This is a genomic window from Bacillus sp. VA15, assembly GCF_055721145.1.
In genome coordinates, this window is sequence record NZ_JBVQPQ010000003.1 from 1 (window position 1) to 57,671 (window position 57,671).

At 42.3% G+C, this 57,671-nt stretch carries 57 protein-coding genes, 2 tRNA genes, 1 rRNA gene, 5 pseudogenes and 1 riboswitch (1 of these 66 running past the window's edge); of the genes and pseudogenes, 23 read left to right on the forward strand and 42 right to left on the reverse strand.

Annotation, left to right across the window (positions count from 1 at the left end; all coding sequences use genetic code 11):
• The 3 genes from AC0DBE_RS09695 to AC0DBE_RS09705 all read right to left on the reverse strand — a co-directional run.
• Positions 1-223, reverse strand: a 16S ribosomal RNA gene (locus tag AC0DBE_RS09695); the annotation flags it as partial.
• A gap of 163 nt (positions 224-386) precedes the next feature.
• A tRNA-Gly gene (locus AC0DBE_RS09700) sits at positions 387-460 on the reverse strand.
• Between the two features lie 14 nt (positions 461-474).
• A tRNA-Arg gene (locus AC0DBE_RS09705) sits at positions 475-551 on the reverse strand.
• A 335-nt stretch (positions 552-886) separates the two neighbouring features.
• Between AC0DBE_RS09705 and AC0DBE_RS09710 the strand changes: the two genes are divergently transcribed.
• A complete protein-coding gene (locus AC0DBE_RS09710; protein WP_061187057.1) occupies positions 887-1,741 on the forward strand; it encodes a manganese catalase family protein in 855 nt (284 codons plus the stop codon).
• A gap of 50 nt (positions 1,742-1,791) precedes the next feature.
• Here AC0DBE_RS09710 and AC0DBE_RS09715 read toward each other — a convergent pair whose 3' ends face one another.
• The 8 genes and pseudogenes from AC0DBE_RS09715 to AC0DBE_RS09750 all read right to left on the reverse strand — a co-directional run bounded on the left by AC0DBE_RS09715 (position 1,792) and on the right by AC0DBE_RS09750 (position 9,038).
• Positions 1,792-2,880, reverse strand: coding sequence for a glycoside hydrolase family 26 protein (locus AC0DBE_RS09715; protein WP_014112870.1), 1,089 nt, complete (start codon positions 2,878-2,880; stop codon positions 1,792-1,794).
• An 18-nt stretch (positions 2,881-2,898) separates the two neighbouring features.
• The gene (gene manA / locus AC0DBE_RS09720; protein ID WP_326199683.1) at positions 2,899-3,846 is read right to left on the reverse strand and encodes a mannose-6-phosphate isomerase, class I; all 948 of its coding nucleotides are present in this window, start codon (positions 3,844-3,846) and stop codon (positions 2,899-2,901) included.
• A complete protein-coding gene (locus AC0DBE_RS09725) occupies positions 3,843-4,742 on the reverse strand; it encodes an ROK family protein (RefSeq protein ID WP_472961966.1) in 900 nt (299 codons plus the stop codon). Before AC0DBE_RS09725 ends, manA begins: the two co-directional genes overlap by 4 nt.
• Before the next feature lie 28 nt (positions 4,743-4,770).
• Positions 4,771-5,484 carry a transcriptional regulator GmuR gene (gmuR, locus tag AC0DBE_RS09730; RefSeq protein ID WP_014112867.1) on the reverse strand — a complete coding sequence of 238 codons (714 nt, stop codon included), beginning with the start codon at positions 5,482-5,484 and terminating at the stop codon, positions 4,771-4,773.
• 147 nt (positions 5,485-5,631) lie between these two features.
• A complete protein-coding gene (locus AC0DBE_RS09735; RefSeq protein ID WP_472961968.1) occupies positions 5,632-7,029 on the reverse strand; it encodes a glycoside hydrolase family 1 protein in 1,398 nt (465 codons plus the stop codon).
• 17 nt (positions 7,030-7,046) lie between these two features.
• Complete coding sequence (celB, locus tag AC0DBE_RS09740) at positions 7,047-8,375, reverse strand: PTS cellobiose transporter subunit IIC (RefSeq protein ID WP_014112865.1); 1,329 nt, start codon at positions 8,373-8,375, stop codon at positions 7,047-7,049.
• Positions 8,376-8,393: 18 nt separating this feature from the next.
• Positions 8,394-8,726 (reverse strand): PTS sugar transporter subunit IIA, encoded by a 333-nt coding sequence (locus tag AC0DBE_RS09745; protein ID WP_072565835.1) that lies wholly within the window; start codon positions 8,724-8,726, stop codon positions 8,394-8,396.
• Positions 8,726-9,038 (reverse strand): annotated as a pseudogene (locus AC0DBE_RS09750) (PTS sugar transporter subunit IIB). The gene AC0DBE_RS09745 and the pseudogene AC0DBE_RS09750 overlap by 1 nt, the downstream one beginning before the upstream one ends.
• A 176-nt stretch (positions 9,039-9,214) precedes the next feature.
• Positions 9,215-9,314, forward strand: a riboswitch (purine riboswitch).
• Positions 9,315-9,368: 54 nt separating this feature from the next.
• Here AC0DBE_RS09750 and pbuE point away from each other — a divergent pair.
• The gene (pbuE, locus tag AC0DBE_RS09755; protein WP_061187051.1) at positions 9,369-10,535 is read left to right on the forward strand and encodes a purine transporter PbuE; all 1,167 of its coding nucleotides are present in this window, start codon (positions 9,369-9,371) and stop codon (positions 10,533-10,535) included.
• Between the two features lie 172 nt (positions 10,536-10,707).
• Here the strand turns inward: pbuE and AC0DBE_RS09760 are convergent.
• A pseudogene (locus AC0DBE_RS09760) lies at positions 10,708-11,324 on the reverse strand (YdhK family protein).
• Positions 11,325-11,482: 158 nt separating this feature from the next.
• The gene (locus AC0DBE_RS09765) at positions 11,483-12,460 is read right to left on the reverse strand and encodes an HD domain-containing protein (RefSeq protein ID WP_079288418.1); all 978 of its coding nucleotides are present in this window, start codon (positions 12,458-12,460) and stop codon (positions 11,483-11,485) included.
• Positions 12,461-12,537: 77 nt separating this feature from the next.
• On the opposite strand from AC0DBE_RS09765, the pseudogene AC0DBE_RS09770 reads away from it, so the two are divergent.
• Both AC0DBE_RS09770 and AC0DBE_RS09775 read left to right on the forward strand, forming a co-directional pair.
• Positions 12,538-13,006 (forward strand): annotated as a pseudogene (locus AC0DBE_RS09770) (GNAT family N-acetyltransferase).
• Between the two features lie 17 nt (positions 13,007-13,023).
• The gene (locus AC0DBE_RS09775) at positions 13,024-13,509 is read left to right on the forward strand and encodes a YdhH/YoaO family protein (RefSeq protein ID WP_072183057.1); all 486 of its coding nucleotides are present in this window, start codon (positions 13,024-13,026) and stop codon (positions 13,507-13,509) included.
• A 35-nt stretch (positions 13,510-13,544) separates the two neighbouring features.
• On the opposite strand, the gene AC0DBE_RS09780 is transcribed toward AC0DBE_RS09775, so the two are convergent.
• A complete protein-coding gene (locus tag AC0DBE_RS09780; protein WP_326199691.1) occupies positions 13,545-14,153 on the reverse strand; it encodes a transglutaminase-like domain-containing protein in 609 nt (202 codons plus the stop codon).
• Between the two features lie 144 nt (positions 14,154-14,297).
• Here AC0DBE_RS09780 and phoB point away from each other — a divergent pair, with 144 nt between their 5' ends.
• Positions 14,298-15,686, forward strand: coding sequence for an alkaline phosphatase PhoB (phoB, locus tag AC0DBE_RS09785; protein WP_472961971.1), 1,389 nt, complete (start codon positions 14,298-14,300; stop codon positions 15,684-15,686).
• A gap of 65 nt (positions 15,687-15,751) precedes the next feature.
• Positions 15,752-16,462 (forward strand): membrane lipoprotein lipid attachment site-containing protein, encoded by a 711-nt coding sequence (locus tag AC0DBE_RS09790; RefSeq protein ID WP_041520872.1) that lies wholly within the window; start codon positions 15,752-15,754, stop codon positions 16,460-16,462.
• A gap of 37 nt (positions 16,463-16,499) precedes the next feature.
• Here the strand turns inward: AC0DBE_RS09790 and AC0DBE_RS09795 are convergent, their stop codons facing one another.
• From AC0DBE_RS09795 to AC0DBE_RS09805, 3 genes are all read right to left on the reverse strand, one after another.
• A complete protein-coding gene (locus AC0DBE_RS09795) occupies positions 16,500-17,687 on the reverse strand; it encodes a glycosyltransferase (protein ID WP_326199694.1) in 1,188 nt (395 codons plus the stop codon).
• 159 nt (positions 17,688-17,846) lie between these two features.
• The gene (locus AC0DBE_RS09800; protein WP_014112853.1) at positions 17,847-19,109 is read right to left on the reverse strand and encodes a glycoside hydrolase family 18 protein; all 1,263 of its coding nucleotides are present in this window, start codon (positions 19,107-19,109) and stop codon (positions 17,847-17,849) included.
• A gap of 122 nt (positions 19,110-19,231) precedes the next feature.
• Positions 19,232-19,906 (reverse strand): GntR family transcriptional regulator, encoded by a 675-nt coding sequence (locus AC0DBE_RS09805; protein ID WP_041520871.1) that lies wholly within the window; start codon positions 19,904-19,906, stop codon positions 19,232-19,234.
• Between the two features lie 248 nt (positions 19,907-20,154).
• On the opposite strand from AC0DBE_RS09805, the gene AC0DBE_RS09810 reads away from it, so the two are divergent.
• A complete protein-coding gene (locus AC0DBE_RS09810; RefSeq protein ID WP_014112851.1) occupies positions 20,155-20,892 on the forward strand; it encodes a sulfite exporter TauE/SafE family protein in 738 nt (245 codons plus the stop codon).
• 37 nt (positions 20,893-20,929) lie between these two features.
• On the opposite strand, the gene AC0DBE_RS09815 is transcribed toward AC0DBE_RS09810, so the two are convergent.
• The 3 genes from AC0DBE_RS09815 to AC0DBE_RS09825 all read right to left on the reverse strand — a co-directional run bounded on the left by AC0DBE_RS09815 (position 20,930) and on the right by AC0DBE_RS09825 (position 23,377).
• Entirely contained in the window at positions 20,930-22,138 is a 1,209-nt protein-coding gene (locus AC0DBE_RS09815) for a Bcr/CflA family efflux MFS transporter (protein WP_014112848.1), read from the reverse strand.
• A gap of 193 nt (positions 22,139-22,331) precedes the next feature.
• Positions 22,332-22,655, reverse strand: a complete 324-nt coding sequence (locus AC0DBE_RS09820) for an AzlD domain-containing protein (protein WP_326198134.1) — start codon at positions 22,653-22,655, stop codon at positions 22,332-22,334.
• Positions 22,652-23,377, reverse strand: coding sequence for an AzlC family ABC transporter permease (locus tag AC0DBE_RS09825; RefSeq protein WP_326198133.1), 726 nt, complete (start codon positions 23,375-23,377; stop codon positions 22,652-22,654). The genes AC0DBE_RS09820 and AC0DBE_RS09825 overlap by 4 nt, the downstream gene beginning before the upstream one ends.
• 118 nt (positions 23,378-23,495) lie before the next feature.
• Between AC0DBE_RS09825 and AC0DBE_RS09830 the strand changes: the two genes are divergently transcribed.
• The 3 genes from AC0DBE_RS09830 to AC0DBE_RS09840 all read left to right on the forward strand — a co-directional run bounded on the left by AC0DBE_RS09830 (position 23,496) and on the right by AC0DBE_RS09840 (position 25,277).
• Positions 23,496-24,053 (forward strand): helix-turn-helix domain-containing protein, encoded by a 558-nt coding sequence (locus tag AC0DBE_RS09830; RefSeq protein WP_072565825.1) that lies wholly within the window; start codon positions 23,496-23,498, stop codon positions 24,051-24,053.
• An 84-nt stretch (positions 24,054-24,137) separates the two neighbouring features.
• Positions 24,138-24,632 carry a MarR family transcriptional regulator gene (locus tag AC0DBE_RS09835; RefSeq protein ID WP_472961975.1) on the forward strand — a complete coding sequence of 165 codons (495 nt, stop codon included), beginning with the start codon at positions 24,138-24,140 and terminating at the stop codon, positions 24,630-24,632.
• A 15-nt stretch (positions 24,633-24,647) separates the two neighbouring features.
• Positions 24,648-25,277, forward strand: coding sequence for a nitroreductase family protein (locus tag AC0DBE_RS09840; RefSeq protein ID WP_472961977.1), 630 nt, complete (start codon positions 24,648-24,650; stop codon positions 25,275-25,277).
• 87 nt (positions 25,278-25,364) lie between these two features.
• On the opposite strand, the gene AC0DBE_RS09845 is transcribed toward AC0DBE_RS09840, so the two are convergent.
• Both AC0DBE_RS09845 and AC0DBE_RS09850 read right to left on the reverse strand, forming a co-directional pair.
• Entirely contained in the window at positions 25,365-28,022 is a 2,658-nt protein-coding gene (locus AC0DBE_RS09845; protein WP_472961979.1) for an MMPL family transporter, read from the reverse strand.
• A complete protein-coding gene (locus AC0DBE_RS09850) occupies positions 28,019-28,477 on the reverse strand; it encodes a MarR family transcriptional regulator (protein ID WP_041521136.1) in 459 nt (152 codons plus the stop codon). The genes AC0DBE_RS09845 and AC0DBE_RS09850 overlap by 4 nt, the downstream gene beginning before the upstream one ends.
• Before the next feature lie 166 nt (positions 28,478-28,643).
• Here AC0DBE_RS09850 and dinB point away from each other — a divergent pair, with 166 nt between their 5' ends.
• From dinB to vmlR, 3 genes are all read left to right on the forward strand, one after another.
• A complete protein-coding gene (gene dinB / locus AC0DBE_RS09855; protein WP_014112839.1) occupies positions 28,644-29,162 on the forward strand; it encodes a damage-inducible protein DinB in 519 nt (172 codons plus the stop codon).
• 173 nt (positions 29,163-29,335) lie between these two features.
• Positions 29,336-30,712 carry an amino acid permease gene (locus AC0DBE_RS09860; RefSeq protein WP_014112838.1) on the forward strand — a complete coding sequence of 459 codons (1,377 nt, stop codon included), beginning with the start codon at positions 29,336-29,338 and terminating at the stop codon, positions 30,710-30,712.
• 332 nt (positions 30,713-31,044) lie between these two features.
• A complete protein-coding gene (vmlR, locus tag AC0DBE_RS09865; RefSeq protein WP_472961981.1) occupies positions 31,045-32,673 on the forward strand; it encodes an ABC-F type ribosomal protection protein VmlR in 1,629 nt (542 codons plus the stop codon).
• 40 nt (positions 32,674-32,713) lie between these two features.
• Here vmlR and AC0DBE_RS09870 read toward each other — a convergent pair whose 3' ends face one another.
• From AC0DBE_RS09870 to AC0DBE_RS09895, 6 genes are all read right to left on the reverse strand, one after another.
• Complete coding sequence (locus AC0DBE_RS09870; RefSeq protein WP_061186297.1) at positions 32,714-33,280, reverse strand: TetR/AcrR family transcriptional regulator; 567 nt, start codon at positions 33,278-33,280, stop codon at positions 32,714-32,716.
• Positions 33,277-34,491 carry an MFS transporter gene (locus AC0DBE_RS09875; protein WP_472961983.1) on the reverse strand — a complete coding sequence of 405 codons (1,215 nt, stop codon included), beginning with the start codon at positions 34,489-34,491 and terminating at the stop codon, positions 33,277-33,279. The genes AC0DBE_RS09870 and AC0DBE_RS09875 overlap by 4 nt, the downstream gene beginning before the upstream one ends.
• 252 nt (positions 34,492-34,743) lie before the next feature.
• Entirely contained in the window at positions 34,744-35,565 is an 822-nt protein-coding gene (locus tag AC0DBE_RS09880) for a sugar phosphate isomerase/epimerase family protein (protein WP_326199711.1), read from the reverse strand.
• Positions 35,566-35,580: 15 nt separating this feature from the next.
• Positions 35,581-36,924 carry a sugar porter family MFS transporter gene (locus AC0DBE_RS09885; protein ID WP_014112833.1) on the reverse strand — a complete coding sequence of 448 codons (1,344 nt, stop codon included), beginning with the start codon at positions 36,922-36,924 and terminating at the stop codon, positions 35,581-35,583.
• Positions 36,925-37,009: 85 nt separating this feature from the next.
• On the reverse strand, positions 37,010-38,014 hold the full coding sequence (locus tag AC0DBE_RS09890) for a LacI family DNA-binding transcriptional regulator (protein ID WP_014112832.1): 1,005 nt from the start codon (positions 38,012-38,014) through the stop codon (positions 37,010-37,012).
• A 93-nt stretch (positions 38,015-38,107) separates the two neighbouring features.
• Positions 38,108-39,133 carry a Gfo/Idh/MocA family oxidoreductase gene (locus tag AC0DBE_RS09895; RefSeq protein WP_061186294.1) on the reverse strand — a complete coding sequence of 342 codons (1,026 nt, stop codon included), beginning with the start codon at positions 39,131-39,133 and terminating at the stop codon, positions 38,108-38,110.
• A gap of 301 nt (positions 39,134-39,434) precedes the next feature.
• Here AC0DBE_RS09895 and AC0DBE_RS09900 point away from each other — a divergent pair, with 301 nt between their 5' ends.
• On the forward strand, positions 39,435-39,818 hold the full coding sequence (locus AC0DBE_RS09900) for an HIT domain-containing protein (protein WP_061186293.1): 384 nt from the start codon (positions 39,435-39,437) through the stop codon (positions 39,816-39,818).
• A gap of 10 nt (positions 39,819-39,828) precedes the next feature.
• On the opposite strand, the gene AC0DBE_RS09905 is transcribed toward AC0DBE_RS09900, so the two are convergent.
• From AC0DBE_RS09905 to AC0DBE_RS09915, 3 genes are all read right to left on the reverse strand, one after another.
• A complete protein-coding gene (locus tag AC0DBE_RS09905; RefSeq protein WP_472961986.1) occupies positions 39,829-40,302 on the reverse strand; it encodes a GNAT family N-acetyltransferase in 474 nt (157 codons plus the stop codon).
• A 160-nt stretch (positions 40,303-40,462) separates the two neighbouring features.
• Complete coding sequence (locus AC0DBE_RS09910) at positions 40,463-40,807, reverse strand: DoxX family protein (RefSeq protein ID WP_072183076.1); 345 nt, start codon at positions 40,805-40,807, stop codon at positions 40,463-40,465.
• The gene (locus AC0DBE_RS09915; protein WP_014112828.1) at positions 40,804-41,403 is read right to left on the reverse strand and encodes a TetR/AcrR family transcriptional regulator; all 600 of its coding nucleotides are present in this window, start codon (positions 41,401-41,403) and stop codon (positions 40,804-40,806) included. Before AC0DBE_RS09915 ends, AC0DBE_RS09910 begins: the two co-directional genes overlap by 4 nt.
• Positions 41,404-41,643: 240 nt before the next feature.
• Here AC0DBE_RS09915 and AC0DBE_RS09920 point away from each other — a divergent pair, with 240 nt between their 5' ends.
• The 5 genes and pseudogenes from AC0DBE_RS09920 (at position 41,644) to AC0DBE_RS09940 (ending at position 43,506) form a co-directional block, all read left to right on the forward strand.
• On the forward strand, positions 41,644-41,916 hold the full coding sequence (locus tag AC0DBE_RS09920) for a spore germination protein (RefSeq protein ID WP_041520868.1): 273 nt from the start codon (positions 41,644-41,646) through the stop codon (positions 41,914-41,916).
• 13 nt (positions 41,917-41,929) lie between these two features.
• Positions 41,930-42,172, forward strand: a complete 243-nt coding sequence (locus tag AC0DBE_RS09925; RefSeq protein ID WP_014112826.1) for a spore germination protein — start codon at positions 41,930-41,932, stop codon at positions 42,170-42,172.
• A 12-nt stretch (positions 42,173-42,184) separates the two neighbouring features.
• Positions 42,185-42,616 (forward strand): spore coat protein CotP, encoded by a 432-nt coding sequence (gene cotP / locus AC0DBE_RS09930; protein ID WP_061186289.1) that lies wholly within the window; start codon positions 42,185-42,187, stop codon positions 42,614-42,616.
• Positions 42,617-42,811: 195 nt separating this feature from the next.
• Positions 42,812-43,102, forward strand: a pseudogene (locus AC0DBE_RS09935) (YetF domain-containing protein); the annotation flags it as partial.
• Between the two features lie 173 nt (positions 43,103-43,275).
• Positions 43,276-43,506 (forward strand): spore germination protein, encoded by a 231-nt coding sequence (locus AC0DBE_RS09940; protein WP_090557254.1) that lies wholly within the window; start codon positions 43,276-43,278, stop codon positions 43,504-43,506.
• Positions 43,507-43,605: 99 nt separating this feature from the next.
• Here AC0DBE_RS09940 and AC0DBE_RS09945 read toward each other — a convergent pair.
• The 6 genes and pseudogenes from AC0DBE_RS09945 to AC0DBE_RS09970 form a co-directional block, all read right to left on the reverse strand.
• Positions 43,606-44,228: pseudogene (locus AC0DBE_RS09945) on the reverse strand (O-methyltransferase).
• Complete coding sequence (locus AC0DBE_RS09950; protein ID WP_014112822.1) at positions 44,203-44,571, reverse strand: hypothetical protein; 369 nt, start codon at positions 44,569-44,571, stop codon at positions 44,203-44,205. Before AC0DBE_RS09950 ends, AC0DBE_RS09945 begins: the two are co-directional and overlap by 26 nt.
• A gap of 372 nt (positions 44,572-44,943) precedes the next feature.
• Entirely contained in the window at positions 44,944-45,282 is a 339-nt protein-coding gene (locus AC0DBE_RS09955) for a thioredoxin family protein (protein WP_061186287.1), read from the reverse strand.
• A 186-nt stretch (positions 45,283-45,468) separates the two neighbouring features.
• Positions 45,469-45,858, reverse strand: coding sequence for a DoxX family protein (locus tag AC0DBE_RS09960; protein ID WP_472961990.1), 390 nt, complete (start codon positions 45,856-45,858; stop codon positions 45,469-45,471).
• A 136-nt stretch (positions 45,859-45,994) separates the two neighbouring features.
• Entirely contained in the window at positions 45,995-46,933 is a 939-nt protein-coding gene (locus AC0DBE_RS09965) for a ring-cleaving dioxygenase (RefSeq protein ID WP_472961992.1), read from the reverse strand.
• A 26-nt stretch (positions 46,934-46,959) separates the two neighbouring features.
• On the reverse strand, positions 46,960-47,580 hold the full coding sequence (locus tag AC0DBE_RS09970) for a nitroreductase family protein (RefSeq protein ID WP_072565810.1): 621 nt from the start codon (positions 47,578-47,580) through the stop codon (positions 46,960-46,962).
• Between the two features lie 482 nt (positions 47,581-48,062).
• Between AC0DBE_RS09970 and mneP the strand changes: the two genes are divergently transcribed.
• The 4 genes from mneP to AC0DBE_RS09990 all read left to right on the forward strand — a co-directional run bounded on the left by mneP (position 48,063) and on the right by AC0DBE_RS09990 (position 51,785).
• Positions 48,063-48,956 carry a manganese transporter MneP gene (gene mneP, locus AC0DBE_RS09975; protein ID WP_061186284.1) on the forward strand — a complete coding sequence of 298 codons (894 nt, stop codon included), beginning with the start codon at positions 48,063-48,065 and terminating at the stop codon, positions 48,954-48,956.
• Between the two features lie 147 nt (positions 48,957-49,103).
• Positions 49,104-49,916: a MerR family transcriptional regulator gene (locus AC0DBE_RS09980; protein WP_014112815.1), complete on the forward strand. Its 813-nt coding sequence runs from the start codon at positions 49,104-49,106 to the stop codon at positions 49,914-49,916.
• A gap of 91 nt (positions 49,917-50,007) precedes the next feature.
• A complete protein-coding gene (locus AC0DBE_RS09985; RefSeq protein WP_472961995.1) occupies positions 50,008-50,697 on the forward strand; it encodes a DUF554 domain-containing protein in 690 nt (229 codons plus the stop codon).
• Positions 50,698-50,903: 206 nt separating this feature from the next.
• Complete coding sequence (locus AC0DBE_RS09990; protein WP_044426745.1) at positions 50,904-51,785, forward strand: alpha/beta fold hydrolase; 882 nt, start codon at positions 50,904-50,906, stop codon at positions 51,783-51,785.
• Between the two features lie 445 nt (positions 51,786-52,230).
• On the opposite strand, the gene AC0DBE_RS09995 is transcribed toward AC0DBE_RS09990, so the two are convergent.
• The 5 genes from AC0DBE_RS09995 to ydfI all read right to left on the reverse strand — a co-directional run.
• Entirely contained in the window at positions 52,231-52,677 is a 447-nt protein-coding gene (locus AC0DBE_RS09995) for a Rok-like winged helix domain-containing protein (RefSeq protein ID WP_044426743.1), read from the reverse strand.
• Positions 52,678-52,832: 155 nt separating this feature from the next.
• On the reverse strand, positions 52,833-54,155 hold the full coding sequence (gene brnQ / locus AC0DBE_RS10000) for a branched-chain amino acid transport system II carrier protein (protein WP_044453525.1): 1,323 nt from the start codon (positions 54,153-54,155) through the stop codon (positions 52,833-52,835).
• A 190-nt stretch (positions 54,156-54,345) separates the two neighbouring features.
• On the reverse strand, positions 54,346-54,681 hold the full coding sequence (locus tag AC0DBE_RS10005; RefSeq protein ID WP_003225308.1) for an ABC transporter permease family protein: 336 nt from the start codon (positions 54,679-54,681) through the stop codon (positions 54,346-54,348).
• 401 nt (positions 54,682-55,082) lie between these two features.
• A complete protein-coding gene (locus AC0DBE_RS10010) occupies positions 55,083-57,254 on the reverse strand; it encodes an MMPL family transporter (protein ID WP_472961998.1) in 2,172 nt (723 codons plus the stop codon).
• A 121-nt stretch (positions 57,255-57,375) separates the two neighbouring features.
• On the reverse strand, positions 57,376-57,671 hold the 3' portion of the coding sequence (gene ydfI / locus AC0DBE_RS10015) for a two-component system response regulator YdfI (protein WP_014112807.1). 346 nt of this gene lie beyond the right edge of the window; 296 of the gene's 642 nt are visible here — the last part of the coding sequence; its start codon lies off the right edge, out of view; it ends in the stop codon at positions 57,376-57,378.

Below are 57,671 nucleotides of genomic sequence, written 5' to 3' on the forward strand. Positions count from 1 at the left end.
TAGCCGAAGCCACCTTTTATGTTTGAACCATGCGGTTCAAACAAGCATCCGGTATTAGCCCCGGTTTCCCGGAGTTATCCCAGTCTTACAGGCAGGTTACCCACGTGTTACTCACCCGTCCGCCGCTAACATTAGGGAGCAAGCTCCCATCTGTCCGCTCGACTTGCATGTATTAGGCACGCCGCCAGCGTTCGTCCTGAGCCAGGATCAAACTCTCCGATAAAGTGGATCACAGGTTAAGTTCACCGCATCCTGCGGCGACACCTGTGTGACCTGCGTCGTGCAGGCCTTAGTTTGACTGACTACGCACATCGCTGTGCGATTTTATAAAAAATGAATTAACAGGTACGTTTTGTCTTGTTTAGTTTTCAAAGATCATTCAATAATGGAGCGGGTGATGAGAATCGAACTCACGACATCAGCTTGGAAGGCTGAGGTTTTACCACTAAACTACACCCGCGTGGTACTTTATATTGGCGCGCCCGAGAGGAGTCGAACCCCTAACCTTTTGATCCGTAGTCAAACGCTCTATCCAATTGAGCTACGGGCGCTTATTAAGCGACTTAACTATCATACTATCATTTGATGTTGAAGTCAAGAAGTTTTTTAAAATGTTTTTTCGAAGATCGAATCTTTTTTCAACTCGACTTTTCTTATTATACACATTTTTAAAAACTTGTAAACACCTTAGGAAAACTTTTTTGTTTTCGTTTTGTTTCGTGCTGTTCATCAGCGACGTTTAATAATATACCATGTGCAATTTCTGCAGTCAACACTTTTTCTATATTTTTTTCAGATTCTTTTACGTGCTTAGTGATACGTATATTTTATCTCCTTTTACAAAGTATATAAGAAATCAATCACTAGAAAAGAAATGAGGTGTGCTATGTATTACTACAAAGAAGAGCTGATAAATATCATTAAGCCGGACAAGCCAGACCCGGCAGCTGCTAAGGTCCTGCAGGAAATATTAGGCGGACATTACGGTGAAATGCGTACGATGATGCAGTATTTTTTCCAAAGCTCTAATTTCAGAGGAAAACAGAAACAGTACCGCGATCTGCTCCGTGGCATTTTTTTAGAGGAAATCGCACACGTTGAACTGGTGCAAAACACAATTAATGCTTTATTAGATGAATCAGGCGGTGCAGGTGTCGGCAGTCAAGGTGCAGATCAGGCACCACTTGATGAAGCGATTAAACATGCTAATCCTCATCATTATATTATTGGGGCGCAAAGTTCCCTTCCTGTTGATGCAGGAGGCAATCCGTGGAATGGGTCATGGGTGTATAACCATGGAAACTTAATTACAGACCTGCTGGATAACTTGCTTCTTGAGTCAACAGGCGTGCTGCAAAAAACAAGAATTTATGAAATGAGTTCTAACCAGACGTTTCGGGAGACTCTTGCTTTTCTGATTGTACGTGACAATGCTCACCAGAATGCGTTTGCGAAAGCGCTCGAGACATTGGGCGTTGAGTGGGCGAAGCTCTTACCCGTGCCGAATTACGACATTAATAAATATCCTGAGTGCAGAAAGTATGTTGAATTAGGCTACCACAATGCACAGTTTAATTTCAGATTGGATGAGACAAGAATCGGCGACATCTTTCAAGGAACATCTCCGAGCAGAAATGGCGGAGAGTTACAAGTAATAGAGCCTCCGGCAGGGTTCCCTGTACCAGTGCTTCCGGAAATGCCGAATGAACACAGTCCTGGGTTAGGCGATATGAATGCCTAATCAGGTATGAAGGTGCTCAAGAAATTTCTTGAGCACCTTCTGCTTCGAATTCATTCAACGATAGGCGTTAAAGAATCACCATTCCATATCTCTCCCTTATTGAGTGTCCAGCTGTGGTTATATAGACCTGATGCACCCTTGTTTGCAGCTGGGCTCCACTCATCATTCCATGCCAGAAAGTAAATGGTGTTAGGATATTTTTGTTTTATTGCATTGATCAACAGGCTGTAATCGAAGCTGCCGTTTGCATTTTGCGGGCCGACTTCTGTAAAGGCAAATGGTTTGTTAAGCGCTATTAGCTGATCGTATCCGTTAATCGAATAGGCATCTTGAAAATATGCATCTAATCCGACAATATCCACGTAAGACGCCCCCGGGTAAAAATCGGTTTTAAAATCTCGATTGGCGTCGGGAGAATAAACCCAAAGCAAATGATCAAGTCCTCTTGTGTCGGTCATATAATGATAGATTTTCTTGTAGAGCTGTTTATATAGGGAGATTCTTTCATTATCCTTTTGATTATATGATGTAAGTCCCCACCAAAACCATTCACCGTTCATTTCATGCAGCGGCCTGAACAGAACAGGCACACCTTGGTTCTCCAGTTCTTGAAGTCCGTCAGCAATTTTGCTGAGCATAGCATTCAGCCGCTTCCCTTCCGCTGTTGATGAATCTAATATGTTTTTATACTGATCGTTTGTGATCGGTGTTTTAAAATGCCCTGACTGAAAAGCCGGATTCGCCAGGTGCAAACTGATTTGCGGGATTCCTCCGCTTTTCCAATACGAAAGTAAATCGCTGTTGCAGCTTACATCAATCGAATCTTCAATATTTGCAGTTTCAAGCCACCCTCTTGCATAATCACAGCCGTAAATAGCAGGTGATTGTCCGGCAGTGCTTCGGATTCTATCAGCTTCAGCCATAGAGAATGTGTCATGACTGTACCCTCCAAACGCTCCGGAAAGGACTTTGTTTTCTGTTCGATTCGGCAGATGAGCCAGCCAGTTCATCACTGCTTTTGTTGTCTGCTGTGCATTAGGATTTACAGGCGACACAGTATGAGCTTCAATTGGTTTTGCCGTAATACAAGACGCAAGTAAAAATAAAATGAGCAAAGAGATCGTATGTTTCTTAAACAAATGCAATTCCCCCATTCATTAAGGATGAGATATCATCAACTCACACGTTCCTTCTATTGAAAACTCGCCAAATTGCGCAGGCAAAATAAAGTGTGAGCCTGCATTGTACTCATACTGAATACCATTATTTACGATTCGTCCTGATCCGCTCAGAACACTCCCCAGCAAATAGGTTTGATGAGAAGGAAAAACAGCTCGGCCGCTAATCCTCCATTTGTACACTGAGAAATAATCCGATTGTACATAAACAGTGATCACCGCGTTACCAACTTCTTTCACTTTCGGTGTATGCACTTTATCGATATGCGGTATCGTTATGACTTCCAGGGCTTTTTCTATATGAAGAGTTCTTTTTTGGCCCTGGTCATTACAGCGGTCATAATCGTATACGCGATACGTTGTATCAGAGTTTTGCTGGATTTCAAGGACAAGGGTTCCCTCACATAAGGCATGGAGCGTACCGCTTGGCACATAAAAGAAATCTCCGGGTTTGATTTTGATTCGCCTCAGCAGCCCGTTCCATTCGCCGCTTTCCATTCGCCGTTTAAAATCTTCCATTGTGCTTGCGTGATGGCCTAAAATCAGTTCGGCGTCATCTTTGCAATCAATAATATACCAGCACTCCGTTTTTCCGAGATCGCCGTTTTCGTGCAGTATCGCATAATCATCATCAGGATGTACCTGCACGGAGAGATCCATATTGGCATCCAGCAGCTTTACCAGCAGCGGAAACACCTTTCCATCTGGAAAACCGAAAACCTCCGGATGATCCTGCCATACTTGAACAAGTGTCTTTCCTGCCAGCGGGCCGTTTTGAACAGCCGACGAGCCATGGGCATGTGCAGAAACGGCCCAGCACTCACCTGTTTTTTCTGAGGGTATCGCGTAGCCGAAGGCATCACGAAGCTTTGTTCCTCCCCATATTCTCTTTTTAAAGACAGGCTCCAAAAATAAAGGGTGCTTCATGACCGCACCTCCCCGGAAGCTTGCTCTGCTTGTAAAGCCTGATGCGCTAAAACAAGCGTGCCGATGATTCCAGCGTTACTGCCTAAACGTGTAGGTACAATATAATCACTTATACTATCTGATAATTCAGAAAAATCTAGGTAGCTGTTCATAATTTTCGGCACATATTGATAAATATAAGGAAACACTTGTTTCTGATTCATGACGCCGCCGCCAAGAATAATTTTTTTAGGTGCAAGGATCAAAATATACTGAGCCAGCGCTTGGGCAATATAGTACCCTTCCAGTTCCCAGACTCGAGTTATTTCTGATAAATCAGCAGCTTTTTTTCCCCAGCGCGCTTCTATGGCAGGACCGGAAGCCAGACCTTCAAAGCAATCCTTATGATACGGGCACTTCCCTTGGTATACATCATCCGGGTGCCTCCGGATATAAATATGGCCCATCTCTGGGTGTGACAGCCCCTGAAGGAGCCGGCCCTCTACAATTGCGCCCGCACCAATGCCAGTGCCAATCGTTATATACAGGCAGCTGTTGAGATCCCTCGCTTCACCAAAAAGGAATTCACCCAGCGCCGCAGCATTGACATCCGTACTAAAACCGACTGGGATTTTCATTTCATTCTTAACGGTTTGCAAAAAGGGATAGTGTCTCCAGCCCGCTTTCGGCGTGGCCGTAATGGTTCCGTATGTTTTACTGGTTTTATCGTTATTAACGGGACCAAAGGAGCCGATGCCGATAGCCTGTAAAGAAAATTGGCGAAAATATCGAATCACTTTCTCTATCGTTTCATCCGGCATCGTTGTGGGGAACTCTATCCGGTCAATGATCGTTCCATCTTCTTTACCGACAGCACAAACAAACTTTGTGCCGCCTGCTTCAATACCGCCAAGCATGCAGATGGCCTCCTTGTTGTCTCCGCAATCAGCGCCGTATGTTTACAGAAGTAACAACAAACTTGTCATGCCGATGACGTGAAAAGGAATACTCAAATGGAATGCCGTTGTCTAAGAAGCCCACATGTTCAACTTCAAGAATTGGATCATCCTGTTTGCAGCCCAAATGCTGCTGGTCAATATGATCAGATTTGCAAGCTCTGATTTTCCGATGCGTTCCGGCGATTTTGAGCTGCAGCTCGTTTGTGATGTGGTTGTAGATCGAATCATGAAGAACATCATCATTAATGCCCGGTATTAAATGAGTCGGCATATATGTTTTTTCCAATACATAGGGCTCTCCCTCTACAATCCGAAGCCGAACGAGATAATAAACGGGTGTCTTCTGATCGATGGACAAATGGGCAGCCACTTCCTCTGTTGGAAATTGCACTTCAAACTGAATGACCTTGCTTTTAATTTCCTTATCTTTCAGCAAGTTAGTCAATCCCAGAATCTCGTTGCTGACTACATGGACATGGTCATCCTGTATCGCTGATTGAATAATAAACGTGCCATGGCCCCGTTTTCTAAACAGCAGACCCTCGGCAACTAAATTATCCAAGGCTCTCTTCATCGTCATGCGGCTTGAGTTAAATTCTTTTGCAAGAGATACTTCATCAGGAATGGGCTGATCAATCGGATATACGTTATTTTTGATTCTATCTCTCATTTCATTTGCAATGATTTCGTATTTATTCATTGGTATCCTCCGGCAGCTGTTAGAGTATGATATCACATAAGCGTTTAGGGATATCATAAGTTCTTTTCCCTATTTCATCAATGTTGCGGCTGTTCGTGATCTCTATTCGTCATGATGATTGCCGGAAGATCTGGATCTTTGGGAAATCTAGAAACCGTGTTGCTCAGCAACCTTTTTGAACCATTTTCCGCTCTTTTTGACGGTCCTTTCCCCGTCTTTCTCGAGGTTGACTGACACAAACCCGTATCGGTTTTTATAGGCATTTGTCCAAGACCAGTTGTCCATGAACGTCCATAAGTGATAGCCTTTTACATTTGATCCTTCCTGTATGGCACGGTGAATCCATTTGAGGTGCTCTTTCATAAATTCAATCCGGTAATCATCTTGAATAATGCCTTGTTCATCCCTGAAGCGTTCCTCGCCTTCAACTCCCATCCCGTTTTCAGAAATAAAGCACTCGATGTTCCCGTAGTTTTCTTTTAAATTGATCAAAATATCATAAACGCCTTTTTCGTAAATCTCCCAGCCGCGATGAGGATTCATTTTGCGGCCCGGCATGACGTAAGGATCAAAATACCTGTCCGGCAAAAAAGGAGCGTCGGGATTCGGAAGATGTTCTTTTGCCTTTACACGTCTCGGCTGATAATAATTCACACCCAACAGATCAACCGTATTGTGTTTGATGACCTCAAGATCTTCTTTCTTATAGCAGGGCAAAAAGCCTTCGCTCTTTAAAATCTCAACCAGCTCTTTTGGGAATTCCCCTTTGACAGAAGGGTCTAAAAAGGATCTGTTAAAAAACGCGTCTGCTATTTCCCCTGCTCTTACATCCGCCGGATGGCTGCTTCTTGGGTATGAAGGGGTCAAATTTAAGATGATGCCGATTTTTCCGTCCTGCTTCATCTCCCTGTAAGCCTGAATGGCTCGGGCACTTGATAGCATTGTGTGAAATCCGACCTGGACGGCTTCTTTAAAATCGACCTTGTTTGGATAATGAAAATCATATAAGTATCCGCCTTCTACTGGGACGATCGGTTCATTATGCGTAAACCATTTTTTCACCCGATCGCCAAATAAACGAAAGCTTGTTTTCGCATAGTTTTCATAAGCGTCAACCGTTTCTCTGTTTACCCAGCCGCCGTTTTTTTGAAGTTCCATCGGCATATCAAAATGAAACAAATTGACAAAAGGTTCTATTCCGTTCACGATCAACTCATCAATGACACTACTATAAAAATCCACGGCTTTGACATTGATCTCGCCTATTCCGTCCGGTATTAAACGCGACCAGGAAATCGACATTCGGAACGAGTTGTGGCCAAGCTCCTTCATCAGCCTGATATCTTCTTTATAGTTGTCGTAAAATCGAGATGTAGCTGCAGGCCCGACATGATCAAAAAAACGATGCGGTTCTTTTTCAAACCAATAATCCCATATATTCTGCCCTTTTCCGTCTCTATCGGCGGCACCCTCCGTTTGTGTTGCTGAAGCGGACGAGCCCCACCAAAAATCTATCGGAAAACGATATTGTTCTGTTTGTGCCAAGTCTCTCTCTCCTTATGTCACATTTTGATACTATTATCATTTTGCTGGGCAGCTGTTTCCTGCACAGCTTGTTCTTTTTCTTTTGCCAGATTTAATTTATCCATTGCTTTCAGGAACGGAAACCATATCACGAAGACAATCAGCAGATTGACAAGCTGCATCACGCCCCCCATGATCGAGTTCGTCGCCATGATGCCATTAATGAATAATGGAACCGTCCACGGCACCGTTACACCAGTCGGAGGCGGAACGAGCCCCGCTGACATGGCCAGATAGGTGACGAGCGTAACAACCATCGGCGCCAACACCCAAGGCACAATAATGATCGGGTTCATGACAATCGGAAGCCCGAAGATAATCGGTTCGTTTACGTTAAAAATACCGGGGGCGAGGCCGAGTTTCGATACTTGCTTCATCTGCCTGCTTTTCATGAATATGAGAATTGTAAACACAATCGCAAGCGTCATCCCGGTTCCGCCCATCCCTACTGTATAAATCTCCATAAACGGTTTTGAAATAATATGAGGGATTTCTTTTCCCGCCGTGTAAGCAGAAAGGTTTTCTACTTGCAGTGTATTCCAAATCGGGTCCATCACGGAGTTGATAATAATCTGTCCGTGCAGTCCGAAAAACCAAAGGATTTGAATGAAAAACACGGCAATCAGCGTCGGGATGATACCGCTTCCAAGTCCGACAAGCGGCGCCTGAATCGCATGATAAATAACGTCGTGCATATTTGTTTTAAAAAGCTGTGTCACCAGAACGTTAATCAGTAAAAACACTGTCAATGTAATAAAAGCCGGAATAAGTGCGGCAAATGATTTTGCTACAGCAGGCGGAACACCGGCAGGCATTTTGATCGTCAGATTTTTTTGAACAATTCTTCTGTAGATTTCACCTGAAAGAAATGCCGTAATCATGCCAAGAAACATCCCTTTTGCACCGAGACGGTCGACCGGGATAACCCCTGTAATGGCATCTCCTGTTTCCGGCTGAACGATAAATGGCGTTAAGAGCAAAAAGGATACCAAAGCGATCGCGCCGCCAAATACAGCTTCAACCTGATAGCTTTTCGACAGGTAGTAGCCTATCCCGAATACGACGAAGACAGACATAATGCCCATAGTCGCTGTGGACGCAATGCCGAAATGAGACTGAAACGATGTAAGCATTGAAGCATTCATGATTTTGTTTAAGAACGGCAGGTTCGTTAACACCACAAAAATGGAACCGAATATCGTAAGCGGAAAAGCCAGCATAAATGCATCACGCAGCACTTGCAAATAGCGGTTATTGTTTAACCTCCCTGCAATTGGAACAAGGAATTGGCTGATTTTCTCGAACACCCTATCCACCCCGATTTTTTATAGATTCTTTGTTTTAAAGAGATCAAGCAGTTCTTTCACTAATTCTTTCATGGTTAATGTTGACATCAGGTGATCCTCCGCATGCATGAGCAGCAAGGAGAAAGCCACCTCTTCCCCGCCGGATTCTTTCTGTATCATTTGAAAGTGAATGTCATGGGCTGCGGATAAATCCTGCTCAGCCTTGGCAATGAGGTCATCCGCCTCCTCCTTGTTCCCTTCCTTATAGGCGCGCAGAGATTGTATGATGGAGCTTCGGGCATTGCCGCTGTGCAGGATAAGCTGAAAACTGATTTGTTCGTCTGTTAAATTCGTGATTTTCATCTGTTCCATTATTGATTCTCCATTAAGGACAATGCTTGCTCATACGCTTTTTTGCCATCTGCCATTCCGTAGGCCATCATGTCAATGACTTCAACCCGAATGTTGTATTGATCCGCCTCTTTTTGGAGTTCGCTTTTCAGAAAGCTCATTTGCGGGCCGATCAAAACGGCATCCGCTTTTTCTCATATCTTCTTTCGCCTTATCTTGGCCGACTGCCCAAATCTCCGCTTCCTCTCCGATGGATTGTGCGTATTCCTTCATTTTTGTCACCAATAAACTGGTAGACATCCCTGAACTGCACGCCAGTAATATTTTTTTCAACTGCTATCCCCCCTTGTGATTAAAACGCTTACAATTTTTATTATAGTCATTATTTTTTAAATGTCTATACTTTTAAAAAATAAATATAATCATTTACTTGTCCGGTTCATCGATTTGTAAATTTTTCTATGGAAGATTCATTCATAATGTGATACACTCATCAACAGAAACGAATCAATTAAATAGCTATTATCACTTGTATAACCTCAATAATATGGTTTGAGGGTGTCTACCAGGAACCGTAAAATCCTGATTACAAAAATTGTTTATGACATTTTTTGTAATCAGGATTTTTTTATTTGCCAAAACTTTTAAGTAAAGGAGTTTGTTATGAATTTTAAAGTTTTCCTGCTTGCAGCTTCTACGATTGCAGTCGGATTGGTTGAGTTAATTGTGGGAGGAATTCTTCCTCAGATCGCAAATGATTTAGACATTTCCATTGTCTCAGCCGGGCAGCTGATCAGTGTGTTTGCGCTGGGATATGCAGTGTCAGGGCCGCTGCTTTTGGCATTGACTGCGAAGATTGAGCGGAAGCGTTTATATTTAATTGCCTTATTTGTTTTCTTCCTAAGCAATCTTGTCGCCTATTTCAGCCCTAATTTTGCAACACTGATGGTATCTAGGGTATTGGCAGCAATGAGTACAGGGCTGATTGTTGTGCTCTCTTTAACGATTGCCCCGAAAATTGTAGCGCCTGAATACAGAGCCCGCGCAATCGGAATTATTTTTATGGGATTCAGCTCCGCTATCGCATTAGGCGTGCCGCTCGGAATCTTAATCAGCGACTCCTTCGGATGGCGCATTTTGTTCCTTGGCATCGGCCTGTTGGCACTGGTCTCCATGCTGATTATTTCAATCTTCTTTGAACGAATACCGGCGGAGAAAATGATTCCTTTCCGGGAACAACTCAAGACGATTGGCAATCTGAAAATCGCGAGTTCACACCTCGTCACGATGTTTACATTAGCTGGCCACTACACGCTATACGCTTACTTTGCGCCGTTTTTAGAAGAGACTCTTCACCTGAGCTCTTTCTGGGTCAGCATTTGTTATTTCCTTTTCGGGATATCTGCTGTATGCGGAGGCCCTTTCGGAGGAGCGCTTTCTGACCGGCTTGGTTCCTTCAAGAGCATTTTGCTGGTGACCGGTTCCTTTGCCATCATTATGTTCTTACTGCCGCTGTCTACATCGTCTATGATTTTCTTTTTGCCTGTCATGGTGATATGGGGTCTTCTGAGCTGGAGCCTCGCCCCGGCTCAACAAAGCTATTTAATTGAAATTGCACCAGATTCGTCTGACATTCAGCAAAGCTTTAATACATCTGCCCTCCAAGTCGGAATTGCCCTTGGCTCAGCCATTGGCGGTGTTGTTTTGGATCAGACGGGTACTGTTGTCTCCACGGCATGGTGCGGCGGATCGATTGTCATTATCGCTGTCCTGTTTGCCTTAATTTCGTTAACAAGGCCTGTTCAGACAGTAAAAAAATCCTCCTTGTAAAGGAGGATTTTTTTCATCTTTCAGCGTGATTGAAAACCCTTGAAGTCTAGGAAGGACGAGCATTGGAGCGCAGCGAATGTAGAAATTCGTGAGCACCAACGCGCAGGACTGACAACGAATGCGAGGGTTTGTCGACACGCTGAAATCCTCCTTGTAAAAGGAGGATTTTTTATTATTTAGCTGAAAGCTCGTCTTCGGTCACCCATTTGTGGTTTTTCACTTTTTCACCGCTCGTTGTCGATGTATAGTCAACCATGTATACGGTTGTTTTTTCGGCGGAGTCGATCTCGGCTGTTGCTCCCTTCATGCCTTTCATATGAGAAGCCTCTAAGATCACCTGATCTCCGGGGTTTAATGTTTTATCTCCCGCATCTTTGATTTCTTCTTGGATTACCCATTTATGATGATCTACGCGCTGCCCTCCGTTTGTCGGAGTGTACGAGACAACATACGCCGTTGTGTCATAGGCTCCTGTCACTGTAGCCTTGGCACCTTTCATGCCTTTCATATGAGATGCATTGATGACCACTTGGCTTCCTACTTTATATTTCGGATGTTTAGATTCCTGTAATCCCTCTGGTACGTCAGCTGATCCGGAATGCTCCATTTCTTCATGTGATGACGAATCTGAATGATTTTCATGAGTGTTTTCTTTTGTGCTATTGTTATTGCCGCAAGCTGATAAAACAAAAATAAGAGATAACATCAGAATTCCCAGTGCTTTTTTAGTAATTTTCATGTTCATTCTCCTTTGGTTCATTTTTTACTGTGATTTTTGCCCGCAGACAATAAAATCGCATATCTGCAAGCAAACATGCTCTTCGATAATACTATACCCCCGAATGGTATGTAAATACGCTGATATTCTCATAAAACGTTCCCACAGTTTGTCCTATTCCCCTTGGTTGGCATAGTCAAACATGAAAAAAGCCGCTGTTACGCGGCAATTAGTGATGTAACACTTTTATATACACACCTTTTTTTGCTTTTTGATAAGCGGCCTCTCCCATTTTTCTGACGTTTTCGGATACAGCTGATGCTTTGACCCATTCGTCATGATGAAAAATGGATGGATCGATGAGGCGCATTTTCTTCTTTTGATGGAAATCGTACTGGATGTTATCTTCTTTTACTTGGATGCGGGGATGAATATGTTTAAGCAAGCTCAGTACTTCTTTATTTTTTGATGCGTGCAAGATGTCGAGTACCTCTTGATCCGTTTTCAGCAGATCTTCTGCGGATATGACATTATGCTGTAACGCAGCCTTCAACGTTTGCGCTAAATATTCATACCCATATACATTCACGGGATTCAAAAAGAAATCTATCACCTCCATGTAATACACCCGGACAAACCATTCGGCAGCTTCGATTCCATCCGGAAACATCCTTCCGTTTCTCACAATGAGGTGATCCAAAAAGGTTTGTGCTTCGTTCAGACTAATGTGCCCATATCGGTACATGTCCCGCAGCGTATAGTCTGTCCGATCGGCACAGAGCTCTGGTGCGGGCTGTTCCAGCAATGTCCATCTCGTATCGTCTGATAAAAGTTCTTCAGCATCATAACCGTGTTTTTCTAAAATTCCCGGAATCTCAGAGTGAACAATGACTTGTTGAAAGATATTTTCATGGTAGTCTTCCGCTTCATTTTCAAAGACAACATCGATTACATGGGAAAAAGCCGTGTGTGATACGTCGTGAAGCAGGCCTGCTATCTGCTCTTCTATCGTTCCTCCCAGCTTTTTGATGAGGAGCATCACGCCGATAGAATGCTCATAGCGGGTCACATCCCACTTTCGATTGACTAAAAAGCTTGCTCCGCCTTGGTAGATTCCTTTTAATCTTTGCACCGGCGCGCTCTTGATAAGCTCTTCCAGCACCCCGTCTATATGGTGCTGCCCGTAAATGACATCGTTGATTTCCATGCCGTCACCTCAACATCTTTTTAGTTACTGTTATATATTGTATATGATATTACACATTTTCTATAAGGAGGATGAGGATGAGGATGAAGATTATCTCAAGCAGTGAGTTGTCGAAACATACGATAACTGATTTTTTTCCAAGCATTGGGGGTCACCCGAGATGGTGATTTCCAGCGGCATTTTTCGATGTGATGAATTAGATGGCTATGCCGCTGTAGATGAGGGTGGCGAAATCATCGGTTATATTACATACGTGATACATGGAAAAGATTGTGAAATCATTTCATTAGATAGTATCATTGAAAAGAAAGGAATCGGCACAGCTTTCCTACAGCAGGTTGAAGAGACGGCTAAACATGCAAGGCTTATCACAACGAATGATAATGTACATGCGATGGCGTTTTATCAAAAGAGAGACTATCAATTCGCCGCATTGTTTCCGAATGCAGTTGAAGAAGCGAGGCGACTCAAGCCGGAGATTCCCGAGAAAGCTGAAAACGGCATTTTGATCGGGATAAAATTCTTTTTTCAAAGGTAATTGATTAAACGAATAGGAGTTTTTTATGTCCAGTCATTATAAATATCCTCTTATTTTCACGGCTTCCCTATTATTGGCTTTCTGCTTGATCTTTTTTTCCTATCAGCTGATTCATTATGTGCGATTGGAGTATCCGAACTGGCAGGGAGAAAGCAAAGATCGGAATTGGGAAGCTGTTTTCACAAAAAATGAAGATGCACCGAATGAATACAGCGGCAATCTTTATTGGATCGGTGATACAGATAAAGCAGACAGCACTTATGTGGAATCACTGATTGTAAAAAAAGATGATGAGGTTCTACTGAGCTCTGATACAGAAATCCCCATACGAGATTATTCCGGCGGCACTTCTCGCGATGGAAGCGCAAAAGAGGAGTCCGTTTCTTTTTTAGAGCGATTAGATGAACATGAGCTTGAAGGCCATGATATTACGATTGAAGTGAAATGGAAGCAAGGTAATCATTATTCCGCAAGTCAGTTTACCCTTAATGAAAAGACCTTATTTGATTAAAAGCAGGGATTCTCATAGAGGTCCCTGCTTTCTGCTTACAAGTGATCCGGTAAATGATATAGATACATCTTTAAAGCGTCTGTATGTCCATTTAATACAGCTAATGTTTTTGAATGGGGATTTGTATAAATCATCGGCTTATCTTGTTCACCCATTCTCTCATTAACCTGAAAAGCCAGTCTCTCTTTATGAATCGAAAATTGTGCATTGACCCCCTCCTTATTCCCTCGGGCATCCACCCTTACCCATTTTCTAACAGAAGAAAGATATACAGCGTTTAAAGCATGAATGCAATAACCTTTGTCCGGCGTATCGAACAGCATTAATCTTTGATAACAGAATCCTGTTGGAATTCCTTCTCCGCGCAGTAAGGCAGCGAAAAGATTTGATTTGGCATAGCAAATCCCCTCTTTGAATCTCAGAACATCTGAAGCATGACAAGTAACTCGTTTGCTTTGAATATCCCATGAATGTGATATTTCATCCCTTACGAACTCAAAAGCAATTTTCGCTTTGTCCATTTCTGTTTGAGATGAATGAAAAAGTTCAGCTGCCTTCTCCTTTATCATGGGATGGGAATAATCAACTTCTTTCGACTCACAAACATAATCACTCAGCCGGCCTGATTCACAAATCATCTTCACTTAACCCACTCCCTTTTCCTCAATTTTCCGTCATCCTCTTATTCTTGTAAATCCAATCTTTAAAATCGATTAACACTAGCTTAACAGTTTAAAAATATAATGGGGTTGTCATTGAGATTCATCTATTTTTAGGAGGTTATCCAGTTGAAAAAATTCCCGAAGAAATTACTGCCTATCGCGGTTTTATCATCTATTGCGTTCAGCAGCTTAGCCAGCGGCAGTGTGCCTGAAGCCAGCGCCCAGGAAAAGAAAAAGGGGAATCAAGACGAAATTAAGAATGTTATCGTTCTGATTGGTGATGGTATGGGTGTGTCCTATACGTCTGCTCATCGCTATTTAAAAGATAATAAAAAGACAAAGTTTGTAGAGTCTACCGCTTTTGATCAATACCTTGTCGGCCAGCAGACGACTTATCCTGAAGATCCAGAACAAAACGTAACAGATTCTGCATCTGCAGCAACGGCTATGTCAGCCGGGATCAAAACATATAACAATGCGATTGCTGTGGATAACGATGGTTCAGAAGCCAAAACAGTACTTGAAGCGGCGAAAGAGAAAGGAAAATCAACAGGACTTGTGGCCACTTCAGAAATTACACACGCCACTCCGGCTTCTTTCGGTTCACACGATCACAGCCGAAAAAATATGAACTCGATTGCCGATGATTATTTTGATGAAATGGTCAACGGCAAGCACAAAATTGATGTCCTTCTAGGTGGAGGAAAAAGCAATTTTGACCGCAAGGACCGCAATTTGATCAAGGAATTCAAAAAAGCGGGATACAGCTATGTGGATAACCGCAAGGACATGCTGAAAAATAAAGACAGCCAAGTTCTCGGCCTATTCGCTGACGGCGGCCTGCCTAAAAAGATTGACCGCACGAAGGACATTCCTTCATTAAAAGATATGACAAACACAGCGATTAAAAAATTAAGCAGGGATAAAGACGGATTCTTCCTCATGGTGGAAGGCAGCCAGATTGACTGGGCGGGGCATGACAATGATATCGTCGGCGCCATGAGTGAAATGGAGGACTTCGAACAAGCTTATAAGGCGGCTCTTGATTTCGCCAAAAAGGACAAGCACACATTGGTTGTGGCAACGGCTGACCACTCGACCGGCGGATACTCCATCGGTGCAGACGGCATCTACAACTGGTTCAGTGAACCAATTAAAGCCGCAAAACGCACACCTGACTTTATGGCAGAAAAAATCGCTGACGGCGCAGATGTTGAAAAAACATTAAAAACGTATATTGACCAAAAGAAATTGGCTTTAACTGAATCAGAAATCCAATCTGTTAAAAAAGCCGCAAAATCGAAAGAAGTGCTTGAAATCGATAATGCGATCGAGGAGATTTTCAATAAACGCTCTCACACTGGATGGACGACAGGCGGACATACTGGTGAAGATGTTCCCGTCTATGCGTACGGACCGTCTAGTGAGACATTTGCCGGCCAAATCGATAATACACAAATCGCTAAAAATGTCTTCAAGGCTTTACAATACAACATTAAGATTAACGATAAGTAAAAGAATACAAGGTGTCCTGTTGCTTGTATGAAGTAACGGGCTCTCTTTTTAATGGAGGAATCATCATGAAAAGAATTCTTTCAATTTTTGTTTTTGCCATCGTGCTTGCGGGCTGCTCATCGAACGCCAATACAGAAAAACAAAGTGCGGGCGGAGAGCAAGCGGTAAAAGCCACACCGCAAAGCACATCATCTCAAAAAGACAGTATAGATGAGTATCAGCCTAATTCCCAAGTAACTGATGACCGGTCATTGCTGAAGGTTGGCCAAACGTTTTCTGATGACAAGGGAAAAGCTGTTTTAAAGGATATCAAGCAAGTGAATCAAACCTATCAGATTGGCGACGTGGAGTTAACAGTAAAAGAAATGAAGCTGATCCATTTGCGTCCGGATTACAGCATGATTGATTATTTTCATGTGTTAACACATGATGAAGAGTTTGATTTCGTTAAGGTCTTCGTTGACATTAAGAACACATCTTCTAAGAAAGTAAATGTTGCGCCGATTGCCTTGATGAAAACAAATACAGGGGAAACCTTTGATTGGAACAAAGACATTTATCTTGAAGAGTTAAATGGCGAATTGGAAGGCGGAGCCGAAAAGTCCGGAAATCTCGGCTTTATTGTGAACGCATCAAGCGGCCATGCACATGACGAAGATGCTGATGATAAGAAGAAAGAAAAAGAGATCAAGTGGATCGAAATCACAACAAGTGACGTCTTTGACCACAACCATAAGAAAATCAGTGATGCTCAAAAAATCAAAATCAAGTTTTAAATGAAGAACTCCCGTACCAGATACGGGAGTTCTTTGCTTATTTGTTTTTTTGACGAATGAATTCATCAATCCGCTCCATCACTTCATCCATATTCATAGACTCTTGGAAGCTTTGATTGATTTTTTTAATACCTTCCGTATATTGATCGTGATGCAAAACCTCATCTACGCCCTGTTTTAATTTTTGTACATCGACTTCATCTTTCGAAATGACATAGCCTGCATGGAGTTCAGAGAGACGCTGCGCCACCATCGGCTGATCCTTGTCATGAGGCATGACAACCAGAGGCACATTGAAATGAATGCCTTCATTTACGCTGTTCATTCCGCCGTGTGTAATGAACACATCGGCATGCTCCAGCACTTCCAGCTGAGGGACATATGGGGCGATGATAAAGTTTTCCGGCGCCTTCTTTAATTTGGTCAGGTCCGCTTTTTCTCCGGCAGCGATGACGACTTTTCCGTTAAAGCCAGAAAATGCATCAATACAAAGGTTGAAAAATTCCTCCGTATTGTCCAGAACAGTCCCCATTGAAATATAAATGACCTTTTCATCTTTTAACTGTTCAATCGGGAAATCTGATTTTTCCGCTCTCTTTGGAAAGCTGGGGCCGATAAACAGACATTCATCCCCGAAACGATCGCTTTCAGGCTGAAAATAACGGCTTGTATACACTACATTCAATTCCCCTTTATTGTTCATGAATTGAACCAGGTTTTTCGGGGCAACACCGTACGTTTCTTTCATTTTTGCCAAAAGGTCTTCGCACTCTTGATCCAACTCAAGCGGGGCTCCAGACTCAGGATGCAGCGGCAGGATTTTCAGATGCTCTTCGCCAAACAGGAAGGACGCTGATGAAGCAACCCCTGGAATATCTAAGTAATCCCTCACCAATTCCCCCGCGCCGAATTTATCATAATACACAAAATCAAATTGAATGCTCTTAGATAAGTCTTTCACAATTTGTAAAATATCCAGCGAGGTTTTGATATGGATTTTCAAGAAATCAAGAATGCCATTGGGCGAACCGACATGAATAGGTGTTGTTCGCAGCAGATCCCGGTGAAGATGGACAGTTGCTCCCGCCGCTTCTAATCGTTTTTTGTATTTTTCAGTGGAAATATAATGGACGTCATATCCCTTATCAGAAAACACTTTTGTGATGCCTAAGGTAGGATTCACATGGCCTTCCGCAGGAAAATTTAAAATCAATACTGTCTTCATTTAGACAACTCCCTCTCACATCGTATTCTGAATCTTTGTTTGATCAGACTACTACTAATCGTAAAATGGAGACGTAATCCCACGCAAGGGACAAATGATTGAACTATTCTGCTCCTCTAGACTGAAGCAAAAAAAGACACCGAGCCCTGGTGCCTTTTTTTATACCTTTCTGATCGTAAAAAATTTCCGCAGAAGCCATGGGCCTGGCGTGAAGCCCAAGGTTAACTGCCAAGCGCCTATAGCCTGCAACCGGTATTCGCGGACGATCTGCATCTTCCGGCTCATGCTCCTGACATCTTCGAACCATACCTCATGCGTTCGCCCCTGCTGATCACTGTACCGGAAAAACGGTGATTGATATTCGGCTGAATATTGTATCGGGGTTTGGTACCTCATCGCTGTTTTGATTGCGTTTTGATTTGAAATAGCTGAAGCAACTGTGCCTGGCTGGTATGGGATGATCCAGTCGTACCCGTAGAGCGGAACTCCGATAATGATTTTTCTGCTCGGCACCTGCGCAATCGCAAACTCAATGGTTCTCCTGATCTCAGTAATCGGTGCTACAGGGCCCGGCTCACTTCCGGCATGATGCCAATCATAAGCCATGATAAACATATAATTGACAACCGCTCCTATTCCTCCGTAATCGTAGCCTCTCAGCCATGGGATATTATCGCTTGTTTTTGCCGGAACAGCTATCGTCAGCACATACCCTCCCGCCTGAAGACGATCTCTCAGCTGACGTAAAAACCCAGTGAAAAGATCACGATCCGCGGCGCTCACCTGTTCAAAATCGATTGTGACACCGCCATATCCCCTTGTGGAGACTAAGTAATAAATATTGTTAACTAGATTGGTTCTTGCTGTCGGATTGTTCAAGACTTGGTGAACGAGTTCTGTACTGAAGCCTTCTGATGTAAGGTTTGTTATGGTGGCAAGCGGCGTCACTCGTCTTTGCCATGTTGTCTCAATAGCGGCCGCATCATTCAGTTGGTTTGCAATGTCGCCGTTAGGTGCAATATGGTATTCGAAAATTGAAATCGAAGACGAGTATGGTGCATAATCATTGATTAATTCCCGATCGAGGTCAGGGTTTCGGAGGACGTAAAAACTTAACGTTCCCGCAATGTAATTTGAGATAGAAGGAATCGTTATTTTTGCTCCCGCTTGTAATGCATTTGGACTGATGCCAGGGTTTGCGGCCCGCAGTCGCTCTAAGGGAACAAACGCTTTTGCCGCAATGGCGGTCAGCGTGTCTCCCGGCTGGACTGTATATACATAAAGAGGGATAAGAAGAGCCTGCCCCGGCACGATATTCGTTTCGTCTAACCCATTCACACCCCGGATTTGATCAACAGAAGCACCGTAACTTCTGCCTATGGAAAACAAAGAATCACCAGGCCGGACGATATGGATAAACATGTTTAACCCCCATTATTCGTTAATAAATCCATCATAAAATGTTATTAACGGGAGCCATTTTATATGTTTGTGAAAACAAAAAAACCAAGGAGCAGCTCCCCTTGGTACTGTGATCACGCAAATCAATTCTCTTTTCCTTCTTCAAGCACTCGCTTCAAATGCTCACAGTCATGATTGAAATGAGCCATCACATACTGTTTGGCTGCTTCCTTGTTTTTCTTTTTCACTTCTTCCAATATGTTGCGGTGCTCACTCAGTATCGTTTCTGCACGGTGGTCGCCAGTATAATTAAGGATTCTGCAAAAGTGAATCAGATCATTTACATGCTCAAGCAAATTTTTCAAATGTCTGTTATGGCTAAAATCAACAAGCAGCTCATGAAACTTTTGGTTTAAATGGATGATTTCCGTATCTTCCATTCCGTTGTGAATGGCTTTTTCTGTTTCTTCAAGCTGTTTTTCAAGCATGACAAGCTCTTTCTCATCCGCTTCGTCTATGACTAACTCGACTGCCAGCTGCTCCAGCGGAATTCTGATTTTATAAATCTCATCTACATCTTTTGCCGTTAACGACGTGATAGAAAATCCATTTCGGTCATCTGCTTTTAACAAACCGTCTTTCTCAAGCAGCCGCATGGCCTCTCTTATCGGAGAGCGGCTGACGCCAAAGCTTTTCGCCAGCTGTGTTTCATTTATCCGTTCCCCCGGCTTAAAAGTCCCGTTGAAGATCATTTTTTTCAGCTGGTTATAAAATTGCAGGTAGTAAGGAGTCGGTTTGTCTAATTTAAAATCGTCCATATATAATACCTCTTTTGAATATATTCAGGGGCTTTTCTTTATCAAAATCATATAACAGATGGTAATGGGAAGCAACAAACTGCCTTGTCAGATCTCAGAATTTGAGGTACGATATGTTTGCTGAACGACGGTCGACGGACTACTGGCAACCGAAAAACTGTCATGTTTTTCTTCGTCAATAGGACACTATACCTCCGCCAGAATAGCGCACTATTACTTTTTTAGATCTTTTCAATGGAGGAAAAAATATGCTCATTATTCTTGTTATGTTTCTTCTCGGAATTATTTTAGGCTTTATTGGTGCCGGAGGAGCAGGCTTTGTCATTGCTCTTTTAACGCTTCTTTTCCATATCCCGATTCATACGGCTTTAGGCACTTCTCTCGCTGGCATGGCTTTTACAAGCTTATCAGGGGCATACAGCCATTATCGCGAGGGCAACATTCAAATGAAAATCGGCTTAATAGTCGGATGCTTTGCTGCGGTTGGCTCATTTTTCGGCGCCAAGCTGACATCTTTCATTCCGGCTGATTTGCTTCATTATTTGACGGCGGGAATGTTATTTTTATCAGCGATTCTCATTTTAATCAGATTATTTCTTTTAAAAGAGAAGGCTCAAGTGAATCAAAGCTCTCTTTCAACGTATACGAGAGCGGTCATCTTAGGAATTGTAGCAGGCGTTCTTTCCGGCACATTCGGCATCGGGTCGGCGCCTTTTATTCAAATCGGTTTAATGATTATGCTGAACCTGTCCATCCGCCATTCTGTCGGAACGACTATGCTTGTGATCATCCCTCTCGCTATAGGAGGAGGCATCGGATATATCACAGAAGGATTTGTCGATTATGTATTGCTGATCAAGGTTCTTGTCGGCACAATGTGCGGTGCCTATGTAGGCGCGAAATTCACCAACCTCATGCCAAAGGTGGTCTTAAAATCAGCCATCTTCTTGACTCCTGCGATTGCGGGCCTGCTGTTGTTATTCTAAATAAAATAAAAAAACCTGACGTCATGTCAGGTTTTTTTTATGAGTTTTGCTCTGCTCGTTCTTTCGTTAATCCAAAAAACGCCAGTGCGCCGATGACCGCTGTCACAAACATGATCGCTCCCATCGGAATGGCTGTCGTCTCGTTAATGCCTACAAGCGGCGACACGATCGAACCGAGAAGGAGCGGGAGCATTCCGAGCAGCGCACTTGCACTTCCGGCACGGTGCCCCTGCCTCTCCATGGCAAGCGTAAACGTGCTGGTCAGAACCATGCCGATCGTAATCATGTAAATGAAAATAGATATGACTAATGTAGCGAGAGGGCCGTGAATCATGGTCATGGTCAAAAGCACAGCAGTCGCAATCATAGCCGTAATGACCGCCATGCGAAGCAAGCTCTTTTCATGAATGATTCCGCCAAAGCGCCCGATAATAAAGCTGCCCGATATAATTGCCAGGCCGTTAATGCCGAAAAGAATACTAAACACCTGAGGCGACACTCCATAGATATCCTGGTATACAAAAGGCGTACCGGACACATATGCAAAGCTTCCCCCATGAATAAACCCGACCGTTAACGCGTACCCCATAAAGGATCGATCCTTCAGCAGGCTGCCCATCGTTTTAACAGATGTTCCGATTGAGCTTGGAATCCGTTTTTCTGGCGGCAGCGTTTCTTTTAACCTCAATGCAATCAGAAGAACAAGTAAAAATCCGATGATCGTTAGCACGTGAAAGATCGTATGCCACGTTGCGAACGGCAAAAGTAAAATGGCACCGCCTGTCATTGGCGCAACCATTGGCGCAACGGCTGTAATGACCATTAACAGCGAGAAAAATTTAGAAAGCTCTCTTCCGGTAAACACATCGCGGACGATTGCGCGAGACAGCACAAGCCCTGCGGAAGCGGTAAATCCCTGTAAAAAACGCGCAGCCACTAATGTTGTAATATTGGGCGACAGCGCACAAAACAGAGAAGATAATGCAAATAAAAAAATACAGATTAATAGCGGTTTCCGTCTTCCCTGCGCGTCACTGACCGGCCCGACAATCAGCTGGCCGATCGTAAGCCCGACCAGACAGGCTGTTAAACTTAACTGTACAAGTGAAGCACTTGCTGATAAATCATCCGCGATTTCAGGAAAACTTGGCAAATACATATCTATATTAAGCGGGCCCAATATAGCAAGCATACCGAGCAGAAACGCCAATGCCAAGCGTTCTTTTCCAGTTGGATTGTGCAGCATGTTATCAAACCTTCCCTTCAACCTAGTCCCTTATATAAAATCGATGTCAACTCCAGCGGTGGATTGGAGCTGTAAAACATTTGTATATTGTATCATAACTTTCAGCCTGTGAAAGCAGCTTTAAAGCTTGAACGAAAGACACAAAAAAATCAGGGTCTTCTGCCCTGATCTAGTGAGTTCCGATCCTGTTGTACTATACCCATAATCGCAAACCCGCCATAAGAAGAACACCGCTGATCACAGTAATGGATAAACTTTTTGTTTTCATCGCAATCAAGAGAGTCGGGATCAAGATGACGGCTGCGGGCCAATTCAATTGAAGAGAATCACTAGACTGAATCATACAATCCTTTACGACAAGCGCTGTCAATATACACACCGGCACATAGGAAAGCCACTTGAGCACGGGCTCCGGCAAAGTAATATTCCGAACAACTAAAAAGGGAATGATGCGGGGAATCATTGTGACTAGCGCACAGCCGATAATCACCATCAAGATGTATGTATTGATACTCATTTATCCGTCACCACCCCGATTGTGGCTACGATGAACGTTGATATGATGACCGCAAGATGAGACGGCATAAAGAAAGAAAAAACAACCATGGCAATCACCATATAGATAATGAGACATACATAATGTTTAAGCTTCGCCGGCACAACATGTTCTAGTTGAAGAACCAGCAGCGCTAAAAACATAGCCGTCACCGCAAAATCTAGTCCGAACGATTCCGGATGGGTAATCCACTTGCCAAAAACAGCACCCGCCGCACAAGACAGCACCCAGCACGCATATGCTGTAAGATTTAAACCGAACATCCAGCGATCGTTAATCGGCTCGTTTTTGACAATCTTATTTGAAGCGACACCAAACGATTCATCTGTGACCATCATGCCGATTCCTACATTTTTCGCCAGTGAATACTTTGAAAAATGAGGAGCGAGCGCGGCACTTAATAGAAAATTCCGTAAATTCACAATAAACGTAGTCAGAATAATGGCGGACATCGGGCTGTTCGCCGCTAACAATGCACACATAATGAATTGGGCGCCGCCTGCAAAAACCAATCCTGACATGAACACAATTTCCATCACGCTTAAATGCGACGCAACCCCCACGATTCCGAGAGCTAAGCCTACACTAATGTAACCGACCAGCGTCGGAACACAATCTTGAAACCCCTGCAGGAATGTTGGCTCGTCAGTTTTTGCATGAGTCATTTCTTTTTCAGATATCATTCTGTTCTCCTCCTCGTCTAATATATTATACACACGTATGCTATAACTTACAACAAAATGTGATAACAGACTTCCATATGTTATAATAAAGCGAATATGGACGTAAGGAGATACATGTATGGATGATATCCAAGCCATTATCGCAATGAATTTAGTCAAGCTTAGAAAAAATAGGAACCTGACTCTTGATCAAGTTTCTGAATTAACGGGTGTCAGTAAAGCGATGCTCGGACAAATCGAAAAAGGGAAATCAACCCCGACTGTCACCACGCTATGGAAGATCGCAAACGGGCTTCAAGTATCCTTTTCTGTATTTCTGAAAGAAGACAAGCCGAAAGTTAGAAAAATCAATCTGCAGGATATCGAACCTGTTACAGATAATGAAGAAAACTACAGCGTCTATCCTTTTTTCCCCTACAATCCTGAAACAAAGTTTGAAATTTACGTTGTTGATCTGAAACCTGGATGTATACATGAAGCAAAAACACATTTAGGAGAAGAATATATTTTAATTAAAGAAGGCGAATTAACAGTCATTCTGCAGGGTCAGGAGCATACGCTCTCCTCTGGAGACGCCTTGCAGTTTACAGGGGCAACCCCGCACAGCTATATCAATTCATCTGAAGAAACGGCCAGTTTTTTTCTGCTGATGTACTATCCGGAGCCGCAAGGATGACTAACAACCTCCCAGTTAAATACGCTGGGAGGTTTTTCGAATATGCAAATGGCTTGCAAGATGAAATCAATCGTTGTATATTAGTTGACGTGTCAATCATTGATATATCAATTAATAGTTTTGACAAGAAGGAAGGGATGGGTTTTGGTGTCATTTTGTTCAGAGGAAGCCGAGATTTTATATCAGCTGCAAGGCGTGAACAAGGTGATTGGCGTGAAGTTCGAGGCATGCACGGGCATCAGCCAATCTCGTTTGGAATTGCTGACATTGCTTTATCATGCAGATGAGATCAGTCAAAGCGACCTTCAAAAGAAAGTAAATATTGATAGCGCCGCCGTTACTAGACACCTGAAACAGCTGGAAGCCAAAGGCATGGTATCAAGACGGCGCAAGCCTGAAGACAACCGCATCACCCTTGTTCGGTTAACAGACCAAGGGAGAGAGCGAATCGAGTCTTCGAAGAAAGAAAAGGAGCGTTTCATGAAGGAAATGCTCGCAAATGTAAGTGCAGACGAGCGCCGCCTGCTCATTGACGTGCTGGCGCGTATGCGGAACAACATAGACAATATTGAAGCATAAGAGGAGTGTATCAACATGATCAAAACAAACGATTTTATGGAGATTATGAAAGGCCGCCGTTCTATTCGCAACTATGATCCGACAGTGAAAATCAGCAAAGAAGAAATGACAGAGATCTTAGAAGAAGCAACAACTGCTCCATCTTCTGTCAACGCGCAGCCATGGCGTTTTCTCGTCATTGACAGCCCGGAAGGAAAAGAAAAGCTCGCACCGCTTGCAAGCTTTAACCAAACTCAAGTCACAACATCATCTGCCGTCATTGCTGTATTTGCAGACATGAACAATGCAGACTACTTAGAAGAAATCTATTCAAAAGCCGTGGAACTCGGTTACATGCCGCAGGAGGTCAAAGACAGACAAATCGCCGCGCTGACCGCTCATTTTGAAAAGCTTCCGGCACAGGTGAACCGCGAAACGATCCTGATTGACGGAGGTCTTGTTTCCATGCAGCTGATGCTGACTGCACGTGCACACGGCTACGATACAAACCCGATCGGCGGATACGATAAAGAAAACATCGCGGAAACGTTCGGATTAGATAAAGAACGTTATGTACCGGTCATGCTTCTTTCTATCGGAAAAGCAGCAGACGAAGGCTATGCTTCCTACCGTCTGCCGATTGATAAAATTGCAGAATGGAAATAAAACAAAGAGCCCAGACCTATTTTCTGGGCTCTTTTTATTAACAATCTGAAGAAAAGAGTGATGAACAATTCATCACTCTTCTCTCTGTTATTCTTTGATTTTCTTCCTGCCAAACGGCCACCAGTTGCCTTCGCCAAAAGTCATGATGATTGCCGGAATGAAGAGCGGGAGAATGACAAGGCCGTAAAGCAGCAGCCCGATAATGATGACACTTGCCACCTGCATCAGCGTATTGACACCTGAAGGCATCATCGCCGCGAACGTTCCGGCCAAAATAATGGCCGCCGTAATAATGACGGATCCCATTTTGCTCATTGATCTGACAACACCTTGCGCAATGCCGAGGTGCACCTCTTCCTTAAATCGGTCCAGCAAGAAGATCGAATAATCCACGCCTAATGCGATCAAGATGACAAAGCTGAAAAACGGTACTGCCCAGCTGACGCCTGCGTTACCTAAGCCGTTTACAAAAATTAATTCTGTTATGGATATCGACGTATAGTACGTCAGCAGCAGTGACGCAATCATATAAATCGGCATGATCATTGAACGGAACAAAATCGTTAACACGATAAACAGGCCAATAATCATGATCACCATTGTTCTGGAGAAGTCCGTTGTGGACAGCTCTTTTAAGTCTGCATTTACACTTGTGACCCCGCCGTATACGATCTGTGCATCCTCGAGAGGAGTGCCGTCAACTTCGTTTGCTACAGCTTTTTTGATTTGGTTTATTGTTGTAATGGCTTGTTCTGAATAAGGATTAGAGTCCAGGACGACGCTTAATTGTACGCCTTTGCCGTCTGCAAAGGAATATTGGTCAATTGACTTCTTAAAGTCTTTATCCTTCATGACTTGATCAGGAATGAATATGCCTGTATCCCTTACGGTTGAGCTTTTGCTCATGTCCTCTAACATATCACTGGAAGCTGTAATGCCGTCAGAGATTTTCGTCAGGCCATCATTTGCACTCTTCACGCCCCCGGCAAGCTGCTGCAGGCTTTCTGTCAGCGTTCCGGCTTGTGCTTGCTGGCCTGAGAGCTGCTGATTCGCTTGTTCAAGTCCGGTTTGAATCTGTCCAAGCTGTCCGCTGATTGCCGTAAGCTGCTGCACAGTCTGTGCAGTATTGCCGGTTTGGGAAATCTGTTTGCTCACGAGCTGCAGCTGCTGATTGATTTTGCCCAATCCGTCTGCCGCATCGCCCAGTGAACCGCTGGACCTGCTATTTGAGGCTGAGCCGGTTTGCCCCGCCATTTGATTCAACCCGTTTTCTATATCCGTTAAACCGCTTTGGACATCAGCGATTCCTTTTACCGTCTTATCCAGTCCGTCTGAAACCGAGCCTAGCTGTTTATCAATATATAAATCTTTGATTTTTTCACCAGTCGGCTGTGTGATGGTCATGACAGAGTCAACATGTTCGACTTTCTCGATCGCTTTGCTGATATTTCCGAGATAAGGGATTGTATCAGCTGTTGTAAGATCTTTGTCTCCTTTCACGACAACATTGATCGGGAACGCTTTCCCTTCACCGAATCCATCCTTGATGGCCTCGAGAGCTTTTACTGATTTATAATCACTGCTGATTTCCGCAGTCGAATCAAATGAAATCTGGTCATCATAGGTCAAAATGAACGGTAGCGTGATAATCACCGTGATGACAATAAACAGAAACGGACGCACAACAGAATGCCTGCCGAGAAACGCCCATAATTTGTTGTCACTGTGCGACAGCACTTTCTTAGAAGGCCAAAATAATTTTTCACCCAACGTTACCATAAATAATGGAAGCAGTGTATAGAGGATGACCATTAAGATCCCTACACCGACTGCGACTCCTACTGCAGATTGGAAAATCGCAAACTTTGCAAATCCTAAGGCGGAAAATCCGATCAATACCGCAAATCCGCTGATAAATAAGGTTTTTCCCCCTGTACGGTAAGCGATAAGCGCCGCTTCTTTTTTGTCATGCCCGTTTGCTAACTCTTCACGGAATCGGGTAAGAAGCAGAATGCAGTAATCTGTTCCGATCCCGAACAGGATGGCGACTAAGAAGGTTTGCGTAAACGTCGAGATAGGAAAATCAACATTGTACACAAGGATGCCCAGTATGGATTGACTGATCAGATAAGAGAAACCGACAACTACAATCGGGATAAAAGGCGTCACAACAGATCGAAACACGATCAGCAGTAAACCGATGATCAAGCAGACTGTGATCACTTCCGTTTTCTTGAGCCCTTCCTCTGAGCTGTGAGCGAAATCCTGATTGATGAGAGAGGCTCCCGTAATATATGCAGTCAAATCATCAGGAACGATTTTATAAATGTCATCCGCGATTTTTTCCGCTTTTTTATCAGAACCTGTAATCGTGACAGGAATAAGAAGCGTTTTCTTGTCTTTTGAAATCAATTGGTCTTTGACTTCTTTTTCCGCTGTCAGAGGAGATGTTACTTCTTCTACACCGTCGATCTTTTTGACTTTATCGATCATTGTCCGGAGCTGATCCTCTGTTTCTTCCTTCAAAGCGTGGTCTAATGTAAAGACTATACTGATCGAATTATTGTCTTCTCCCGCTTGTTTTAAAATGGCATTTGCTCTTTCTGAAACAGCATCTGCAGGAAGCTGGGCCTGCCCCTTTTGATTGGCCAGCTCCGTTAAGTTCGGAGAAAACAAACTCAAAACGACGGTAAGTACTAATATAACCGCTGCAATTGCCCACTTGAATTTGATGATTGCTCTCATTCTGCAGAATCTCCTCCTTTAAATTTGCTTTTTAGAATGGTGAATATCTCTATGATAGAATTTAAGTGTTTCTCATCTATATCATCGATCAGCTCTTTGAGAGCGTTAAAAATGGCAGAATCTAATTCTTCCAATATGGTTTCACCGCTGGTTGTGATGTTAATAAGCTTAGAGCGCTTATCACTTTTCGCCGGACAGTCATCCCATTCAACCAATCCCTTATCGAGCAGCTTTTTCAGTCTGTTAGAAATCGCGCTTTTATGTACATTTTGATACATGGCTAGGCTGCCAGGAGAGGTTGGGCCCTTGACTTTTAAAATTTTTAACAGGTCTGCCTGTTCCCTTGAGATATGCTTGAAGACATCCTGATTGATTTCATGATGCACAAACTCTGTCCCTTCAAGTAATACTTCCACAAACAGGTTTATTGCCTGACATAGCTTTTGTTCATTCAACATCTTCCCCTCCTCATTATAGTTTACCCCTCTAAACTTTATGATCAATGCCAATTAGTTTATACCCCTAAACTATATCTGTCAACATATTTTATTTACGAACACCTTATCAAGAACGCTTGTTCGTGTATAATAGACATTAGAAACACGAAAGGGGAAATTTAACATGTCAGATTTTTCATTACAATTGTATGAATATAACGTCTGGGCCAATCAGCAAATATTCAACCGATTAAAAGAGCTTCCAAAAGAAGTATATCGCCAAGAAATTCAAAGCGTGTTTCCGTCGATATCCCATGTGTTGTCTCATGTTTATCTTTCTGATCTCGGCTGGATTGAAGTGTTTTCCGGCCAAAGCATGACCGATGCTTTGGCATTAGCTGAACAGCTCAAAGAACAGACAGAGGCAAAAGAAATGGAGGAAATGGAAGCCCTGTTTCTGACGTTATCCGAGCGCTATACATTATTTTTACAGCAAAAAGAACAGCTCAATAAGCCCCTTCAGATTCAAAACCCCTCAGGCGGAATTATGAAAACGACTGTTTCTGAGCTGGTTCCCCACGTTGTCAATCACGGGACTTACCACCGCGGCAATATCACAGCAATGCTGCGGCAGACAGGCTACCCATCCGCTCCGACAGATTATGGGCTCTACCTGTACATGAAAAAAACAGAAATGGCATAAAAGAAAGCGGCTCCTAAGTGAGCCGCTTTTTTTATGATGGAACGTTCAAAAACATTAAAATTTCTTTTCATATTTTCTGTATAGTAAAAAAGATATAAATTTTAGTGTTATAATAATCATTAAAAATATATTGCTGACTCAATAAACAATTTTTCAATGGAGGAACACACAAAGTGACAGACGACATGACGAAAGACAATATAAATCAGCAAAAATTGGAGAGAGGCTTGAAAAACAGGCACATCCAGCTCATCGCCATCGGCGGAGCCATTGGAACGGGCTTATTTCTCGGCTCCGGAAAATCGATTCATTTTGCTGGACCGTCTATTCTATTTGCTTACATGATCACAGGGATCATTTGCTTTTTAATTATGAGATCTCTGGGTGAATTGCTGTTATCGAATTTGAACTATCACTCTTTTGTTGATTTTGTACAAGACTATTTAGGCGATATGGCAGCCTTTATCACCGGCTGGACCTATTGGTTCTGCTGGATTTCGATTGCAATGGCTGATCTGACAGCCGTCGGGCTCTACACTCAATATTGGCTCCCGGGTGTGCCGCAATGGGTGCCCGGCTTAATCGCTCTGATCATATTACTGATAATGAACCTGGCAACCGTCAAGCTTTTTGGAGAATTAGAATTTTGGTTTGCGTTAATTAAAGTCATTGCCATTTTGGCACTGATCGTCATTGGCCTTGTGATGATATTTAAAGGTTTTTCCACAAGCACTGGGGTCTCCAGTTTCACAAATCTCTGGAGCCACGGAGGTATGTTCCCGAATGGCATGCACGGGTTTATCCTATCGTTCCAGATGGTTGTGTTTGCCTTTGTCGGCATTGAGCTGGTCGGACTGACAGCCGGTGAAACAGAAAACCCTGAAAAAGTAATCCCTAAGGCGATCAACAATATCCCTGTCCGGGTGTTGCTTTTCTATATCGGTGCTCTTCTCGTGATTATGAGTATCTATCCTTGGAATGTCATCAATCCCAGCGAGAGCCCATTCGTACAGGTGTTTGTCGCGGTTGGCATCGTCGGGGCAGCAAGCATTATCAACTTTGTTGTACTGACATCCGCTGCTTCAGCATGCAATAGCGCTGTATTCAGTACAAGCCGTATGGTCTATTCCCTTGCGAAAGATCATAATGCGCCTGAATCAATGGCGAAACTGACTCCGCGTAAAGTACCTAGAAATGCGTTGTTCTTTTCAGCTATCGTGATTTTAATCGGTGTTACGTTAAACTACATCATGCCAGAAGGCGTATTCACCCTGATCACAAGCATTTCAACCGTCTGCTTTATCTATATTTGGGGTATTACGGTCATCTGCCATATGAAATACCGTAAAACAAGACCTGAATTAGCAAAAACAAACAAGTTTAAGCTTCCGCTTTATCCGTTTACAAATTACCTGATTCTTGCGTTCCTGGCGTTTATCCTAGTTGTGCTGGCATTGGCTCAGGATACTCGTGTTTCCTTATTTGTCACGCCGGTTTGGTTTATTTTGCTGATTGTGATTTATAAAGTGAGAAAAGCGAAGCATCAATAAGATTCGCAGCTCCTGCCTCAGAAATGAGAGCAGGAGTTTTTTTAATGAAAATAAATGACAAATGACCTTTGCTTTTGAATTTGAAGTTATGCTATAGTGTGTGTAATCAAAACAAGAAGGGATGATGGGTGGACAATGATTAACTAATCTTATTTTTACCGTTTGAAATCAATATTTCAAATCAGAAAAAATAGGATTAGTCTGCCCATTTTCTATATATACGACATTGCTATTTATGAATAATAGCTTATTTGATCATGCAACGGCGCGGCTAATCCTTCCAACACATTTGGGAGGATTTTTTTATTCTCCCTTTAAAGCGAGGGATATGAATGAAAGAGATCGTAACATTAACAAATGTAAGCTATGAAGTGAAGGATATGACTGTTTTTAAAAACGTAAATGCCAGTATTCAGCAGGGAGATATCATTGGGATTATCGGCAAAAATGGCGCTGGGAAATCTACGCTGCTGCACCTCATACACAATGACTTATCTCCTGCACAGGGACAAATCCTTCGGCAGGGTTTAAAAATGACGTTGGTTGAACAGGAAACCGCGTCGTATTGCTTTGCGGATCAGACGCCTGCCGAAAAGAAATTACTGGAGAAATGGCGTGTGCCCGTCCGGGATTTCCAACAGTTAAGCGGCGGTGAAAAACTGAAAGCACGGCTGGCGAAAGGACTATCAGAGGATGCAGATCTTTTACTATTAGATGAACCGACAAACCACCTTGATAAAGAAAGCTTGCAATTTCTCATTCAACAGCTGAAAAGTTATAGAGGCACTGTGATTCTTGTTTCCCATGATCGTTATTTTTTAGACGAAGCTGCAACAAAAATATGGTCGCTTGAAGCTCAAACCCTGATTGAATTCAAAGGAAATTACTCTGGGTATATGAAGTACCGAGAAAAGAAAAGACTCGCCCAGCAGCGTGAATATGAAAAGCAGCAAAAAATGGTTGAACGGATTGAAGCACAAATGAATGAGCTTGCTTCATGGTCGGAAAAAGCCCACGCCCAATCGACGAAAAAGGAAGGGTTTAAAGAATATCACCGTGTGAAAGCGAAGCGTACGGATGCCCAGGTTAAATCTAAGCGGAAGCGGCTTGAACAAGAACTGGAAAAAGTAAAGGCGGAACCCGTTGAGCCGGAATATACTGTCCGCTTTTCAATTGATACAACCAAAAAAACAGGAAAACGTTTTTTAGAAGTTCAGCATGTAACGAAGGCTTTTGGCGAAAGAACCCTGTTTAAAAACGCACATTTTACAATTCAGCACGGCGAAAAGGTTGCGATCATAGGCCCCAATGGCAGCGGAAAAACAACATTACTGAAAATCATTCTGGGACAGGAAACCGCTGAGGGAAGTGTGTGGGTGTCACCGTCCGCAAATATCGGCTATTTAACGCAGGAGGTGTTTGATTTACCTTTAGAACAAACACCGGAAGAGTTATTTGAGAATGAAACATACAAAGTAAGAGGGCACGTTCAAAATCTGATGAGGCACTTAGGTTTTACTGCTTCCCAATGGACTGAGCCAATCAAGCATATGAGTATGGGTGAACGTGTAAAGGTCAAGCTGATGGCATATATTCTGGAGGAGAAAGACGTGCTGATTTTAGATGAGCCGACAAACCATCTCGACCTGCCGTCACGCGAACAACTGGAAGAAACACTGTCACACTATAGCGGCACATTGCTGGCGGTTTCACATGACCGATACTTTCTCGAAAAAACAACAAACAGTAAACTCGTCATCTCGGACAATGGCATCGAAAAGCAATTGAGTAACGTTCCATCAGAAAGAAATGACCGGGAAGAGCTTCGTTTAAAGCTTGAAACAGAAAGACAAGAAGTGCTGGGAAAGCTCAGTTTTATGACGCCGAATGATAAAGAGTACGAGGAGCTTGATCAGGCTTTCAATGAGCTTACGAAACGAATGAAAGAGCTGGATCAGTAGCGTGTAAGGGATACCAAGGGCTGTTCGCCCTTGGTATTTTTCAAGTTTTCGCCTTCAGCCCTCGCCAAAAAATATCGAAGGAAATCTCTAAAGATCGCTCAAATGATTGTTTATTCTCGTATACCAGCTGAATGTTCAGACCGTCAAAAAGAGTGATGAAGGCTATCGCACACTTCTCGGGCGGACAGGTGATGTCCGATTCTTTAAAAACAAGTGCAACCCGGCTTTTCAAAGCATGCAGAAACATCAGGTACTGGGCTGAAATAAAATCACTTACTTCAGCAGGAGCCTTAAACGACATCGCCTGCAAAAAGGCTACATTGGGCATAGCATGAAAGCGCACCTGCGTTTCTTTTAAAAAATCATATATAAGATTCTTGGCTGGCAAATGCTTTCGGGATTCAAAAAAATCATTGATAAACGCTACTTCTTCTTCAACAATCTCGGGGTATACTTCCATCAGCAGATCCTTCTTTGACGAGAAATGGTAGGACAGAGATTGTTTCCGAATTCCCAATTCTTTTGCAATATGTGCCATTTTGACTCCCTCGTAGCCAAGTTCATTAAATTGGCGAACGGCTGTGCGTTTTATATTCTCACGGGTCACTGTTCTGCCCTCCCTACATTATTTCTCCGTTTTCTCTTGGAACAGATAAATAAAATATATAATAAAAGAAACAGCAGGTACACCAAAACGGAAGCGATATAAAGCTCCTGATAAGAATAGATCGTTGCCACCACACCTAATAACAACGAGCCTCCGCCAATACCCATATCAAAAAAATTAAAGAATGTCCCCATAGCATCCTCATGTTCATGCTCTTCTACAAGATTGATACACCATGTCTGGATAGCCGGAAATATTGAGCCGAACCCAAAACCGTAACATATTGCCGCAGTAAAAAACATTGCATTGGTTTGGGCAATATATAATATTGAAAGGCCTGCTATTGAAAATATTGATGCGGGGATAAGGATGGCTGCCGCTCCGAATCGGTCAAATATTTTCCCAGAGATAAGACGTATAAAAAAACTGGCTGCCGCAATCAGAAAGAAAAACATTCCGACACTTCGGAAACCCTTTTCGATCGCATAGAGTGAAAAGAAGGACATGATCCCAGATGCAGCAATGCCTACTAATAAAATAAGAAACGAAGGAAACAGCACACGTCTTTCTAACACCTTTACCTTTACCTTTACCTTTACCATTCCCTTTTCAGCCGTGTCTTTTGCTTCAGGCCGCCTCCGCACAAGTGCAGCCATAAGCACAGCCAGTAAAAGAATGGACATCCCGCCAAGAAAAAGCCTCTCAAAATCATAAAGCTCCAGTGCTGCGATACCAATCATAGGTCCAACCGAAACTGCAATCGTTTCGCCTACCCCAAAATATCCAATCCCCTCACCTCGGCGCTCCTTCGGAATAATTTCCGCGGCAATCGTGGCAAAATAAGTAGTCGCTAATCCAAAACCGGCACCATGTATTAAGCGAATGAGCAATAGGGCGCTCACATCTGACGCCAAATAATATGCACCGGTTGAGCAGGCACTGATAACAATTCCAAATATAAGTAAGTATTTTTTGTTAAATCGTTTTGCCAAAACCCCTGCAAAAGGACGTATGGCAATGGCAGATATCATAAAAATACCTGTAACCAATCCGACTTGCTTTGCCCCTCCTCCGATAGCAGTTACAAACAATGGCAATGTCGGCAATAACATTTCAAACACCATAAATAAAAAGGCATTTGAAAGTGTGACAAAAATAAATGATAAGGACCACATTTTTGCAGTATGTATTTTTTCCACTTGTAACTCCATCAGCTTCTCCTCCTATTTCTGTTCATCGATTTATTTGATCACACTCACTTTATCTGACTATAGTCAGATTGTAAACTGTTAATATAAATAAAACTTATGATAATCGTTTATTATTAAATGGTTCCCAATCACAAAACTGACATTAGTCAGATTCATTTAAATGGAGGAAAATAAGTTTGGTTAGTCGTTACAGGCGAGGAGCTCCATAGAATATTGACAAAAAAAAAGAACAACACATGTTGTCCTTTTTCTTTATATTTTCAAACCTTCCCATGACCTTAATGTCTCTAGAGATGACTTAAAGTACCCCGTCACCACTTCCAGATAGCTATTTCCTTTTACCGGAGTAAAAGGGTCAGGACCGGCTGCCACCATCTCCATAATAATCGGGCCTTTATAACCGATAGAATGGAGTGCTTCGATTTGCTCTTTCAGATTGGAATGGCCGTTTCCGATGGCCTGGCGATTTGAATCAGCCACGTGATAGACTCCGAGTTTCTGCCCTGTCATTTCAATGGCCTTCACAGGATCAGCCTCTTCTATGTTCATATGATACGCATCGAGAAGAACATCGAGTTTGGAACTGCCGACATCACGTATGAATTGTAAAGCTTCTTCGCCAGTGATCACTTGATGATTTTCGTACCGGTTCAATACTTCGAATACCACCTGAATTTGTAATTCCTCCGCTTTAGCCATAATCTTTTTAGAGCTTTCGACCAATAAACTCCAATCCCTCTCATCATCACCGCTCCCTCTCACTTTGCCGACATCACCGTGAAGACAGATACGGGGAGCGCCTAAATCCACAGCCCAGTCCAGTAAGTCCAAGAAATATTGTACAGCCTTTGACCGAACCTCTTCATTCGTGCTTGAAATATCCACATTCCTTGGCGTTACCGATAAAACCTTTACATGATGAGCAGCCAGTGTTTCGGCAAGCTCTTTCGGATTCAGGGAAATATCCCCCTCGACCTCAACTCCGTCTACTCCGATTTCTGCAGCCAGCCGGCATTTTTGTTCAAATGGAATGCTGCCGAAAGTCCATAAGCATAACCCATATTCTCTTCCCATATTGAAATCCCCCTTTTAGAAAGATGAAGCTGTATTCTTTGACATGATTTCTCCTTCAATCTGTTCCAATGATTTGCCTTTTGTCTCCGGCACAAATTTATAGACAAAGAGAAAGGCAAGGACGCCAATGGCACCGTACATGAGAAATAAAATACCTGTACCAATCAGATCTAAAAGCAGCGGGAAGGACAGCGACACCGCAATATTTGCCAGCCACAGACAAGTACTTGCGATCCCCAATGCCGTCCCCCTGATGTGTAACGGGAAAATTTCAGCCAGCACAACCCAAACGACCATTCCCCAGCTCGCTGAATACGCTACCATAAACAAGCATAAGCAGGATAACAGCAGCCACCCGGGTGCATGAAAGAAAAGCGTACTGACCCCCAAAATACCAAGTGCCAAAGACATTCCGACATTGCCAATCAGCATGAGGTTTCTTCGGCCTATCATATCAATCAGCAGCAAGCCGAGGATCGTAAATAAGACATTGATAATGCCGATGCCAATGGTTCCTGCAATGGCACTGGAAGCGCCGAACCCCGCATTTTCTAAGATCGTCGGTGTATAATAAATAATCGTATTCGTGCCTATCACTTGCTGAAAGATGGCGACCCCAATACCGATAAATAAGATCGGCCTGATTGCCGGCGATAATAATATTGATATTGAAACACGCTCTTCCGTCTTGATCTCTTTCATACTGCGAATCTCAGCATCGATTGTTTTCGGATCTCTCGTCAGGAGCAAAATATGGCGTGCTTCATCCTCACTTCTTTTCTGCAACACCCATCGCGGGCTTTCAGGCATAAAAAACATGCCGGCCATGAGAATGAAGGAGGGAATCACTGCTAATAGGAGCATCAGATCCCACCTGCCGGAAGATGAAAAAACAAAGTTCACAATATAAGCCATGAGAATCCCGAAAGAATTCATCAGTGTATTCAATGAAGCGATTCTGCCTCTGATTGCGGCAGGTGCCATTTCTGACAAATACAAAGGAACAATTGCCGAGGCTCCTCCAACCGCTATGCCCAGTTCTATTCTGAATAGTAATAATATTCCGATATTATGAGCCAGGCCTGTTCCAATGGCTCCAATTGTAAAAAGCACACCCAGCCAGATGATGGTTTTTTTCCTGCCATAACGATCGGAAAATCTTCCGCAAAAGGCTGCGCCAACTAAAGCGCCAATCAGCACTCCGCTGACAACTAATCCTTCTAAAAATGGAGTCAGCTCCATGTCTTCCCTTATAAACAGCAGAGCACCGGATATTACACCTGTATCGTACCCGAACAGCAAACCTCCTAATGCCCCGAAAAAGTAAATAAGACTGATATAGGCCTTTTTGGATGTCATCAAGAAACCTCCAACTTATTGTATTTGACGTTTAAGCAAGGGAGATTCCTCCGTTTTAGAGAAAGATCTCCCAATGCCAAAAGGGTTATAACAGTGAGGCCGTTGAATCCCGCACGATTAATGAAGGAGACAGCATCACCCGCTGTACCGCTTTCTTTTGCTTTGAATGAGCCATGCCGTCTATCAGCAGTTCAATTGCCTTTTCTCCCATTTCTTCAGTCGGCTGTGCGATTGTCGTTAACTGAGGATCACTGATCTTTGCCAGGATGCTGTTATCAAACCCAACCAGTGAAAGAGATGAAGGAATAGAAATGTGAAGCTGCCTTGCAGCCTGCAAAACCCCTAAACCAAGCAACTCAGTTGTCACAAAGACAGCCGTCGGCCTATGTTTCTGATGAAGCAGCTTTAAACTGATGTCTTTACTGGCTGACAAGTCATACGGACAGTCCAGAATGGCTGATTCATCGATTTGGATTCCTGAAACCTGCAGTCCTTCTTTAAAGCCGATGACACGATTTTTAATTGATGTATTGTTAATCTTTTCTGCTATGACAGCTATGTTTGTATGCCCTAATTGGGCTAAATGGACGGCTGCCTCATATCCCCCTTTAAAATCATCCGCCACTACAGTGTCTACAGGCAGATGCGGTATATCTCTCGATAGCATGACAACAGGCATGTCGCTTTCAATCAGTTCACGTATCGCCTGACTGTTCTTGAGACCCGTCGCCACAATAATGCCGTCTACATGTTTTTGCTTCAGCATGGTGATATATTCTTCTTCTCTCAGCGAATTGTTGTCCGTACTGCATATGATGACACTAAAGTCCTTTTTACGGCCGCTGTCCTCCACAGCTCTGGCCAGCTCGGCCATAAATGGATTAGCGATGTCAGGAATGAGCAGCCCGATGGTCTTCATCATTTTTCTCGTTGAAGTCACAACACTTGGCTGATATTGAAGCTCCTCAATCACTTTCCAAATTCTTTTTTTCGTTTTTTCACTTATATTGCCTGTATGATTAAGAACCTTTGAAACTGTAGAGATTGAAACGTTTGCTTCCTTCGCAACATCATAAATGGTTGTTTTCATTAAGAAGGCCACCTTTATAAAATAGATCCTCTCTAGTATAAACGAATGCCGACAGGAATTTCTTTTTAAAAAGGCGCTTCTTCTATGAAAAACTCAAACCGTTTGCGGCACTCCGTCTTTTAATGTGACAGGCTGCTTCATTTTGCAAGATTCTATACAAGCTGCGGCAATGGCAAGTGCTGCACGCGCATCTTCACCTGTTACTGAGGTTGGATTATTATTTCGAACGGCATCAACAAACGATTGCAATTCATCAACATAAGCATCAAATAATAAATCCTGGTCGTAGCGAATTGTGTTGTAGCTGACTCCGTCTTTGTTATACCTTGTCATGTTTGTATGGCGGATATCTCCGATGGTCAGCATGCCTTCAGAGCCGAACACTTCTCCGCGGACATCATATCCATAAACGGCCTGGAAGTTCGCTTCCGCCGTTGCGATCGCTCCGTTATCAAATTTGATCGTGACAACTGCAGTATCCAAAAAACCTTTGTCTTTAAAATCAGGTCTGACTAGCGCATCAGCAGCGGCATAGACTTCAATCGGCTTCGCATTTGGATTGAGGTAGAGTAACGTATCAAAGTCATGAATCAGCGTCTCTAAGAAGATCGTCCATTGAGGAATTGGTGTCGGATCACCGAGTGCCGGGTCTCTTGTGATGGAACGCATTAACTGAGGCGTGCCGATTTTTCCCGCGCGGATTTCCTCATACGCACTGCGAAAGCCTTTAGCGAAACGTCTGTTAAAACCGATCTGAAGCGGAACAGACTCTTCATTCACTACCCTGGTGACTTCATCCGCTTCTTCCAGCGTGACAGCCATCGGTTTCTCACAAAATACAGCTTTCCCCTTCTTTGCCGCTGCAATAATGTTTGCGGCATGCGTCCTTGCCGGCGAAGCAATAATGACCGCATCAATATCCGGGTGCTCCAGCATGTCTAACGGATCTGTAAACGCTTTAATATTTGAGCCGAGCTTTTTCGCTAATGCTTCTGCATTACCCGGAACCGGATCTGCAACCGCATACAAATCTGCCCCTTTCACACGGAACGCAATACTTTCTCCATGAAAAGCTCCCATCCGTCCCGCACCTAATAGCCCAACCTGTACATTTCCCATGATTACCACTCCCATTCTGCGAAAATAAAGAAAGTCTTTCCCTATATATCATTAGAAAATAAAAGTAATTCCCAAAAATATTTATAATAATAATTTAAAAACAGGGAAAGTCTTTCCTAACTGTTTTCAATTGTAATCCCTTACATTTTACAGGTCAATCTTTTTTTGCTGTTTTTAACAGCAGGCCTCTCCTTAGCCGTCGATCAAGCCTGCGATAATTCATGTTCATGGGCAAAAAAATATCAAGGGTGCGCGGCCCTTGATCATTCAAATGGAAATTTCCCACAATAGAAGGGAGGTGATGAAGAAATGCAGAAGATTATTAAATGAAACAAACAAAGTGAGGATGGATCATATGACTGAAGACTTTTACTGTGATGAGGTATTTAGCGGCAAAACGAAAGTGAATAAGGTACTAGAGACAGATAACGTATTGGCATACTATCATACAAAGCCTTTTTATCCAGTCCATATTGTGGCTGTTCCTAAGAAACATATTTCCTCATTGATCACCCTGGAAGAGCACGACCATGGCTTGCTTCTTGAATTAATGGGTGTCATTCAAAAGGTCGCTTCCATGGTGACGGAAGAAAAAGGCGCATGCCGTGTGATCACCAACTTAGGAGCTTACCAGGACTCTAAACATCTACATTGGCATATTGTGTTTGGGAAACCGCTTAAGTAAGCGGCTGGGGTCAGCACAGCTGTTTCCGCATACGTATATTGGTCATGGCATAGCCCATCTTCTGATAAAGATAGACGGCTGTCTCGTTGTGCGCAAACACATGAAGAGCAAGTCTTTCCGCACCAAGCTCTCTTGCTCTTTCATCCAGCGTTTGAAGCGCCAATTGAGCCAGCCCTTTACCGCGAAAGGCTTCATACAATCCAAAGGAATAGATAAACGCTTCCTTTTGCGGATGAAACGGATCAGCATACAGCCAGAGCCACCCCATCCTTTCTCCTTGTTCATTTGTGATGTTCCAAAAATAATGATTGCTGCTGTTTCGTCCCTCCGGAATCATGTTTTCATATGCCTGCTCCGATTTTTCGAACGCCTCCTTTTCTGTCCAATTTCCCGATTTTATGTTTTGTTTCGCATAATTTTGCACGGACATCCCGCGAAATGCTTCGAACTCTTCTACAGTCATGTCTTCCAAGGTTAACGTCATCCTGTTTCCTCCTTATGAAAAAAGTCCAGCCAATGCCGGACAATCACTGCGTACAAATAAAAAATAAGCTGGTTTAAGCCTCTGACTCTCTATCATTCGATAAGAGAAATAGATTTCCTGCAAACCAAAATAAAAGACTGTGGAAATATAAGAGAAAAGCTTACGTGAACTCTCTAATAATGATCATGATCGAAACAATCAAACAGATCGCTGCGGGTATCGTCATGAGAAGCGATTGATGCGCTCGAACAATGTGCGCATGAACCGCTCCCGCCATGAGAACGACAAACAGGACGCCTGCTCCAAATGCTGCATACCGATTCCAAATTCCCGCTGTCATAGCAAGTGCCCCAGCTATTTCAAGAATTCCAGTAACAGTCAGAAACCATAATGGATATTGATAATGCCGCCAATGCTCAACTTGAAAGGGAACGCGGAACACCTTTATGATGCCTCCCGCGAGCATAAAAGCTGCCAAACTGACTTTCATAATCATAGATATCACCTTACGTCACTCCCTTTTGGAAGCATCCCGTATATTAAAAGATTTACAACCTCTGCGGCGAGGCTTGCCGGATCTTTGATTCCGGTTAACAAAAAGGAATCCGTTAAATGTTCGATCATGCCGATCAAACACTCAGCGACCGTTTCCATGTCCAGCTCGGAGTGAAAATAGCCAAGCCGCTGTTCTGCTTCTAGGTTTTCTTTCAAAGCCATCGCCAAGTCTTTTTTCATTTGTTTCGCCTCTGGGTTGAGAAAAAAGCCGATCTTGGTTACATCCTTGTCCTCAGCCAGACATTGAAAAACAGTTTCCACAGCAGACAGCACCCGTTTTGACACATCCTCCGTGTGTAATCCGTTTTCTAGGAGGAGTGACTCTGTCAGCTTTCTGACACGGGAGTGAAAATCGTTGATTAACTCCTCAAAGATCGCTTCTTTGCTTTGAAAGTACAGATAAAAGGAAGGCTGCGTCAGTCCCGCTCTTTTCACAATTTCACTTACTTTCGTTTCATGAAATCCCCAAATCGCAAATTCATTAGCAGCAGCGTTAAGTAATCGTTTCCGGCTTTCTTCCCCTTTACGTCCTTTTTTGCTTTTCAACTAGGATCATCCTCCACAAAAAGATACTCAAAAGTAATGTTACTTGTGAGTATTATTTCATGCCGTTGGATTTTATGTCAATAAATTTCATTTTTATCCAGACTTGGCCGCCCGTTTTATCCTCATATCATTAATACAGGCCGCCTCATTCTCTTCTGCTTATTGAATCCCCAATACAAGGAACAATTGGATGCAGCGGCGCATACTGTACTGTACAGAATGATGGAAGGGTGTGATGGGATGCCGACTACAGTAATCAATCTATATTATTTGAAGATCAACAGCATTTCAGGCAATGGTTCAATTACAATAGGCGAAGCCGCGCATAACAGCCATACCGCCAATAATAAATCTCAAGGGATCAACTCTTCTTTCGGTGATACATCACCTACAGAATCCGTAATGGAAAACTTCTTAAATGATCCTGATGTTAATGACCAGACATCTATCGGCAGCTCTGCTACATCCAATGTTAATACACCTCCGATTGTACCGCCGCCAATCTTAGATTAAAGGGGTATCGTTTATGCCATATCAAATTAATATCGCGAATATTAAGGTTAATGGAGTTACGCAAAACGGGAATGTGGATATCGGTCCAACTTTGCATAACAGTCATACAGCGAACAGCAAGTATTTTGGAGCAAACTTTTCTTTAGGGGATTTTTCGCCTTCTTCTTCGCTTTTAAACACTGGAAATCTTGATACTGACGTCAGTGACCAAGACAAAATCGGAAATTTTTCTGCACCAATTGCAAATCAAATATAAGGAGAACGTCATATGGATATCGAAAAAATACGAAAATGGCTTGAGATTACGAATGAATATAAGCAAAGTGATTTTTGGACAAATGTGCTCAAGCATAAAGCCCCAGAACAATTTTTTGATTCCGATACTTATACGTTCGTTTATGACTTTTATCAAGATGAAGAGAATAATTTTATCATTGTGGAAATGCCCGGTGTGTATGAAGAGGAATTAACGATCCGCTTAATATCTAAAACCCAGCTGCTGATCAAAGGAACGATCACGCCTGTTTTTCCCGCCGAAATGGAGGTGCTGCGTGAACGGTATTACGGCGAAATTGAGCGCACTATTCAGCTTCCTGAAGCCACCGAATCCCATTTATTGCAGCTTCAGCTGTTAAACGGGCTTCTTCACATTTCGTACCCAAGACAAGTCGAAACCATCGCGTTTGATAAAGGGCTTTAATAAGATACATTTATACCATCTAATCAACAATCAGTCATGGTTGAGAGACTGTGAATATGATCCTCAAATGAACCCGCCCGGTATTCTTATACGAATGAATGACCACCCTTTCGGATTTCAAAGAAATCTAAATTAAACTGGAACTTCACTTGGGAAGATTTTGTTCTCATTATATCTGATGTCATCTTGCTGAGAATGTCGGGATTTCTATCGGAACGATTATCGTTCAGCCCATCATCGAACACAACCTCATCAAAACACTGATCGCAGCTGCAATCTTTACGATTGCTCTCTTTATGTAATGGCTTCAAGTGAAGGCTAACTGGAAAAGCGAGAATCGTTATTGATAATAGACATGTACATACAGAAAACTTAAAAAAATGAGGCTTACAGCTGATCAGCTTGAAATGCAACTGAGACTTCAGAGAGTACCTACCGGATGTCAAAAAAGCGACATTAGAAGCAAACGGCCAGTTAGGGTTAGAATAGATAAAATCAATGAGAATGTAAAACCAAGTCCTCATAAGCCGCATTAAAAAGACGCCTGTTTTGGACGTCTTTTCGATTTTTTCACGTTATTTTTTACCGTTTCGTTTAACCAATCGATCCTCACGCTGCGTAATCTAATAAGCAGTTCATACAGAGAGAGGAGAAATATAATGGACAAACATCCAAATATTCATTCGATTTCTGGAAACAGCGTCTCGAATACTGGCGGCGCATTTTCTATCAGTCCGCTAACGATGTCTAAATCAGAATCCGGTGCTGGTGGATCGAATACGGGAATTGTTTTTCAATATAACCTTTTTAGTCAAACAAGCTCCACCAATAGTCAATATTCGAGTCAACAAGTGATAAACTCACTTCAAGAGCTTATCCAAAGCTTTTAGCCAATTTTTAAACATTTTGATGAAAGTGCCTCTCCAGCTTTTGTATCTCACCTTTTGTCAGGAAATCACTCAGGTGTTTTTCGTTTATTTCTTTACTTTTTAAACAGTCATTCCGTCGCCGATTGGGATCAGCAGGGATTCCAGCTGAGGATGCTGAGCCACTGTTTTATTGAATGTCCTCATGACTTCTGTATGGCGCCGGGGTGCAGCCTTTTGATCTGCCACACTGCCACCTGCAAGCACATTATCTGCAACAATGACAGCACCTGGCTTTGCAAGCTCAATGCAATGTGTCAAGTACTGTTCATAATTCCCTTTGTCAGCATCGATAAAGAAAAAATCAAATCGCTTATCACTTTTGACCAATTGTTCAAGGCTTTGCAACGCAGCACCTGTCATATATGTGACTTGACCGCCAAAGCCGGCTTTTGTTAGATTGCTGTGCGCTAACTCGGCATATTCCTTCTTTAATTCAAGAGAGGTTAAGGTTCCTTCTTTCCCGAATCCTCTGGCAAGGCAAATTCCGCTATCCCCCCCGAGTGCCCCAATCTCCAGAACATGTTTGGCGCCTGAAATGGACACAAGCATGGTGAGCAGCTTTCCAGCAGAAGGAGATACAGATATAGAAGGCATACCATTTTCTTTGATGGACGAAACCACTTCTTCCAAAAGATCATCTTCATTAGAAAACACGAATCAATATAACTGTTCATTTGTTTCATTCGGTTCCTTTCCTTTCTCTCCATTTTCTGAAGATGCCTCTGTATCTTCACCTTTTCCGGATACATCCTTTGCTTCACTTTCATGTATTTCAAATAACTGGATAAATTCGTTGATCACCATATCAATGGCTTTTAATTCGCCGACAAGCATTTGCTGGATAGATTGGAATTCCGGCTGTTCTAACTGCTGCTTAATAGTCGCGCGCTTCAAATGCATCATCTCTAAAAAGGCAATGGCCCTGCCACGGCGAAAAGTTTTTGGTCCATGATGCTGTGAACCGCCTCTGCCCCTGTGACGATCCCCACGATGATGCCCTTCTTTCTTAACATCTTTGCTCTTCATTCATAAAGCCCCTTTCCTACATTATGTGATCCTAATTGTATACAAACGTATACAAAGTGTCAGATGATCATTTGAATATTACTGTTTCTAAAAAATCAAAAAGGATGCTACACCTTGTAGCACCCTTTTTTGCTTCACTTATTGGTTTGTTTAGAAATGATTTTGCTGGATTTGATGTGATGTTTCTATGCAAGCCCAATGATATTCCACAGGATGGCGCTGAAAATATGATGAAGTGAGGAATACTGATATGCTGATGGATCAATCACTTATATCCCATGATTGATCCTCATTCTATAATGCAGAACATATTGATTCATTTGCTCCAGCTCAATTTCAGAAAGCTCCTTTTCATTTGGAAAGCGTAAAGCTTTATTCATCTTCATATAACTGATAAACCCTTTTCAGCCTTTCTTCGAGCTGTTCAAAATGAACAAAACGGGCTTCTCTCAGAAACTCAGTCCCATCGATGAACAAAAGAAGCACAGGGACGGTGAAGACTGAAAATCTGCCGGCGACCTCTTCTACATCGTCAGCATTGATATGCCCCAATGTGATGTTTGGAAACTGATCCAAGACTATTCTGAGCTGCGGCAGAACAGCGTGACATACTGTACAGCCGGGCCTTGATATATAGATAAAACTGAATTGATGCTGTTTAATAAAATTCTCTATAGCATCTAATGAATGTAATTCTGTCATCTCTTTCATCCATTTACTCCTTCAAATTGGTCTGTCTTTCATGACCAAGCTCATCGATACGTATCATTCACTATACACATTTATATTTATTATATCCGCTTTTTTGCTTTGCAGGGTACCTGCAAGTTTGCCCGAAAATCGCAAAACAAAAGAACAGTTACCGCATGCCAGTAACTGTTCTTAGATACTTTCGTATTAAAAATGCAAAGCGTAAGCCCCTGAACCGATGAGTGCAACCCCGATGGAGACTGCAATCAGCACCACGTTATATTCAAAACCGCCGGCGCCATTCGCAAATCCTTTCGCTCCATGGACTTTTACGATAGCACCTAACATAATGATCGTGATGATAGCAGCTCCAAGCAGGAGGAACACACCTAAAATAAATAGAATTCCGCTTACTAATTCCCCAAGACCTGATAAAGCGGCCGCGACGTTACCTGGTTTAACCCCAATTGACTCGAACCATTGTCCGGTTCCTTTAATCCCGTATCCGCCAAACCAGCCGAATAATTTTTGTGATCCATAAAACAGAAACACCACACCAATCATAATACGAATAAGCAATAGTCCTGCATCTTCCATTTTTATCTCTCCTTATTTTTCATGTAACATGATATGCTGAAAGGCACCAGTCTGACTCTTTGCCGCCAGTACCGTCCAGCAATCATCTGTTGAATATATGCCTTTTATTTTCATCATGCGTCAGCATTCATTAAAATCAATCCAACTCTCTCACTTCAAACGGCAGCAGCCCTTGTTCAATTTGTGTTCGATGCGGTTCATACTGCACAGGCAGCATCAATTTCCCACCCATTGTTTCTGGTGATTCATCATGTGCAAAGCCCGGCGGATCAGTTGCGATTTCAAACAGAATTTCCCCATGTTCTCTGAAGTAAATCGCATTAAAATAGTTTCTATCCCGAACAGGAGTCACACCGTATCCGTGAGAAGCAATATATCTTTGCCAATCTAATTGATCTTCGTCATCGCTAGCACGCCAAGCGATGTGATGCACCGTACCGACTCCCATTTGCCCGCGGCCAATAGGCGTTAATTTAAGGTCAATCACATTTCCGATATCACCGGCAGAACGATAACGAATGAAGTCTCCTTCCATGCCGACTCGTTCCAGCCCCATGATGTTTTCTAATAGCTCAGCGGTTTTATCAGGCTGCGCTGATAACAGGGTTGCACCGCCAAAGCCTTTAATGGCAACATCAGGTGTTACATCTCCGAACGTCCACGTATTGGCTTCTCCTTCTTCTCTTTCCACGATTTCTACATGCAGGCCGTGCGGATCATCAAATTCTACATATTGTTCTCCAAAACGCTCGATTTTGGTGTATGGAACGTTGAACTTTTCAAGTCTCTTTTCCCAAAAAGCCAAAGCTCCCTTCGGCACCACATAAGAAGTCACGCCAACTTGCCCATCTCCAATGATGCCTCGGCGGGCTCCCGCCCACGGAAAGAAGGTGATGATTGTTCCCGGCTTCCCGCCTTCATTTCCAAAATAAAGATGATACGTGCCTGGATCATCAAAATTGACCGTTTGCTTGACCAATCGAAGCCCCAGGACTCCTGCGTAGAAATCTGCGTTTTCTTGAGGGTGACCGACAATTGCTGTAATATGATGGATTCCCATCGTTTTTTTAGCCATTTTTATCCGCTCCTTTAAACGTTCATTTAGATATACTCGACAAACTCATTTACAGGCTTCCGATAGCCGCGCGGCCTTCTGCTCTCTGTTTTTTCTTTCCCAATTGTAATCATCATGACAACCTCAAATTGATCATCTATATTCAAAATCTGTTTCACGGCTTCCGCATCAAAGCCGATCATAGGGCAGGTATCCCAGCCTTTTTCCTTAGCGCTCAGCATAAACATCATCGCTGAAAGTGAAGCATTCCTTATCGCCTCATCTCTCTTAAATTGTTCTCCCCTGTTTTCATAAAACGAAACGGTGTCTTGAACCATGTGATCATACTCTTGCTTATTTAATACCCCTAACACCTTTAATCCTTCATAGATATCAGCCGCTTGCTGATATGCCTGCTTATCCCCTAAAACCAAAAGAACCGCAGATGAGCTAAACACTTTATATTGTCCGTTTGCGGCCTGTTTCAGCTTTTCTTTTACATCCGGGTCTAGAACCGTCACATATTTTGTATGCTGCAAATTAAAAGCCGATGGAGCCAATGCAACCAATTCAAACATCTCATTAAGTTCATCTTTCGTGATTGGATGATCTGGAAGGAAGTTGCTTGCAGATCTTCTTTCTTTGACTAGCTGTGAAAATTCAGTCATTTACGATACACCCCTTTTATCTCGAATTCGAGATATTACTTTATAAAAAATCACCTTGCAGAAATTCAAAAGAACTTACAATGATTGAAATTCTCTACATTATTCAGCAACACGCAGGTTTACGCTTGATCGTTGGCAATTTATCTTGAATTAAAATATCCTGAATATGAGATAATAATAAAACACGGATATTCTAATGTCAACAGGTTTTTAAAAATGAAGTGGAAATTTTTCACTGAAGCAGAATTTTAGTTGACCATCACCGCTTGTTACATAAGAACCTATTTGTTTGCTGTGTGATCTTTTAGCCCGGCTCCAACTTTTTTTCTTTCACCTTATTTATTAGTAAACAGGAAACAACGTTGCTATAGACCCACTCGAAATGGAATTGGTATGATAAGCAAAGTGATTACACAAGAAAGGATACGGAGAGCGAATAAAAAGCACTCCTATTTTTTTGTGCAGTTTTATAGGAGGAAAAAATGGCAAGTGAAAGAGAACAAATAAGCAAAAAGGTTGCTTTGATTGCATTGATAGCCAATCTGATCTTAATGGCAGGAAAGGTCTTTTTTGGGCTGATAGGCGATAGTGAAGCTGTTTTTGCAGACGGAATCCATTCCGCAGCGGATGTCGTTGCTTCGATTGCTGTCCTGGCAGTGATCGGCATTTCCAATAAACCGCCTGATCAAGACCATCCTTTTGGGCATGGAAAAGCTGAAGTCATTAGTGAGGCGATTGTAGGAATTATCTTAGTGATCGTATCCGTTTATATCCTAATAGAAGCGATTCTGTCCTTTGTTGAAGGGCCAAGCGTTCCACAATACAGCGCATTGTTTGCAGCTCTGATTTCGTACGTGGCTAAGGAGATCCTATATCGTTATTCCATAAAGCAGGGGGAAAAATGGAACAGCAAAGCGATTATAGCGATTGCATACGATCATAAAGGCGATATCGTTGCCTCTCTTGCCGCTTTTATCGGCGTCCTATTGGCGATTATCGGAAACACCCGCGGATGGTCCTATCTGTTGTACGCCGATGCAATTGCCAGTGCAATCGTGGCTTACCTTATTTTTAAGATTTCAATGGAATTAATCAGGCCGTCTGTTGATGTTCTTATGGAGAAAAGTGTTGCTCCCGAGCTGATAGAGGAATATAAAGCTGTTATTTTTCAATGTGATCAAGTAAAGCGAATCGATAGAATCCGCGCGAGAGAACATGGCCACTATAAATTGCTTGATGTCCGTCTATCTTTGGATCATGATTTGACGATTAAACAGGGACACGATATTGCCCGCGAAATCCGAAATGAAATCAAAAGACAGTTTCCAGATGTTGAAGAAGTGCTCATCCATGTGAATCCTTATTTTGAAGAATGAAAAAGCTCCTTTTTAAAAGGAGCTTTTTCTTTATGCCGTTTGTTCAAAAATGTTTTTTATCCTCGATAATGTCAATTTGTTCGGACATTATCGCGCCTTACTATATAATGTGAATGTATAAATCATATGAACAGAAAGGTTGTTAAAATGAAGGAATTTTTTTCGATTGGAGAAGTTTCAAAGCTATTCAATGTGAAAGTCTCTGCGCTTAGGTACTATGATGAAATTGGTCTTTTGAAACCGGAATATAAAGACGAGCATACGAACTATAGATTTTATTCTACCCAACAGTTCGAGCGGTTGGATACCATCAAGTATTTGAGAGCTTTAGGCCTGCCAATCAATAAACTTCTTGATTTTTATAATTCTCAAAATACAAACACTCTGATTCATTTACTGAAAAGCCAGCAAACTGAAATTGATCGCAAAAAAAGAGAATTGGAACGCATAGAAAAAAAGATCTCCCGCCGCATCATGCAAATAGAAGATGCCGTCCACACGCCGTTACATCACATTACAAAAATCAAACTTCCCGCATTACGTGTGGCTTATTTACAGCATGAGTATATTCTCGGCCATGATATCGAACATTCATTAGCCAAATTGAGAACTCATCTGAATGTGAACGAGGATATATTTATAGGCAAGATCGGTTTATCTATTTCAGCAGCAAATGTAATAGCAAATCAGTTCGACAAATATTCCAGCATATTCATGATTCTTGAAGATGAAAATGAAGAAACTTCATCCGAAATCATTTTTCCTCCAAGAGACTATCTGCAAATCAGGTTTAAAGGGTCACATCCAGAAGCCGAACCATATTACAAACAGTTACTGGCATATATGAACGAACATCATTATGAGATAGCGGGAGACTCAATCGAAATCACACTCATTGATTATGGGATTACAAATAATCTAGACAATTATGTGACTGAAATCCTGCTGCCCATCAAATAAATTTCATGAATATGTTTTTAATCTCCCTTGACTCTCTACTAACTTGAGGGTTTATTTTTTATGCAGGAATCATTATTGGAGGAGAAAGCTTATGTTTGGGACCATTTTTAACACAGTGATGATCATTGCAGGAAGTATAATTGGCGGGTTATTCAAAAAAGGCATTAAAGATGAATACCAGGATATCCTGATGCAGGCAATGGGATTCGCTGCAGTCGCGCTGGGGATCAACGCGATTACACAGCATTTGCCTGATAGTAAATACCCCATTCTTTTTATCGTGAGTTTAGCCCTTGGAGGTTTGCTTGGCCAGAGCATCAATCTGGAATTACGGTTCAACAAGCTGGTGAACAAATTCTCTAAAAGCAATTTAGCGGAAGGTTTATCAACTGCGATCTTATTATTTTGTATAGGTTCACTGTCAATATTGGGCCCTGTTGAAGCGGCGCTGAATGAAAATTATACGTATCTCCTGACAAACGGGATGTTAGATGGGATTACCTCCATTGTGCTCGCTTCGACTTTTGGTTTTGGAATAGCAGCGGCTGCCATTGTATTATTTGCTTGGCAGGGCTCTATTTATTTATTTGCTAAAGTAATGGAGAGCGCAATCAATACGGATCTTATAAACGAAATCACAATTGTAGGAGGTATCCTCATCCTCAGCTCAGGGTTAAGCATTCTGGGAATTAAGAAGTTTAAAACACTAAACCTGCTGCCCTCCCTGTTAATCCCGCCTGTTGTCATTTACGTGATTCATGTATTTGGATTGCGGTTTTAATGAGATCGCTTACTCAAAGGAGACTAATATTCTGTTATATTGATTTTCGGGAATCTGTTTCAATCGCTTTAATTCTCTTATTTCCTCTTGGGTTTGACATCGAATAACCACTGTATTATATTGCAAATAAAGTCTGTTATGTAAAAATCAGACTCCCCATCTCGAAACGGTACATTCATTTTTAAACAGGATTGGGAGGAAATTGTATGTCAAACGATTCATCTAGTATTCCCGAATTAAGTGACAGCGGTATTCGTTATTTTCAAACTTATAATGAAAGCCTTAGTCTTTGGCCGGTCCCCTTTAAATCATTCTATATATCTACTCGTTTCGGTCAAACACACGTGATTGCTAGCGGACCAGAGGATGCCCCGCCGCTTGTATTACTTCACGGGGCATTATTCAGCTCGACTATGTGGTATCCCAATATCGCCGATTGGAGCAGCAAATACAGAACATATGCAGTTGATATCATAGGTGATAAAAACAAGAGTATTCCTGAGAATTTAAGCGGTACGAGAACGGATTACGCCAATTGGCTTCTTGATGTGTTTGACAATCTGGGGATCGAAAAGTCTCATATGATTGGACTTTCGCTTGGCGGTCTTCATACGATGAATTTCATTTTACATGTGCCAGAGAGAGTAAAAAGCGCAGCTATCCTTAGTCCGGCAGAAACATTTTTACCATTTCATCACGATTTTTACAAGTACGCTCTTAGTCTTTCAGCGCCAAATGGGGTTAAGAAATTCTTAAGTTGGATGATGAGAGATCGCAATGCTCTGCACCCGAATTTTGTGAAGCAGTTTCAGGCAGGAGTGATGTGGCAGGATGGATCAAGAAATCCAAGCCCTAAAGCAGGCGGATTTCCGTATGTTTTCACCGACGGGGAATTAAAGTCAGTAAAAATCCCCATTCTATTGTTACTTGGTGAACATGAAGTCATCTATGATCCTCACTCAGCCTTACACCGCGCTACTTCATTAGTTCCTGGCATTAAAGCGGAAATCATTAACGCCGGCCATGTCTTATCTATGGAACAGCCAGCATACATAAATGAACGTGTAATGTGTTTTTTTAGTTCATGAACAACATTTGACGGTGAGTGTTCATAAAGAAGTAAATTGCATCCGTAAAACCTTTACAGTTTCTTCTAACCGTTATATTTTACAAAATAGAGTCCCTCTGATGGACTCTATTTTTCTATAGAATTTCAATTTATTCAATGATGAATGACTTCAATCATTTCAAGAACCTACCCTCATAACTAAGCGGCAGTTTTCGGACAGCAGCTCACTTCACAACACGCGGACAAAAAATACCAAGGTATTCACAACCCTTGGTATCATGATGAAAATGGTCTTTGATTGTAAAGAAATCACTTTATACGCTTTAAGACTTTTCCTGGATTCCCTGCCACTACCTTAGCCCCCGTTCTACATTCGTAATAGCAAGGATGTCTTACTATGCGATTTCGCATCAGACAAGATTATGCTCAGTCTTTGGAAATCAGAAGCCGAATACCAACAAGAATCAATTCATTTTATATTGTCCTCTGTAAGGTTTTTTCACCTCTGGGTGCATTTTCATTAAAGTATTCATAAATGATGTCATATTAGAGATGTGCACACCGGTTTCCTTCTCAATCTTTCTTTTCAGATCGATACTGCTCATTGGCTTATCCTGCTGCTTTAATATGTGTAACGCTGCTTCTCGAGAGGCTTTTGATTCAGCTCTGCCCTGCCTTCTTTTTTTCTGTTGGATTGGTTTTGATGTTATATGATATGTCTTTACATCATTTGCTGTTTGTTCAACGAGCGCGACTTGAGATGGGCGCTTCTTTTCTTTACTAGACCTTTCTAATGCTCTTAAGCTTGAAAAGATCTTCTCCCGTTCTAACTGAAACTCACGAAGTATCGATATTTCATGTTTGTCTATTTCTGCTAATCTCATACACAAAGCTTTTCTTTGTTCAGCCATCTTCTTCCCCCCAATTAAGCAGGCGGACAAAAGCTTTATTCCACCTGCAGATCTGAGTAATTGTTCAACTCTTTAGTACCCTGACCAGGGAAATCAACATATCTATGAAGATGAGTGGCGCTGTTAATCCTTTATTCGTTTTATAACAGCGCTTATCACGATTTTTTTGTTCGGAACATACTCAGTATATAGCCGCCTAATCCCCCTATAATAGCTGGAATGAACCATCCGAGCCCTATGCTGTACATAGGAAGAATCTGAGTGAAAACGCGATTCACGACTTCAATTTTTACCCCAGCTTCATTCAAACCGTCAAATAGGCTAATGATAAACGTGAACAGTAAACTGCCCTGATACACTTCAGCCTTCCCTTTAAATACAGAATGTAAAAACGTTAAAAAGATTAAGGAAATCGCGATTGGATACATCGTCATTAAGACAGGCATTGACACTTTAATGAGCTGTGTTAACCCTATATTTGCGACAAGCGTACTAAACACCGCTAAAATCACAGCAATTTTTTTATACGAAATGTTCGGAAATAATTCATGAAAAAAGGAAGAGCACGCTGTGATCAGTCCAACACTTGTTGTCAGACATGCTACTGTAATCATTAAGCCCAAAAAGATGGAACCATAGGATCCAAAATAATAGGATGAAACCTTAGCCAAAACCTCGGCTCCATTTTCTAAAAGCCCCAGCTTTTCAACGCTGGAGGCCCCCATATATGAAAGGGCAGTATAGATAAGGGCTAAGAGTGTCGCAGCAATCGCAGTTGCTTTTGCACATATCATCACCAGCTGTTTTTTGGTGGCAGCACCTTGTTCTTTAATTGCATTCACAATGATGATTCCAAAAACAAACGCTACAAGGGCATCCAGAGTCAGATATCCTTCCTGAAAGCCTTTAAAAAACACATGTGATGTATACCCTTTTGATGGTGCTTGAATTGTTCCGATTGGATGGGCAACAGCTATCACTACAAGCAATCCGATAAATGTCAATTTAATTGGCGTTAAAAATTTTCCGACTACATCAATGATTTTTGTAGGGTTGAGTGATAACAGACATGCAACCGTGAAAAATAAAATTGTAAATATGATTAATGGAACAGGGCCTGCATCATCTGATAAAAAAGGTTTCACTCCAATTTCAAACGATACGTTCCCGGATCTCGGGATTGCGAAAAAAGGCCCGATTGCCAGATAGAGAATCGTCGTAAACACAATTCCAAACACCGGATGCACACGGCTGGCTAGCGATTGTAAATTATGTTTACCTGAAAAAACAAATGCTGTCATTGCCAGCAATGGCAAGCCAACTCCTGTCACTAAGAAGCCAGCATTTGCGATCCATACATTTGTTCCAGCCATTTGACCAAGCATAGGCGGGAAAATGAGATTTCCTGCTCCAAAAAACAATGCAAATAGCATTAATCCTATAATGATGACATAGGAAGAAGAAACTTTCTTTGACATGATAAATCCTCCGATTACCGTAAATACTTTTTTAATTGACCAGCAAACATTGCAGCTGCTATTTGCATTGGCACGGCGTTGATTCTAAAATCATAAACTTGTATCAGTCTTACATATTTTTATCATGATCCTTTCGAATAGACACTGCATCCATGGCTGTTATCTCACTTTGACCATGTAAGATGTCGATTCAATAGAATCCAAGGCGATAGCTGCGTTTGATCTCTGTCGCATGGGCGATGATCCGACCAACTGGTTTAGCCGGCTGAAAAAACTGGATTGTCGCCGAGACAGCATTTTTTTCATGTGCATGAACCATATGAATTAGACTCCCAAGCTTTAATTCTGCAAAACCACCTCGCAAAAAATGAGCGGCTACAAACTCCATTGATCCCGTAAAAATGATGAAACTCATGATGCTCGGATAAATTGCATGAATTCCTATGTCATGCATAAAGATTCCATAAGCAATCCACCTGCCTAAATCGGAATCGTATATCGGAAGGCCGAACGAAATACAGCCCATTTTTGATCTTCACACCTTTGAGCAACATATTTAATGTACCATACAAAATCCATACAAAAAACAAGATCATTGTAAGGATGACAATGATCCTTTGTATAATAAAATAGAGAACCATATATGAGTGTTATGCTTTCTTCAACAGAATCATTAGATAGTAAAGAATAACATTATCTAGGCTAGTTTGGACCGCTAAGTGTTATTAGATATTAAAATGAATGCTGTAACCCAAAAACATACCAAACCGTTTGGTATGTTTGTTTGTAATCCCTATGAATGGCTATAACTGCCGGCTTCATCTTCTAAATACTACCACATTGAAAGGCTATTAAATCGCCTACAACATGATCAGGGAATAAATGTTAAGCAAAAAAAAGCAGATCATAAAAGATCTGCTTTTTCTATTACATGATTTGTTTCTTTTGTTCATGATCTATTTCTGGCTGTATTTCTTTCGTGAGTTGGTGCCCTTCTATGTCCACATTCGGAATGATCTTGTCTAGCCATTTTGGCAAATACCAGGCTGCATTCCCCATCAGCTTCATGACACTTGGAATCAGTGTCATTCGTACAATAAATGCATCAAAGAGCACACCAAAGGAAAGAGCCAATCCGTTGGCTTTAATAGAAGCTTCACCAGCAAAGATAAATCCAGCAAAAACGAATATCATGATCAGGCCAGCTGCGGTGACAACAGGACCGCTGTGTTTTAATCCAGCTTGAATCGCTTGTACTGGATTCTTTGTTTTCACATATTCTTCACGCATTCTGCTTACAAGGAATACTTGATAATCCATGGCTAATCCAAACAGTATCCCAATAGATAAAATCGGCAAGAACGCGAGTATCGGCCCTTTTTCAGGTATTTTGAAAAAGTCGATGAGATTACCGTCTTGTAAAACAAATACACAGATTCCAAGAGTGGCTGTCATCGTCAATATGAAACCCGCAACAGCAACAAGAGGCACAAGCAACGAACGGAATACGATTGTCAGCAATACAAACGCAAAACCAACAATGAGTACAGCAAACACCGGTATCGCATCATTAAGGCGTTCTGAAATATCAATATTCACTGCAGTCGATCCAGTAACGAGCAAATCTACCCCATTTTTATCTGATAAGCTGCGTACATCCTTTACCAAATCCTTCGTTGCTGCATCATTTGGACCTGTTGTAGGAACTACCGTAATGATGGCAAAGTTCCCTTCTTTATTAGGCATTGCAGGCGTGACACTCGCTACATGGTCTAGTTCCTTTATTTCTTTCACTGCATCTGCGAAGGCTTCCGCCTTATTTTCTGTTACACTTGTGGCATCCGCTACGATTGTTAATTGACCATTAAATCCTTCTCCAAAACCGTCGGCAAGCAAGTCATAAGCCCGGCGATCTGGATTATCCTTCGCTTTCATCCCTGCATCAGGCAAGCCCAGCTCCAAATGCATAGATGGGATACTAATAACAAGCAAAATGAGAATGCTGCATACACTTAGCATGATAGGATTTTTTGTGACAAAGCGTCCCCAGACATTTGTTTCAGCGCTTTGTTTTTCTTTTTTCTTGTTTGATTTCGGAACCATCCGTTTCCCCGCTATCGACAAGACGGCAGGCACAAGCGTGATTGAAGCGAGGACAGCTAACAATACACTAAGACCTGCTGTCAGCCCCATTGCAGACATAAAAGGAATGTCAACGACAGTCAATCCGCAAAGTGCGACAATAACAGTAAGTCCGGCAAAAACAACTGCACTCCCAGCTGTTCCTGTAGCTCTCGCGATTGATTCATTTTTTTGTATACCTTCGCCTAAAAACTGGCGGTGCTTCGTAAAAATAAATAAAGCATAATCAATCCCAACAGCAAGGCCAATCATTCCGGCTAATGAAAGACTAACGGAAGCAATATCAAATACTTGTGTCCCAACCAAAACAAGTCCAATACTTACACCTAATCCAATCAGTGCAGTTAAAATCGGTAAACCTGCTATTAATAAGGAGCCGAATGTAATGGCTAAAACGACAAAGGCCAAAATAATGCCGACAATTTCAGACACTCCGCCTATCTCCATCTCGGCTCCTGGTACATCTCCGCTTAGCTCAGTTTGTAATCCCTCGTCATCAGCCAATTTCAAACTGTCTTTTAAGTGTTTGATAGAGTAATCTTTTATATCATCTGCTGAAGATTTATACTTGATATCAGCATAGGCAACGGTGCCATCTTTCGCGATTGTTCCTGTAACAAAAGGACTTGCAATCGAGTCAACAGAATCATCTTTATTGATTTCCGTGAACGTATTTTCTATTGCTTTTTTGGCTGACTCTGCAGTAAGTTTCTCTCCATCTTCAGCTCCGAAAATCACCCGTATGCTCCCTTTATCAGGACCGTGAGGAAATTCTTTTTGAATGATATCCATCGCTTTTTCCGAAGGTGTGTCAGGTATGGACATATCCTCAGAAAAACTTGGTTTTAACGTGATTGCAAGGCCTACCGAAGCAACTAACACAACGATCCACGCACATATTACTTTTATGCGATTGCGAGCAACCCATCCTCCTAATTTATATAACATTCTAGACATGATAATCTCCTTTCAGCACATTGCTTGATAACATTCTTTGCTTTCTCATTGTAGTTGACATTGAAATAAAAAAAACGTACATTCGGGCATGTACGTTTGGGCAAATTTCAAATATATGATGTTATTCGTCTAATGTCAGAATGCCTCTTTGCATGGCAATCGTCACTGCCTCAGTTCTTGAATTTGCGCCTAATTTATTGTAAATGGACGTTAATCTAGACTTTACAGTTCTCTCAGAGACACCCAAATCAAAGGCAATCGCTTTACTTTTAAGACCTTTAGCAATGGCTTTTAGAACAATGACTTCCTTTTCTGTCAGCTGCGTATCACTGCTCTGCTTCTTCATCCGCTCCAATTGGACTTCTTGCAGACGTTTTAAGATATCAGGCTGCAATAGCACGTTTCCTCTTATTGCTG

Bases quoted from the DNA above. Each gene is read 5' to 3' on its own strand.
- AC0DBE_RS09710 (WP_061187057.1), top strand. From the start codon at position 887: ATGTATTACTACAAAGAAGAGCTGATAAATATCATTAAGCCGGACAAG.
- manA (WP_326199683.1), bottom strand. From the start codon at position 3,846: ATGAAGCACCCTTTATTTTTGGAGCCTGTCTTTAAAAAGAGAATATGG.
- AC0DBE_RS09725 (WP_472961966.1), bottom strand. From the start codon at position 4,742: ATGCTTGGCGGTATTGAAGCAGGCGGCACAAAGTTTGTTTGTGCTGTC.
- gmuR (WP_014112867.1), bottom strand. From the start codon at position 5,484: ATGAATAAATACGAAATCATTGCAAATGAAATGAGAGATAGAATCAAA.
- AC0DBE_RS09745 (WP_072565835.1), bottom strand. From the start codon at position 8,726: ATGGAACAGATGAAAATCACGAATTTAACAGACGAACAAATCAGTTTT.
- pbuE (WP_061187051.1), top strand. From the start codon at position 9,369: ATGAATTTTAAAGTTTTCCTGCTTGCAGCTTCTACGATTGCAGTCGGA.
- AC0DBE_RS09765 (WP_079288418.1), bottom strand. From the start codon at position 12,460: ATGGAAATCAACGATGTCATTTACGGGCAGCACCATATAGACGGGGTG.
- AC0DBE_RS09775 (WP_072183057.1), top strand. From the start codon at position 13,024: ATGTCCAGTCATTATAAATATCCTCTTATTTTCACGGCTTCCCTATTA.
- AC0DBE_RS09790 (WP_041520872.1), top strand. From the start codon at position 15,752: ATGAAAAGAATTCTTTCAATTTTTGTTTTTGCCATCGTGCTTGCGGGC.
- AC0DBE_RS09795 (WP_326199694.1), bottom strand. From the start codon at position 17,687: ATGAAGACAGTATTGATTTTAAATTTTCCTGCGGAAGGCCATGTGAAT.
- AC0DBE_RS09800 (WP_014112853.1), bottom strand. From the start codon at position 19,109: ATGTTTATCCATATCGTCCGGCCTGGTGATTCTTTGTTTTCCATAGGC.
- AC0DBE_RS09805 (WP_041520871.1), bottom strand. From the start codon at position 19,906: ATGGACGATTTTAAATTAGACAAACCGACTCCTTACTACCTGCAATTT.
- AC0DBE_RS09810 (WP_014112851.1), top strand. From the start codon at position 20,155: ATGCTCATTATTCTTGTTATGTTTCTTCTCGGAATTATTTTAGGCTTT.
- AC0DBE_RS09815 (WP_014112848.1), bottom strand. From the start codon at position 22,138: ATGCTGCACAATCCAACTGGAAAAGAACGCTTGGCATTGGCGTTTCTG.
- AC0DBE_RS09820 (WP_326198134.1), bottom strand. From the start codon at position 22,655: ATGAGTATCAATACATACATCTTGATGGTGATTATCGGCTGTGCGCTA.
- AC0DBE_RS09825 (WP_326198133.1), bottom strand. From the start codon at position 23,377: ATGATATCTGAAAAAGAAATGACTCATGCAAAAACTGACGAGCCAACA.
- AC0DBE_RS09830 (WP_072565825.1), top strand. From the start codon at position 23,496: ATGGATGATATCCAAGCCATTATCGCAATGAATTTAGTCAAGCTTAGA.
- AC0DBE_RS09840 (WP_472961977.1), top strand. From the start codon at position 24,648: ATGATCAAAACAAACGATTTTATGGAGATTATGAAAGGCCGCCGTTCT.
- AC0DBE_RS09845 (WP_472961979.1), bottom strand. From the start codon at position 28,022: ATGAGAGCAATCATCAAATTCAAGTGGGCAATTGCAGCGGTTATATTA.
- dinB (WP_014112839.1), top strand. From the start codon at position 28,644: ATGTCAGATTTTTCATTACAATTGTATGAATATAACGTCTGGGCCAAT.
- vmlR (WP_472961981.1), top strand. From the start codon at position 31,045: ATGAAAGAGATCGTAACATTAACAAATGTAAGCTATGAAGTGAAGGAT.
- AC0DBE_RS09875 (WP_472961983.1), bottom strand. From the start codon at position 34,491: ATGGAGTTACAAGTGGAAAAAATACATACTGCAAAAATGTGGTCCTTA.
- AC0DBE_RS09880 (WP_326199711.1), bottom strand. From the start codon at position 35,565: ATGGGAAGAGAATATGGGTTATGCTTATGGACTTTCGGCAGCATTCCA.
- AC0DBE_RS09885 (WP_014112833.1), bottom strand. From the start codon at position 36,924: ATGACATCCAAAAAGGCCTATATCAGTCTTATTTACTTTTTCGGGGCA.
- AC0DBE_RS09890 (WP_014112832.1), bottom strand. From the start codon at position 38,014: ATGAAAACAACCATTTATGATGTTGCGAAGGAAGCAAACGTTTCAATC.
- AC0DBE_RS09895 (WP_061186294.1), bottom strand. From the start codon at position 39,133: ATGGGAAATGTACAGGTTGGGCTATTAGGTGCGGGACGGATGGGAGCT.
- AC0DBE_RS09900 (WP_061186293.1), top strand. From the start codon at position 39,435: ATGAAGAAATGCAGAAGATTATTAAATGAAACAAACAAAGTGAGGATG.
- AC0DBE_RS09905 (WP_472961986.1), bottom strand. From the start codon at position 40,302: ATGACGTTAACCTTGGAAGACATGACTGTAGAAGAGTTCGAAGCATTT.
- AC0DBE_RS09920 (WP_041520868.1), top strand. From the start codon at position 41,644: ATGCCGACTACAGTAATCAATCTATATTATTTGAAGATCAACAGCATT.
- AC0DBE_RS09925 (WP_014112826.1), top strand. From the start codon at position 41,930: ATGCCATATCAAATTAATATCGCGAATATTAAGGTTAATGGAGTTACG.
- cotP (WP_061186289.1), top strand. From the start codon at position 42,185: ATGGATATCGAAAAAATACGAAAATGGCTTGAGATTACGAATGAATAT.
- AC0DBE_RS09940 (WP_090557254.1), top strand. From the start codon at position 43,276: ATGGACAAACATCCAAATATTCATTCGATTTCTGGAAACAGCGTCTCG.
- AC0DBE_RS09950 (WP_014112822.1), bottom strand. From the start codon at position 44,571: ATGAAGAGCAAAGATGTTAAGAAAGAAGGGCATCATCGTGGGGATCGT.
- AC0DBE_RS09955 (WP_061186287.1), bottom strand. From the start codon at position 45,282: ATGAAAGAGATGACAGAATTACATTCATTAGATGCTATAGAGAATTTT.
- AC0DBE_RS09960 (WP_472961990.1), bottom strand. From the start codon at position 45,858: ATGGAAGATGCAGGACTATTGCTTATTCGTATTATGATTGGTGTGGTG.
- AC0DBE_RS09965 (WP_472961992.1), bottom strand. From the start codon at position 46,933: ATGGCTAAAAAAACGATGGGAATCCATCATATTACAGCAATTGTCGGT.
- AC0DBE_RS09970 (WP_072565810.1), bottom strand. From the start codon at position 47,580: ATGACTGAATTTTCACAGCTAGTCAAAGAAAGAAGATCTGCAAGCAAC.
- mneP (WP_061186284.1), top strand. From the start codon at position 48,063: ATGGCAAGTGAAAGAGAACAAATAAGCAAAAAGGTTGCTTTGATTGCA.
- AC0DBE_RS09980 (WP_014112815.1), top strand. From the start codon at position 49,104: ATGAAGGAATTTTTTTCGATTGGAGAAGTTTCAAAGCTATTCAATGTG.
- AC0DBE_RS09985 (WP_472961995.1), top strand. From the start codon at position 50,008: ATGTTTGGGACCATTTTTAACACAGTGATGATCATTGCAGGAAGTATA.
- AC0DBE_RS09990 (WP_044426745.1), top strand. From the start codon at position 50,904: ATGTCAAACGATTCATCTAGTATTCCCGAATTAAGTGACAGCGGTATT.
- AC0DBE_RS09995 (WP_044426743.1), bottom strand. From the start codon at position 52,677: ATGGCTGAACAAAGAAAAGCTTTGTGTATGAGATTAGCAGAAATAGAC.
- brnQ (WP_044453525.1), bottom strand. From the start codon at position 54,155: ATGTCAAAGAAAGTTTCTTCTTCCTATGTCATCATTATAGGATTAATG.
- AC0DBE_RS10005 (WP_003225308.1), bottom strand. From the start codon at position 54,681: ATGGGCTGTATTTCGTTCGGCCTTCCGATATACGATTCCGATTTAGGC.
- AC0DBE_RS10010 (WP_472961998.1), bottom strand. From the start codon at position 57,254: ATGTCTAGAATGTTATATAAATTAGGAGGATGGGTTGCTCGCAATCGC.